General features: G+C 65.8%; 56 protein-coding genes and 6 pseudogenes. 40 read left to right on the plus strand and 22 right to left on the minus strand.

Features of this window, described 5'->3' with window-relative positions; genetic code table 11:
* Together BLT27_RS15050 and BLT27_RS15055 are read right to left on the minus strand one after the other, a co-directional pair.
* Window positions 1-266, minus strand: a pseudogene (locus BLT27_RS15050) (IS5/IS1182 family transposase); the annotation flags it as partial.
* 62 nt (window positions 267-328) lie between these two features.
* Window positions 329-1,216: a hypothetical protein gene (locus tag BLT27_RS15055; RefSeq protein ID WP_245707788.1), complete on the minus strand. Its 888-nt coding sequence runs from the start codon at window positions 1,214-1,216 to the stop codon at window positions 329-331.
* 382 nt (window positions 1,217-1,598) lie between these two features.
* Between BLT27_RS15055 and BLT27_RS20055 the strand changes: the two genes are divergently transcribed.
* Window positions 1,599-1,781, plus strand: coding sequence for a cysteine hydrolase family protein (locus BLT27_RS20055; protein ID WP_217639166.1), 183 nt, complete (start codon window positions 1,599-1,601; stop codon window positions 1,779-1,781).
* 118 nt (window positions 1,782-1,899) lie between these two features.
* Window positions 1,900-2,661: a geranylgeranylglyceryl/heptaprenylglyceryl phosphate synthase gene (locus BLT27_RS15065; protein ID WP_089735443.1), complete on the plus strand. Its 762-nt coding sequence runs from the start codon at window positions 1,900-1,902 to the stop codon at window positions 2,659-2,661.
* Here the strand turns inward: BLT27_RS15065 and BLT27_RS15070 are convergent, their stop codons facing one another.
* A complete protein-coding gene (locus BLT27_RS15070) occupies window positions 2,662-3,351 on the minus strand; it encodes a YqjF family protein (protein ID WP_245707790.1) in 690 nt (229 codons plus the stop codon).
* Between the two features lie 103 nt (window positions 3,352-3,454).
* Between BLT27_RS15070 and BLT27_RS15075 the strand changes: the two genes are divergently transcribed.
* The 3 genes from BLT27_RS15075 to BLT27_RS15085 are packed head-to-tail and all read left to right on the plus strand — an operon-like array spanning window position 3,455 to window position 6,217.
* On the plus strand, window positions 3,455-4,360 hold the full coding sequence (locus tag BLT27_RS15075; protein WP_089735348.1) for an extracellular solute-binding protein: 906 nt from the start codon (window positions 3,455-3,457) through the stop codon (window positions 4,358-4,360).
* The gene (locus BLT27_RS15080) at window positions 4,344-5,141 is read left to right on the plus strand and encodes an ABC transporter permease (protein WP_089735350.1); all 798 of its coding nucleotides are present in this window, start codon (window positions 4,344-4,346) and stop codon (window positions 5,139-5,141) included. Before BLT27_RS15075 ends, BLT27_RS15080 begins: the two co-directional genes overlap by 17 nt.
* Before the next feature lie 2 nt (window positions 5,142-5,143).
* Window positions 5,144-6,217 carry an ABC transporter ATP-binding protein gene (locus tag BLT27_RS15085; protein WP_089735353.1) on the plus strand — a complete coding sequence of 358 codons (1,074 nt, stop codon included), beginning with the start codon at window positions 5,144-5,146 and terminating at the stop codon, window positions 6,215-6,217.
* A gap of 237 nt (window positions 6,218-6,454) precedes the next feature.
* On the opposite strand, the gene BLT27_RS15090 is transcribed toward BLT27_RS15085, so the two are convergent.
* From BLT27_RS15090 to BLT27_RS15100, 3 genes are all read right to left on the minus strand, one after another.
* Window positions 6,455-6,853, minus strand: coding sequence for a helix-turn-helix domain-containing protein (locus tag BLT27_RS15090; RefSeq protein WP_089735355.1), 399 nt, complete (start codon window positions 6,851-6,853; stop codon window positions 6,455-6,457).
* 79 nt (window positions 6,854-6,932) lie between these two features.
* Window positions 6,933-7,412 carry a YeeE/YedE family protein gene (locus tag BLT27_RS15095; protein ID WP_089735356.1) on the minus strand — a complete coding sequence of 160 codons (480 nt, stop codon included), beginning with the start codon at window positions 7,410-7,412 and terminating at the stop codon, window positions 6,933-6,935.
* The gene (locus BLT27_RS15100; RefSeq protein WP_089735357.1) at window positions 7,409-7,906 is read right to left on the minus strand and encodes a YeeE/YedE family protein; all 498 of its coding nucleotides are present in this window, start codon (window positions 7,904-7,906) and stop codon (window positions 7,409-7,411) included. Before BLT27_RS15100 ends, BLT27_RS15095 begins: the two co-directional genes overlap by 4 nt.
* A gap of 318 nt (window positions 7,907-8,224) precedes the next feature.
* Between BLT27_RS15100 and BLT27_RS15105 the strand changes: the two genes are divergently transcribed.
* From BLT27_RS15105 to BLT27_RS15120, 4 genes are all read left to right on the plus strand, one after another.
* Window positions 8,225-8,467: a sulfurtransferase TusA family protein gene (locus tag BLT27_RS15105; protein ID WP_089735359.1), complete on the plus strand. Its 243-nt coding sequence runs from the start codon at window positions 8,225-8,227 to the stop codon at window positions 8,465-8,467.
* Window positions 8,468-8,469: 2 nt separating this feature from the next.
* Complete coding sequence (locus BLT27_RS15110) at window positions 8,470-9,054, plus strand: DsrE/DsrF/DrsH-like family protein (protein WP_089735361.1); 585 nt, start codon at window positions 8,470-8,472, stop codon at window positions 9,052-9,054.
* Between the two features lie 15 nt (window positions 9,055-9,069).
* Entirely contained in the window at window positions 9,070-9,786 is a 717-nt protein-coding gene (locus BLT27_RS15115; RefSeq protein ID WP_089735363.1) for a DUF2270 domain-containing protein, read from the plus strand.
* Between the two features lie 117 nt (window positions 9,787-9,903).
* Window positions 9,904-10,593 (plus strand): LiaF transmembrane domain-containing protein, encoded by a 690-nt coding sequence (locus tag BLT27_RS15120; RefSeq protein ID WP_089735364.1) that lies wholly within the window; start codon window positions 9,904-9,906, stop codon window positions 10,591-10,593.
* 40 nt (window positions 10,594-10,633) lie between these two features.
* Here BLT27_RS15120 and BLT27_RS15125 read toward each other — a convergent pair whose 3' ends face one another.
* The 4 genes from BLT27_RS15125 to trxA all read right to left on the minus strand — a co-directional run bounded on the left by BLT27_RS15125 (window position 10,634) and on the right by trxA (window position 14,120).
* A complete protein-coding gene (locus BLT27_RS15125; RefSeq protein ID WP_089735366.1) occupies window positions 10,634-11,401 on the minus strand; it encodes an SDR family NAD(P)-dependent oxidoreductase in 768 nt (255 codons plus the stop codon).
* A gap of 91 nt (window positions 11,402-11,492) precedes the next feature.
* The gene (locus BLT27_RS15130) at window positions 11,493-12,359 is read right to left on the minus strand and encodes a universal stress protein (protein WP_089735368.1); all 867 of its coding nucleotides are present in this window, start codon (window positions 12,357-12,359) and stop codon (window positions 11,493-11,495) included.
* An 80-nt stretch (window positions 12,360-12,439) separates the two neighbouring features.
* Window positions 12,440-13,441: a lysylphosphatidylglycerol synthase domain-containing protein gene (locus tag BLT27_RS15135; RefSeq protein ID WP_089735370.1), complete on the minus strand. Its 1,002-nt coding sequence runs from the start codon at window positions 13,439-13,441 to the stop codon at window positions 12,440-12,442.
* Between the two features lie 265 nt (window positions 13,442-13,706).
* Window positions 13,707-14,120 (minus strand): thioredoxin, encoded by a 414-nt coding sequence (trxA, locus tag BLT27_RS15140; RefSeq protein WP_089735372.1) that lies wholly within the window; start codon window positions 14,118-14,120, stop codon window positions 13,707-13,709.
* A 201-nt stretch (window positions 14,121-14,321) separates the two neighbouring features.
* Here trxA and BLT27_RS15145 point away from each other — a divergent pair, with 201 nt between their 5' ends.
* The gene (locus BLT27_RS15145) at window positions 14,322-15,059 is read left to right on the plus strand and encodes a type 1 glutamine amidotransferase (RefSeq protein WP_089735374.1); all 738 of its coding nucleotides are present in this window, start codon (window positions 14,322-14,324) and stop codon (window positions 15,057-15,059) included.
* 1 nt (window position 15,060) lies between these two features.
* Here the strand turns inward: BLT27_RS15145 and BLT27_RS19900 are convergent, their stop codons facing one another.
* The gene (locus tag BLT27_RS19900) at window positions 15,061-15,231 is read right to left on the minus strand and encodes a hypothetical protein (RefSeq protein WP_175526482.1); all 171 of its coding nucleotides are present in this window, start codon (window positions 15,229-15,231) and stop codon (window positions 15,061-15,063) included.
* 240 nt (window positions 15,232-15,471) lie between these two features.
* On the opposite strand from BLT27_RS19900, the gene BLT27_RS15150 reads away from it, so the two are divergent.
* The gene (locus tag BLT27_RS15150; RefSeq protein ID WP_089735376.1) at window positions 15,472-16,329 is read left to right on the plus strand and encodes a universal stress protein; all 858 of its coding nucleotides are present in this window, start codon (window positions 15,472-15,474) and stop codon (window positions 16,327-16,329) included.
* On the opposite strand, the gene BLT27_RS15155 is transcribed toward BLT27_RS15150, so the two are convergent.
* The 5 genes from BLT27_RS15155 to BLT27_RS15175 form a co-directional block, all read right to left on the minus strand.
* The gene (locus BLT27_RS15155) at window positions 16,330-17,130 is read right to left on the minus strand and encodes a high-potential iron-sulfur protein (protein ID WP_089735379.1); all 801 of its coding nucleotides are present in this window, start codon (window positions 17,128-17,130) and stop codon (window positions 16,330-16,332) included.
* 146 nt (window positions 17,131-17,276) lie between these two features.
* Window positions 17,277-18,470: an MBL fold metallo-hydrolase gene (locus BLT27_RS15160; RefSeq protein ID WP_089735381.1), complete on the minus strand. Its 1,194-nt coding sequence runs from the start codon at window positions 18,468-18,470 to the stop codon at window positions 17,277-17,279.
* Between the two features lie 174 nt (window positions 18,471-18,644).
* Window positions 18,645-19,685, minus strand: a complete 1,041-nt coding sequence (locus tag BLT27_RS15165) for a sulfite exporter TauE/SafE family protein (RefSeq protein ID WP_390255084.1) — start codon at window positions 19,683-19,685, stop codon at window positions 18,645-18,647.
* Entirely contained in the window at window positions 19,682-19,891 is a 210-nt protein-coding gene (locus BLT27_RS15170) for a DUF7512 family protein (RefSeq protein ID WP_089735383.1), read from the minus strand. Before BLT27_RS15170 ends, BLT27_RS15165 begins: the two co-directional genes overlap by 4 nt.
* A 211-nt stretch (window positions 19,892-20,102) precedes the next feature.
* Window positions 20,103-21,155 (minus strand): pyridoxal-phosphate-dependent aminotransferase family protein, encoded by a 1,053-nt coding sequence (locus BLT27_RS15175; RefSeq protein WP_089735385.1) that lies wholly within the window; start codon window positions 21,153-21,155, stop codon window positions 20,103-20,105.
* A gap of 99 nt (window positions 21,156-21,254) precedes the next feature.
* Here BLT27_RS15175 and BLT27_RS15180 point away from each other — a divergent pair, with 99 nt between their 5' ends.
* The 4 genes from BLT27_RS15180 to BLT27_RS15195 all read left to right on the plus strand — a co-directional run bounded on the left by BLT27_RS15180 (window position 21,255) and on the right by BLT27_RS15195 (window position 25,348).
* Window positions 21,255-22,232 carry an AIR synthase family protein gene (locus tag BLT27_RS15180; RefSeq protein ID WP_089735387.1) on the plus strand — a complete coding sequence of 326 codons (978 nt, stop codon included), beginning with the start codon at window positions 21,255-21,257 and terminating at the stop codon, window positions 22,230-22,232.
* Between the two features lie 73 nt (window positions 22,233-22,305).
* Window positions 22,306-23,694: a hemolysin family protein gene (locus BLT27_RS15185; protein ID WP_089735390.1), complete on the plus strand. Its 1,389-nt coding sequence runs from the start codon at window positions 22,306-22,308 to the stop codon at window positions 23,692-23,694.
* Window positions 23,695-23,757: 63 nt separating this feature from the next.
* A complete protein-coding gene (locus tag BLT27_RS15190) occupies window positions 23,758-24,630 on the plus strand; it encodes a universal stress protein (protein WP_089735392.1) in 873 nt (290 codons plus the stop codon).
* A gap of 232 nt (window positions 24,631-24,862) precedes the next feature.
* Window positions 24,863-25,348 (plus strand): Lrp/AsnC family transcriptional regulator, encoded by a 486-nt coding sequence (locus BLT27_RS15195; RefSeq protein ID WP_089735394.1) that lies wholly within the window; start codon window positions 24,863-24,865, stop codon window positions 25,346-25,348.
* Here the strand turns inward: BLT27_RS15195 and BLT27_RS20235 are convergent.
* Window positions 25,345-25,461 (minus strand): annotated as a pseudogene (locus BLT27_RS20235) (amidohydrolase family protein); the annotation flags it as partial. The gene BLT27_RS15195 and the pseudogene BLT27_RS20235 overlap by 4 nt on opposite strands.
* A 420-nt stretch (window positions 25,462-25,881) precedes the next feature.
* Here BLT27_RS20235 and BLT27_RS15205 point away from each other — a divergent pair.
* Window positions 25,882-27,369: a proton-conducting transporter transmembrane domain-containing protein gene (locus tag BLT27_RS15205; RefSeq protein WP_089735450.1), complete on the plus strand. Its 1,488-nt coding sequence runs from the start codon at window positions 25,882-25,884 to the stop codon at window positions 27,367-27,369.
* Window positions 27,359-29,764, plus strand: a complete 2,406-nt coding sequence (locus tag BLT27_RS15210) for a DUF2309 domain-containing protein (RefSeq protein ID WP_089735398.1) — start codon at window positions 27,359-27,361, stop codon at window positions 29,762-29,764. The genes BLT27_RS15205 and BLT27_RS15210 overlap by 11 nt, the downstream gene beginning before the upstream one ends.
* A 101-nt stretch (window positions 29,765-29,865) precedes the next feature.
* Here BLT27_RS15210 and BLT27_RS20240 read toward each other — a convergent pair whose 3' ends face one another.
* Window positions 29,866-30,042 carry a RidA family protein gene (locus BLT27_RS20240; protein ID WP_245707792.1) on the minus strand — a complete coding sequence of 59 codons (177 nt, stop codon included), beginning with the start codon at window positions 30,040-30,042 and terminating at the stop codon, window positions 29,866-29,868.
* Window positions 30,043-30,425: 383 nt separating this feature from the next.
* Here BLT27_RS20240 and BLT27_RS15220 point away from each other — a divergent pair, with 383 nt between their 5' ends.
* The 13 genes from BLT27_RS15220 (at window position 30,426) to BLT27_RS15280 (ending at window position 41,348) form a co-directional block, all read left to right on the plus strand.
* Window positions 30,426-30,824, plus strand: a complete 399-nt coding sequence (locus BLT27_RS15220; protein ID WP_089735400.1) for an ArsR/SmtB family transcription factor — start codon at window positions 30,426-30,428, stop codon at window positions 30,822-30,824.
* Window positions 30,817-31,983 carry an ACR3 family arsenite efflux transporter gene (gene arsB / locus BLT27_RS15225; RefSeq protein ID WP_089735402.1) on the plus strand — a complete coding sequence of 389 codons (1,167 nt, stop codon included), beginning with the start codon at window positions 30,817-30,819 and terminating at the stop codon, window positions 31,981-31,983. Before BLT27_RS15220 ends, arsB begins: the two co-directional genes overlap by 8 nt.
* Window positions 31,984-32,310: 327 nt before the next feature.
* Window positions 32,311-32,880: a precorrin-6Y C5,15-methyltransferase (decarboxylating) subunit CbiT gene (gene cbiT / locus BLT27_RS15230; protein WP_089735404.1), complete on the plus strand. Its 570-nt coding sequence runs from the start codon at window positions 32,311-32,313 to the stop codon at window positions 32,878-32,880.
* Window positions 32,877-33,731 (plus strand): cobalt-factor II C(20)-methyltransferase, encoded by an 855-nt coding sequence (locus BLT27_RS15235; protein WP_089735406.1) that lies wholly within the window; start codon window positions 32,877-32,879, stop codon window positions 33,729-33,731. Before cbiT ends, BLT27_RS15235 begins: the two co-directional genes overlap by 4 nt.
* Complete coding sequence (locus BLT27_RS15240; protein ID WP_089735408.1) at window positions 33,728-34,594, plus strand: cobalt-precorrin-4/precorrin-4 C(11)-methyltransferase; 867 nt, start codon at window positions 33,728-33,730, stop codon at window positions 34,592-34,594. The genes BLT27_RS15235 and BLT27_RS15240 overlap by 4 nt, the downstream gene beginning before the upstream one ends.
* A 3-nt stretch (window positions 34,595-34,597) precedes the next feature.
* Window positions 34,598-35,578 carry a cobalt-precorrin 5A hydrolase gene (gene cbiG / locus BLT27_RS15245; RefSeq protein WP_089735410.1) on the plus strand — a complete coding sequence of 327 codons (981 nt, stop codon included), beginning with the start codon at window positions 34,598-34,600 and terminating at the stop codon, window positions 35,576-35,578.
* 1 nt (window position 35,579) lies between these two features.
* On the plus strand, window positions 35,580-36,479 hold the full coding sequence (locus BLT27_RS15250) for a precorrin-3B C(17)-methyltransferase (RefSeq protein WP_089735412.1): 900 nt from the start codon (window positions 35,580-35,582) through the stop codon (window positions 36,477-36,479).
* Window positions 36,480-36,481: 2 nt separating this feature from the next.
* Window positions 36,482-37,558, plus strand: a complete 1,077-nt coding sequence (cobJ, locus tag BLT27_RS15255; RefSeq protein WP_089735414.1) for a precorrin-3B C(17)-methyltransferase — start codon at window positions 36,482-36,484, stop codon at window positions 37,556-37,558.
* Complete coding sequence (locus tag BLT27_RS15260) at window positions 37,548-37,811, plus strand: ferredoxin (protein WP_089735416.1); 264 nt, start codon at window positions 37,548-37,550, stop codon at window positions 37,809-37,811. Before cobJ ends, BLT27_RS15260 begins: the two co-directional genes overlap by 11 nt.
* Window positions 37,804-38,520 carry a cobalamin biosynthesis protein gene (locus BLT27_RS15265; protein ID WP_089735418.1) on the plus strand — a complete coding sequence of 239 codons (717 nt, stop codon included), beginning with the start codon at window positions 37,804-37,806 and terminating at the stop codon, window positions 38,518-38,520. Before BLT27_RS15260 ends, BLT27_RS15265 begins: the two co-directional genes overlap by 8 nt.
* Window positions 38,517-39,743, plus strand: coding sequence for a CbiX/SirB N-terminal domain-containing protein (locus BLT27_RS15270; protein WP_089735420.1), 1,227 nt, complete (start codon window positions 38,517-38,519; stop codon window positions 39,741-39,743). The genes BLT27_RS15265 and BLT27_RS15270 overlap by 4 nt, the downstream gene beginning before the upstream one ends.
* An 8-nt stretch (window positions 39,744-39,751) precedes the next feature.
* Window positions 39,752-40,123: a DUF3209 family protein gene (locus tag BLT27_RS15275; protein ID WP_089735422.1), complete on the plus strand. Its 372-nt coding sequence runs from the start codon at window positions 39,752-39,754 to the stop codon at window positions 40,121-40,123.
* Window positions 40,116-41,348: an outer membrane protein assembly factor BamB family protein gene (locus BLT27_RS15280; RefSeq protein WP_089735424.1), complete on the plus strand. Its 1,233-nt coding sequence runs from the start codon at window positions 40,116-40,118 to the stop codon at window positions 41,346-41,348. Before BLT27_RS15275 ends, BLT27_RS15280 begins: the two co-directional genes overlap by 8 nt.
* A 47-nt stretch (window positions 41,349-41,395) precedes the next feature.
* On the opposite strand, the gene BLT27_RS15285 is transcribed toward BLT27_RS15280, so the two are convergent.
* The 4 genes from BLT27_RS15285 to BLT27_RS15300 are packed head-to-tail and all read right to left on the minus strand — an operon-like array spanning window position 41,396 to window position 44,901.
* The gene (locus tag BLT27_RS15285) at window positions 41,396-41,725 is read right to left on the minus strand and encodes a (2Fe-2S) ferredoxin domain-containing protein (RefSeq protein WP_089735426.1); all 330 of its coding nucleotides are present in this window, start codon (window positions 41,723-41,725) and stop codon (window positions 41,396-41,398) included.
* On the minus strand, window positions 41,725-42,513 hold the full coding sequence (locus tag BLT27_RS15290) for a CbtA family protein (protein WP_089735427.1): 789 nt from the start codon (window positions 42,511-42,513) through the stop codon (window positions 41,725-41,727). The genes BLT27_RS15285 and BLT27_RS15290 overlap by 1 nt, the downstream gene beginning before the upstream one ends.
* Window positions 42,514-42,515: 2 nt before the next feature.
* The gene (locus BLT27_RS15295) at window positions 42,516-42,704 is read right to left on the minus strand and encodes a CbtB domain-containing protein (RefSeq protein WP_089735429.1); all 189 of its coding nucleotides are present in this window, start codon (window positions 42,702-42,704) and stop codon (window positions 42,516-42,518) included.
* A gap of 58 nt (window positions 42,705-42,762) precedes the next feature.
* A complete protein-coding gene (locus tag BLT27_RS15300) occupies window positions 42,763-44,901 on the minus strand; it encodes an ATP-binding protein (RefSeq protein WP_089735431.1) in 2,139 nt (712 codons plus the stop codon).
* 34 nt (window positions 44,902-44,935) lie between these two features.
* Between BLT27_RS15300 and cobN the strand changes: the two genes are divergently transcribed.
* The 10 genes and pseudogenes from cobN to BLT27_RS19300 all read left to right on the plus strand — a co-directional run.
* Window positions 44,936-48,817 carry a cobaltochelatase subunit CobN gene (gene cobN / locus BLT27_RS15305; RefSeq protein ID WP_089735433.1) on the plus strand — a complete coding sequence of 1,294 codons (3,882 nt, stop codon included), beginning with the start codon at window positions 44,936-44,938 and terminating at the stop codon, window positions 48,815-48,817.
* Window positions 48,807-49,202: a glutamyl-tRNA reductase gene (locus tag BLT27_RS15310; protein WP_089735435.1), complete on the plus strand. Its 396-nt coding sequence runs from the start codon at window positions 48,807-48,809 to the stop codon at window positions 49,200-49,202. The genes cobN and BLT27_RS15310 overlap by 11 nt, the downstream gene beginning before the upstream one ends.
* Window positions 49,192-49,923, plus strand: coding sequence for a precorrin-8X methylmutase (locus BLT27_RS15315; RefSeq protein ID WP_390255083.1), 732 nt, complete (start codon window positions 49,192-49,194; stop codon window positions 49,921-49,923). Before BLT27_RS15310 ends, BLT27_RS15315 begins: the two co-directional genes overlap by 11 nt.
* Window positions 49,920-50,684 (plus strand): cobalt-precorrin-7 (C(5))-methyltransferase, encoded by a 765-nt coding sequence (locus tag BLT27_RS15320; protein ID WP_089735437.1) that lies wholly within the window; start codon window positions 49,920-49,922, stop codon window positions 50,682-50,684. Before BLT27_RS15315 ends, BLT27_RS15320 begins: the two co-directional genes overlap by 4 nt.
* Before the next feature lie 203 nt (window positions 50,685-50,887).
* The gene (locus BLT27_RS15325) at window positions 50,888-51,676 is read left to right on the plus strand and encodes a CbiX/SirB N-terminal domain-containing protein (RefSeq protein WP_089735439.1); all 789 of its coding nucleotides are present in this window, start codon (window positions 50,888-50,890) and stop codon (window positions 51,674-51,676) included.
* A 382-nt stretch (window positions 51,677-52,058) separates the two neighbouring features.
* A complete protein-coding gene (locus tag BLT27_RS15330) occupies window positions 52,059-53,351 on the plus strand; it encodes a cobyrinic acid a,c-diamide synthase (RefSeq protein ID WP_089735454.1) in 1,293 nt (430 codons plus the stop codon).
* Window positions 53,352-53,523: 172 nt separating this feature from the next.
* Window positions 53,524-53,748 (plus strand): annotated as a pseudogene (locus BLT27_RS20245) (transposase); the annotation flags it as partial.
* 282 nt (window positions 53,749-54,030) lie between these two features.
* A pseudogene (locus tag BLT27_RS15340) lies at window positions 54,031-54,398 on the plus strand (UPF0175 family protein).
* Window positions 54,395-54,628 (plus strand): annotated as a pseudogene (locus tag BLT27_RS20530) (twitching motility protein PilT); the annotation flags it as partial. The pseudogenes BLT27_RS15340 and BLT27_RS20530, both read left to right, overlap by 4 nt.
* A 73-nt stretch (window positions 54,629-54,701) precedes the next feature.
* Window positions 54,702-54,808 (plus strand): annotated as a pseudogene (locus BLT27_RS19300) (IS5/IS1182 family transposase); the annotation flags it as partial.

A 54,808-nucleotide genomic window follows, 5' to 3' on the forward strand; every position in this document is an offset into this window, starting at 1 on the left:
TCAAACGACTTGCAGAGCGCGGATGGGCCGGGGAACTCGCCGCGCTCGAGAACGAGCGCGGCTCGTACCCGCTCCATCTCCTCGGCCCAGTCGAGGACTTCTTGGAGCGTTGCGTCCATGTGAAGCCGGAGAAAGTGCAGGACGGCGTGCTTCCAGCCGGCAACCCCGTTGCCGGCTGGATGGCTGATCTGCATTAGCGCAGCATCAGTAAGTTTTCGTGCTATCGAGACAGCTTGTTTAACGAAGCGGAAGAGGACCTTTTGCACAACTGTACTCTCCCGCTTCACTTCCAACGTTCTGACGGCTCGTCCCTACGCCGTCCGTGGATTCAATAGAGCCGTCCACCCCAAAACATCTGGATGTCATGCTCTCGGCAGTAATCGACCGTGTCGAAGAGCGACTGGACCGAGCCGAATCGGGATGGCTTGATGTTGAGCCAGTCCGGTTCCCATGGAAGGTTTTCGACCGTCTCGACGCCTCGAATCGGGTAATCCCACGTCACGCGGGCTTCCTCACCTTCGAACAGCGGTCGCGTCTCCTCGTTCAGTTCCGGATCTTCGATGAGCGCCTCGGGGAACCCCTCGATGATTCGCTCGTAAAGCGCTGGGTCGGCAGGCTGGTCCACTGTCGTCCCGTGGTATTGACCTTTGAGGTCGAGTGTTCGAACGGCATCAGTTGCCGAGAGCCGTTCGACAACCTCGGTAGTCCAATCCGATGTCGGGTCCAGTTTGAACTCCAACTCCGGGTTGCGGTCGAGCCAGTCGAGCACGACGTCGCCGGTCGGCGGGTCCTCCAGACGCGTACTCATGACGAATCGAACGGGGTCGTACGTACGGCCGAGACAATCGGCAAGGTTGGTGTTGGACTGTTTCAATGCGAGATCGAGCGCGGCGCTCTCGAACGCCCACTGTCGATAATTACGGAAGATAGACTGGTTCGGTTCAGTCCCGTGAAAGAGATCGATCTCAGATACCTGGGCCGAAAACTCGTCGAGGGTGTAGTCGCCCGTTACGGGAAAGTCCCCTGCGGAACCGTCGAGGGCCTCGTGTGCGTCGTTGTCGTACGTGACGTCCTCTCCACGCCCAGTTTCGCCATCGCCATGCAACGAGACGATGGTCGTCGCTCGGCTGAAACCACTGGACGTGTCCCGCTCGCGTTGTTCGAGCTCGCAATCCTCCACTTCCAGTTCCAGTTCGGAAACGTGACCGTACAGCATCGTGAACCCCCTTTGTCCCGCCGCCATTAATAAGTGAGAGAGACAATCGTAGAACCTGGTAACACTCCTGTCATCTGCTCCGCGTTTCAGGCTCGTAGAGGAGTGACCTTCTGAGTCAATAACTGTCCAGTCAGTCAACCCACTGCCCGCGTCGATCCCGTCCGGGGACTCGGAGCGCTGGCCGCTACTGTGGCACCCACGATGAGATGACGGGTTGGGAATTGGCATCGTTGTCACCTGGTGTTGTTCCTGTCCGCAGGCACTTACTCCGGTTCGCGAACGAATTTGGATCGCTTCCCATGGGAACGTTGCTGCTACTCCGAGCGATCAGTTGCTCGCGCCCCAGAACTGTGCGATCACACTCATCGACCACCAGCCCGAGATGGCACTCGGCGTCAACACCATCGGAACCGGGGAACTCCGGAACAACGTCGCTGGGTTGGCAAAGCCCAGCGACGTGTACGACATCCCAGCCGTACTCACGAGCATCGGCAGGGAGTACAATGGCCCCCTCTTCGAGGAGATCACACTGTCTATGAATACCATCCTGTCCCGGCTGAGCTAACTGGAGTAGTTTTTGTATCAATCCCCGCTGCTGTTGACTTGCTCAACCCTCGGAACTGGGAAAACCCCCAGGCCCTGGTCGGAGGATTGAATAGCGACTCCGGGAAATGGGCACCAACATGCCACTCGACTGGTCGGCGGTCTCCCACGTGACGAAGGTCGACCCGGCCGAGGACCTCCCGGCCGACCTCGGGATTCTCGGCGGAACAGACCTGGTCATCGTCGGCGGTTCCGACGGCGTCACACAGGAGAATTCGCTGGACGTGATCCGGCGTATCAAGTCCCGGTTCCCCGACCTCCCGGTGTTCCAGGAGCCGTACAGCTCCAGTCACGTCTCGACGGAAACCGTCGAGGCCGCGGACTACCTCTCCGTGCCGGCCGTGTACAACGGCGACCAGCAGAACTTCGTCTCGAAGCATCTCGAGTTCTTCACCGAGATCGGGAACAAGCCGGAGGAGATCGTCGGGTCGAGCCTGCCGGTCGTGGGCGGACTGATCGCCTCACGTGGCCGGGACGCCATCGCGGAGCTCTCGGAGAAGGTTGTCGGCGAAGGCTACGTTATCCAGAACCTCGGCTCGAAGGCGGCAGGCGTGTCGGGCGTCGAGAGGGAGTTCACCACCGAGGAGGTCGCTGGCGCGGCCCTGGCGACGGAGTCGTTCTACGGCTTCCCCATCTTCTACGTCGAGTACTCCGGCACCTACGGCGGTCCAGCCGATGTCGAGGCCGCGGCGCAGTACCTCGACGACACGGTGCTCCTCTACGGTGGGGGCATCGAGCGCAACGAGCAGACCCACGAGATCCTCGACGCCGGTGCCGACGCGGTCGTCGTCGGTGACTGTTTCCACGACGAGCCCGAACAGTTCCGGGAGACTCTCCCCTAGTCAGTCCCAGCGTTTGGACCGCGATGCGGTTACGTCGACGCCGGGGCTGTAGTATCGGACCGGCTCGGTGTCCGGCGTGTCGAAACCGTCCGCGGCGAACAGCGTGTTCGTCCGCTCGTCGACGCTCGCCGGATAGAGCGTCCACGGCTCGTGGTCGACGTTCGAGTACCGCACGGTCCCGTCGGGAGCTTCGGTGTAGAACCGGTACCGCTCGAGGAGGAACCGTGCGAGGGGGTCCTCGCGGGCTTCGAACGCTTCACCGCTGGGCCAGTACGTCGCCTCGTACTGGGCCGGCCGGGCGCCGGGGTGGAGCCGCCGGCTCAGGAACCGGACCTTGCCGTCGACCCCTTCCAGCGAGATACGGGCGTAGTAGTAGGGGAGGTGCTGGAACAGTCGTGCACCTGTCACGCCGAGGATCCCCTGCGCGTCGAGACTGAAGAAGTAGACCCCGGGTTCGTCGTCGCAGGTGACGTAGGTGCGGAGGTTCAGCTCGGGGAGCGGCATGCCCCGCCCTTCTGGGACACCAATCGGACGGACGTCGACGTTCGTGAAGGGCACGACGGAGAGCCAGGCGTCCCCGTCGAACGTGTCCACGTCGAGTGCATCTGGCAGGTGCGCGTCGACGGTATCGGGCTCGACCGGGTAGTTGTCGAAGAGGAGGTGCCGCCAGCCCATCGCCAGTGGTAGCATACCCGAACCTGGGGGCCCGGCGTGCAAAACTCCTCGGCCACGGCGTCGGCCTGGCGTCCGTCCGTGAGATACTTTTATTGGCCGACCCTCCCGAGGTGAGGCCATGACGACGGGAGCGACACCCCGGCGGCGCGCGGTTCTCGCCGGGGTGGCGGGCGCGACGGCCGGCCTGGCTGGCTGCAGCGGCGTCTTCGGCGGTGGGGCCGCGGTGTCGGTGCTCGCGGCCGGCAGTCTGAACGACGCACTGGAGAACGGCCTGCGAGAGCGGGTCGACCAGCGCGTCGCGGTCGAGGCCCACGGCTCTGCGCGGGTCGCCCGTCTCGTCGCCGACGGACAGAAGGACCCCGACATCGTCGCCGTCGCGGACCCCGCGCTGTTCGAGTCGACCCTCACGCCCGAGTGGTACGCCGAGTTCGCGACGAACTCCCTCGTCCTCGCATACGACGCCGAGAGCCCGGGCGGCCGTCGGGTCGCCGAAGCGGGCGTGGACGGCTGGTGGCGGCCGCTCCTCGACGAGGGGGTCGCCCTGGGACGGACGGACCCGGACCTGGACCCGCTCGGCTACCGGACGCTGTTCGCACTCGAACTCGCGACCGAACACTACGACACCGACACCAACCTCAGAGCGGCGGTTCCCGCTCCGGGACAGCTGTTCCCCGAGACGCAGCTCGTGAGCCAGTTCGAGACCGGCGCCATCGACGCCGCGTTCACCTACCGGAGCATGGCCGTCGACCGGGGCTACGACTTCGTCGACCTCCCGGCGGCCATCGACCTCGGCGACCCTGCACTCGCCGTCCGGTACGAGACCACGAGCTACGAGCTGCCCGGGGGAACAGTGGTGCAGGGCGCCCCGATAAGTTACGCGGCGACACTCCCTCGAGAGACGGCAGCGACGACCGCGGTGTTCGAGGCACTGACCGGTGACGGCTACCTGACCGACTTCGGGTTCACCGTCCCCGAGCCGTACCCCCGATACACGGGCCAGCCACCGGATGGCCTCGCGAGCTGAGCCGCACCGGGGGCCGGACTGGCTCGCGGTCGCCACGGTCCTCGGGGCGCTGCTGCTCTGTTACTACCTGCTGCCCGTGCTCTCGCTCGTCGCGAGCCAGTCGCCGACGGCGGTGCTGGCTCGGCTCGACGACCCGGCCGTCGTCGGAGCGATGACCACCTCGGTCGTGGCGTCGACGGTGAGTACGCTGGTGGGGGTCGCGTTCGGGCTGCCACTCGCCTACTGGCTGGCCAGGACCGACGGCAGGGTGAAGACGCTGGTGACCGCACTCGTGGTCCTGCCGCTCGTCCTGCCACCCATCGTCAGCGGCATGGTGCTGCTGACGGTCGTCGGTCCGGACACGCTGGTCGGAGAGCTCGCGTCGGCGAGCGGACTCCCGCTCACCCGGTCCATCGCGGGCGTGGTGCTCGCACAGACGTTCGTCGCATCGCCGTTCGTCGTGGTCACAGCCAAGGCCGCGTTCGAGGGGGTCGACGACCGGCTCGAAGCCGCCTCCCGGTCCCTCGGAAAGAGTCGGGCGACGACCGTCCGGCGGGTGACGCTACCCCTCGCATGGCCCGGCATCCTGGCGGGCGTCACGCTCGCGTTCGCCCGTGCAATCGGCGAGTTCGGCGCGACCATCATGCTCGCGTACTACCCCCGGACGATGCCGGTCCAGATCTGGGTGGCGTTCAGCACGGAGGGCCTGTCCGAAGCGTTCCCCGTCGCTGTCGTCCTCCTCGGAGTGTCGGTCGTCAGCCTCGTCGTCCTGAACGCCCTCGGTACGAACCCACTCGACTGACAATGCTCGAACTCGACGCACTGGAGACCCGCTACGACGACTTCACGTTCGGACCACTCGACCTGACGGTCGAGGACGAGGTGCTGGCGGTGCTCGGGCCGTCGGGCAGCGGGAAGACAACGCTCCTCTCGACCGTCGCAGGCATCGTCTCCAGTGCGGGCGGCTCGGTCCGCCTCGACGGCCGAGAGCTCACGGGCAGGCCACCCGAAGCCCGTGGCACCGGCGTCGTGTTCCAGGACGGTGCGCTGTTTCCGCACATGACGGCCCGCGAGAACCTCTCCTACGCCGCGACCGACGCGGGGCGGGTCGGGGAGCTGGCGAACCTGCTCGAGATCGACGACGTGCTGGGCCGTCGTCCGGGGGCGCTCTCCGGGGGCGAACGACAGCGGGTCGCGCTGGCCCGCACGCTCGCCGCCGACCCCGACGCACTCCTGCTCGACGAGCCGCTGTCGAGCCTGGACGCCCCAATCAGGCGACGGCTCCGCTTGGAGCTCCACGACCTGTTCGGCTCGCTCGACATCCCGGTCGTCTGCGTCACCCACGACCAGCGGACGGCGAGTGCCCTGGGCGACCGTCTCGCGGTGCTCCGGGACGGGCAGCTCGAACAGGCGGGGCCGTGTTCGGCAGTGCTGGAGCGGCCGGCCACTCCGTTCGTCGCCCGTTTCACCGGGAGCGAGAACGTCCTTACGGCCCGTGTACTCGAGCGAACGGTCGAAGCGGTGCTACTGGGGCTGGCTCCGGGGCGACCCCTCGCTGCGCTCGACGGCACGAGGGTCACGGCCGACGTGGGGGAGACGGTCACCGTCAGTGTCCACCCGGCACGGTTCGAGTTCGGGCGAGAGACGACGGCGGAACTGCACGGAGTGGCACCGCTTCAGGGGTGCGTCCAGCGGCTGGTGAACGAGGGGGACCAGTACCGTCTCGTGGTCGAGACACGGCCCGGTGGCGACAGCTCGACGGCAGGACTGGCGCTGGCTGTGACGGCGGCGCCGACGACGGTCTCCCGCCTCGGCCTGGCAGCCGGCGAGCAGGTCTCGCTGTCCGTGGACCCGGCAGACGTCAACGTCATCGGCTGAGGACGACACCGGGACGGCCCCCACAGTTCGGCACCGGGTTCGACGAACTCGCCGAGGTAGCGGCCTTCAGTATCGCCGCCCCGTTCGACAGTACAGTGCTGCCGATGCTGGTGGCTCGGGGACGGGCAAGGTCGTGGGGCCGTCGAGAAGGTCGTCACCCTCGAACCAGTCGTCCGCTCGGTGCCGTTGACCGGGCGGACACGCCGGAAGAGCGCCATCGAGAGGCAGGCGGGTAGCTCAGCTCTCGACCGTCTGTACGTCGCCGTCGGCGTACTTCTCGCTGAACTCGCCGATGAGGTTCCCCATCTTCGCGTACCAGTCGTTGAGCATCCGCTGCATCTCCTGGGCGATCTCCTCGGCGTCGCGCGGCCGGTACACGTGGTAGTAGCCGCCCTGGTCGTAGTTCACCTGCTCCTTCTGGAGGAACCCAGCCGAGAGGAGCCGCTGAACCGCCCGGTACGCGGTCGAGCGTTCACGGTCGATCTCCTCGGCGATCTCGTCGACGGTGAGGGCCTCCTCCCCGTCGTTCAGCAGCCGGAAGATCTCCTTGTCGATTCCCTTCAGGTCGTGGAAGCACTCCAGCAGGCCCTCACAGCGCATGTCCGACCGGAGCATCTCGTTCATCGAGTCAGCCATTTCCGTAACGTACGCAGTGGCCACGGAAAAGTGTTTGCAAAATCCGCACAATACTGTTTGCGCGCCGGTTACGGCACTCTCAGTCCTGCGAACTGGGTCGTTCGGCACTCTGGCTGGCACTGTCGTCGGCGCGACTGGAGCGCCAGTAGCCCTGGGCGTACGCACCGAGGAACATTCCGGCGATGGCCCAGAGGATGGGGTAGTTGCCGACACCGAAGCTGGCGTAGGCAGCCCCGGGACAGATGCCGGAGAGCCCCCAGCCGACACCGAAGATGGAGCCACCGATGACGACGTTGCGGTCGAAGGACTTCACCCGGCGCTTGTACTCGTCGCCGGTGATCGGCGCACGGTCGAGGAACGTCGTCGCCACGAAGAACGTGATGCCGGTGACGACCGCCGCGCCGCCCATCACGAACAGCAGCCCGAAGTCCTGGAACTGGAGGAAGTCAAGCACCACCTCAGGGCGTGCCATCCCGCTGATGGCGAGGCCGAGTCCGAACACCAGCCCGCCGAGGTAGATGGCGGGCAGGAACAGTGGGCTCCGCTCGGTCGTGCTCATGGCGACACCCCCAGTGCGGCGACGACCTGTGCCGTCCCGATGGCGAAGGCCATGAACGTCGCGACGTTCACGATCGAGGTGTTCGACAGGGAGCCCACGCCACAGACACCGTGTCCGGACGTACAGCCCTTCCCCAGTCGGGTACCGATACCGACGAGGAAGCCGCCGCCGAGAAGCCGCCACCACTGGACCTCGGTGGTCCAGATGCCGGGGTCGAGCACGAGTCCCCAGACTGCGGCTCCACTGACGATACCCGCGGTGAACGCGAACCGCCACCCGCGGGACTGGAGGTAGGTGAAGCGATTGAACCGGTCGATGTCTGAGACGTACGAGAGCGTGCTCTCGAGGAACGTACTCGCCCCTGCGATGACGCCGGTCGAGAGGTAGATTATCGATGCTCCGAGGCCGACGAGTAGGCCGCCGATTGCGTACGGGAGTACCCCACGCGGGAAGAGGTCGGCCACCGCCAGCAACGGGGTGAGTTCGGCCGTCACCTGCACACACCCCCACGTCGGCTACCGATGTCGATTCGCCGGTCGGTGCCGTCGGCGGTGCCGGGACCGTCGTCACGGGTGCCCGTGCGTCCGGTGTACCGTCCGTCTGTCATTGTCGGTTCCAACTATAGGGGTCGCACGGATAAGGGTTTGCATAGTAATTCTACTTCTAGGCAATACTAACGGAAGAGTACGACATCTCAGACACCACTCGGGCAGTTTTAGTGGGTATTGAACGTTGCAGTAGTGTCGCACGACCGAATTGCTACCGACACGCTTTTTACTGGGCCTCCAGTATTGAGTGGTGAAGTCAATACAATGACTGAGTACGAGACAACCGAGACGCTCGACGTGAAGGGACAGAACTGCCCGATGCCGGTCGTCAAGACGAAACAGAGCATCGACGGCCTCACCAGTGGGGAAGTGCTCGAGGTGCTCGCGACCGACTCCGGCAGCATGAGCGACATCGCCGGCTGGGCCGACTCGACACCGGGAGTCGAACTCGTCGACCAGGTCGAAGGCGACGGTCTCTACACCCACTACGTCCGCAAGACGGAGTAATCATGTCGACCGAGACACCAAACGCTGGCGGCACAGAGGGCGAGGAACCGAGCCGCGCCGAGCTGGCGGCTCGCGTCGGGGAACTCGAGGACCGACTGGCGGACTTCGAGGCCGACACGGCTGACGACAACCCGAAGATGTCCATCATCGCGACGAAGGGTACCCTCGACATGGCGTACCCGCCGCTCATCCTCGCGAGCACCGCTGCTGCGTTCGGATACGAGGTCACCGTGTTCCACACGTTCTGGGGCCTCGACATCCTGCACGAGGAGAAGTCGAAGAGCCTCCAGCTCAGTTCCGTCGGTAACCCCAGTATGCCCGTCCCGAACGTCATCGGGGCGCTACCGGGGATGGACCGGATGACCACCCGGATGATGGAGAAGCAGATCGCCGACAACGACACGGCGACCATCGAGGAGCTCATCGACACCTCGCTCGACATGGGCGTCGAGTTCCAGGCCTGTCAGATGACCATCGACCTCATGGACTACGACGAGGACGACTTCTTCGATGGCGTCACCACGGGCGTCGGCGCAGCGACGGCCATCCAGGACATGGCCGAGGCGGACATCCAGCTCCTGGTCTGACCGACCACTTCCTTCATGACACAGGACTCACCCGAGGAGCGGACGCAGCAGGCCGAGACCGACAGCCAGGCCGCCCCCGACCCGCTCGTCGGTGAGGGCCTGCTGGACGAGGAGATGGGCCCGAGTTCGTCGATGGCCCACCTGTACCGTGGCGAGATACACCGGATGAAGTTCTGGCGCGAGCGGCTGGACCGGACCACGAACTGGGCGGTCGTCGTCATCTCCGCACTGCTGACGTGGTCGTTCTCGTCGACGGGCACGCCCCACTACGTCATCCTCATCGGCATCGCGACCCTGACAGTCTTCCTTATCGTCGAAGCGCGCCGGTATCGGGGCTACGACATCTGGCGCACCCGGGTCCGCTCGCTCCAGCAGAACGTGTTCGCGAAGGGGCTCGACCCGAGCCTGGAGCTCCGTAATCCGGACTGGCGGAGGGAACTGGCGTCGGACTACCGCCAGCCGACGCTGAAGATCACGACTGAGGAGGCCATCGCACATCGGCTGCGACGCATCTATCTCCCGCTGTTCGGGCTGCTCTTCGTCGCCTGGGTGGTGCGGATCACCGCGTTCGCGACGGACTCGTGGCTCGCAACTGCGCGGGTGGGTGCGATTCCGGGAACGGTCGTGACACTCACCGTCGCCGCGTTCTACGTCGCGGCGTTGGTCGTCGCCTTCCGACCACGGACGTGGCACGCGCGCGGCGAACTCAGGTTCGAGGACCTCCGCAGATGACCGGCATCCACGGCGCACCCATACTCCGTAGAGTCTGACCGTTCTGCCCCCGGACCATTTCTCTGACCGCGGGACTGATACTACGTCTTTATAGTATCACTTCGAGTATGTTAAACCATGAGCTCCACTTCCTCGCGGAGATTCCCGTCCATCCAGGTACTGTTCGGTGGCCTCGTCGTCGTCCTCGGGGCGCTGCTCCTGCTGGACACCACCGGCGTGTTCCCCACCTCGGAGCTGTTGCTGTACACCCCGTCACTGTTCGTCGTGATCGGCATCTTCGCGCTGTACCAGAGCCGCCTCCGGAGCATCGTTGGCCCTGTCGTGCTGATCAGCATCGGCGTTGCCTGGCAGGCCGTCGCACTCGGGCTCACGACCGTCGACGACGTCGTCGTGTTCTGGCCGGTGCTCGTCATCGCGTTCGGTCTCTCGGTGGTCCTCGGGACCTACCGGGCGAAGGCTGTCCCGACCGACGACGGCTTCACCTCGATGTTCGCGGCCTTCGGCGGCGCCGAACGACGGAACACCTCGAAGGCGTTCACCGGCGCAGACCTCACCGCCGTGTTCGGCGGCGTCGAGATAGACCTCCGCGACGCCGAGGTCGTCGACCGACCTGCCCGTATCAACGCCGTGGCGCTGTTCGGTTCGGCCGAGGTCGTCGTCCCGCGCGACTGGAACGTGCAGCTGGACGTTCTCCCGGTCCTCGGTGCGGCCGAGGACTCCCGCCGCCGGTACGAGACTGTCAACGACGAGGTCGACCTCGTCGTCGGCGGGTTCACCGCCTTCGGTGGCATCGAAGTCAAGAACTGATGCGCTCCCCCCGGCTGATTGGTCCGAGGTATCGGACCGGCTAGCGCCAGCTCGTCCAGCCACCGTCCACGACCAGTGACTCGCCCGTCACGTAGCTCGCGAGGTCGCTCGCGAGGAACGTGGCCGCGCCACCGATCTCCTCGGGCTGTCCGTAGCGCCCGAGCGGGACCTGCTGGGCGAACGCCTCGGCCTCCTCCTCGCTGGTCTCCTCGTCGCCGCCGATCATCGTCTCGATGCCGCCCGGGTGGACGGCGTTCACCCGGATGTCGTGCTCCGCGAGCTTGTGCGCGAGCGAGTACGTGAGCATCGTGAGTCCACCCTTCGACGCCGAGTACGTCGGCCAGTTGCCGTTGCCGAACAGCCCCGCGACGATGGAGATGTTGATGATGCTCCCGCCGTCGCCCTCGGCCATCCGTTCGGCGGCGACCTGCGACCCGAAGAACGCACCGTAGAGGTTGATGTCCATCAGCCAGCGGTACTCCTCCTCCGAGACGTCGAAGAAATCCTCGGCGCGCCAGACGCCCGCGTTGTTCACCATGATGGAGACGCCACCGAACTCGTCGGCGGCGTCCATGGCGGCCGTGAGGTCATCGCGGTCCGTCACGTCGCAGTGGACGAAGGCCGCGTCGGCGTCGGTCTCCGTCTCGACCTTCTCGTGGGTGGGGGTTCCCTCGCCCTTCGGGTCCTCGCGGATGTCGGCGATGACCACGGCCCTCGCGCCGTGTTCGGCGAACGCGAGTGCGATTCCCCGTCCGATACCCGAGCTGCCGCCCGTGATGACCGCGATTTCGTCGTCAAGTAGTGGCACGCGTGAACACCAGCCGAAATTCGGCGCGAGAGATGATAAAACGAGACGATAGTTCCAGTTCGCTGAGACTCTGGCTGTGGGCCTGCGGCAGCTACTCCGAGCCGGCCTCCGCTGTTCGAACTGTCAGCACCGGTACGGGAGACGTTCGGACGAGCTTCTCGGTGACGCTCCCGAGCAGGTAGCGCTCCAGTCCCGTCCGGCCGTGGGTGCCCATCACCACGAGGTCGACATCGTTCTCCTCGACGTACCGGCGCAGTTTCTTGTACGGGCTCCCGTACGCGACGGCGGTTTCGACCCCACCGACGGCACCGCCGGCCCGTTCGGCGATCCCGTCGACGGCCTCCCGAGCGGACGCCTCGAGCGCGTCGGTCATCAGCTCGGAGCGGACGTCCACCCCCATCGAGAGCGCATCGACGATGGAGACGACGTGCAGTTCGGAGCCGTATCGTGTCGCCAGGTCGAGGCCAACGTCGGCGGCAGCCCCGGCGGCGGCGCTTCCGTCGGTCGGGACCAGCACCGACTCGTACGGGTAGTGCACCGACCCGTCCTCGGCGTCTCGGATCGTCAGCACGGGCACGTCGGAGCGGCGGAGTACCTTCTCCGTGACGCTCCCGAGCAGGTAGCGCTCGACGCCCGTCCGGCCGTGGGTACCCATCACCACGAGGTCGATACCCGCCTCGTCGACGTATTCGAGGATGACCTCGTAGGGAACCCCGGTGCGGACGGTGCGTTCGACCCCGAGGCCGGCGTCGACCATCTCCTCGGTGACCTCATCGACGACCGCCTCGGCACGGGTGCCATCCCGGGCCTGGTGCTCGGCGTTCTCCTGGCTGCGCGAGTCGAGGACGCTGAGAACGTGGACGGTGGCGCCGTAGTGGCTCGCGATGTCCACCGCGTTCCCTACGGCAGCCGCTGCACAATCGCTCCCGTCGGTCGGAACGAGTACCTCGTCGAACATTGTCTGTACGTTGACGGGGAACGAACAAATATCACGGGGGCACAGTGGGCCGACGCCCGCCGGTCGCCCTCCGGCCAGTCTCACGGTCGCCAGCCACGCAGAAAGCCGGTCGAGATGCCACCGACCGCCAGGGCGGAGCCGATGCTGAACGTACGGACCGCGAAGACGGCCGCGGCGGCATCCGCCTGTGAGGCGACGGTGAGCAGCCCCAGAACCGCCCCGAGTAACACGTCGTAGGCCCCGAGACTGGCCGGGACCGGGACGACGCTCGCGGCCTGCGGGAGCGGGATGACCGCGACGATGGGGAGCAACGCGACGGGGGCACCGATGCCCCCGAGGGCGAGCCAGAGCGCGCCGGCCGTGAGCACCTGCTCGACGATGCCCCCGACGGCGATGAGCGCGACGAGCCCGGGAGCGTCCCGGAACGCCGCCGCACGCATCCAGAAGCGGTCGACTGCAGCCGCCACGTCCGCCCGGTCGTGCGGGTCGGACCGGTAGAGCGAGGAGACGAGTCCGACCGGGATCGCGAGGATGGCGACGACGACGCCACGCAGCTGTCCACGGATGACGACCAGGAGGAGACCGACCACGACGAGGAGTGCCACTGCACCGCCCAGCGTGTAGATGAGGAACGGCGGCGTCGGTCCGAGGAGAACCAGCGCGACGACGAGCAGCGTCGAGACGAGCAGCTGGGCGCCCGACTTCACGTACTTCGCGACGCCCCGCACTCCGAGTGCCTCGCTGTAGCTCGTGTCGGTCTCGACGGCGAAGAACCGGGCCATGATGGGCTCCGACGTCACCGGCCCCGCAGGACTGAGTGTATCGAAGAAGTCGCCCGCGAACGCGAACTGAACGCTCTTCGGCGGTGAGATACCGCCGTTGAGCGGACGGACCGAGGCCCAGACACCGATACCGTCCGCGGCGCCCTCGGCGAGCACGAGCCCGAGGACGAGGACGGCGACGACTGGTGCCAGCGTGGTCGCCCGGTCCAGCACCGTCGTCACCCCGACGACCGAGAGGTACACGGCTACCGCAGCCAGCCCGAGCGTCGCGCCGACGATGAACCGCACGAACGGACGCACGTCACGGACTCCGAGGGGGACCTAATTAAACCCGCCGTCGTCGCGTGGGGGACCGGACACTGGATGTGTCGGCCTCCACGCCTGTATGCGCGGTCACGTGTCTCCCCGCGGCAGTGTACCCTGGCGGACGTTGCCAGCGAACCGGGCGGGACAGGTCGACTGCCAGTCTCACGCTCCGGCGGGCGACCCAACAGGTCGTCGAACGGTTTCTCGTCGGGCCGCACTGAGAAGGGCGCGAAACGGTCGCCGGCGAGCCGAGTCGGCGTTAGCTGTGCTGCTCGATGAGGCTCCGCAGCGTGCCCTCGTCCTCGAAGCCGACCATCTGCTCGACCGGCTCACCGTCGGCGAACAGCACCATCGTCGGGACGCCCTGCACGCCGAACTGTGCGGCGAGCTGCTGGTTCGCGTCGACGTCGACCTTCGCGACTGCCGCGTCCGTGCTCTCCGCGAGAGACTCGACGACGGGCTCGAGCATCTGGCAGGGGCCACACCAGTCCGCGTAGAAGTCGACGAGGACGACGTCGTACTCCGACGTGGTCGACGTCAGCTCGTCGACGCCGTTCACGTACACCGGCTCCGCCGGCGCGCCGGCCTCGCCCGCTGTGGCGTCCTCGGTCTGGTTCTTCATCTCGTCGATCTTCTGCTCGCGAATGTCCTCGATTGAACTATCTCCACTCATCACCAGTTGGTTGACGCTCCTCGAACTTAGGTGTTGTGCTCTTTTTGCACAATACAGCCAGTGGCGCTAGGAACGAGAACACGATCAGGAGAACACAGGTGGCTCACGTACCCCATATCGACGTGTTCTCTAGCACAGCCATCCCATCTAATTGTGTATCGAACACGAAATACTATATGGCCGCACCGCGTACTGTCCACCATGACCCGACACGTTGTAGTCCTCGACGCGTCGCTCGGCGAGACCCCAGCAGAGCGCAACCTCGTCCGCGAGCTCGAGGCGGCGTCGCCGGACGTGGACATCGACGTCTACAAGCTGCCGGCAGGGGAGCTCCCGCCGACCGTCGCCAGTCCGGAGTGGCGCTACGACGGGGTCGTCGTCAGCGGGTCGCAGACCGCGGTCTACGAGGACCGGGACTGGATACACGAGGCCACGGCCTGGGTGCGCCGTGTCCACGCGGCGGACGTCCCGATCCTCGGCATCTGCTGGGGCCACCAGTTCATCGCGCAGGCCCTCGGCGGCCGTGTGGTCGATATGGGCGAGTACGAGCTGGGCTACCGGGAGGCCTCGCGCGTCGGCGAGGACCCGCTCTTCGACGGGATTCCGGCCCAGTTCGTCAGTTTCGAGACCCACTCCGACCGCGTGGCGGAGCTCCCACAGGGCGCGACAGTCCTGGCGCGAAACGACAACGGCGTCCAGGCCTACAGAGTCGGCAGCAGCTACGGCCTGCAGTTCCACCCGGAGTACGACCGGCAGACCGCGGTCTGGGTCACCGAGGGGAAGGACCTCCCCGAGGAGCGCATCGAGCAGGTCCGCGACGGAATCACCGACGAGTCCGTGGCCGCAGCCGAGGCGGCGAAGGCCGTCTTCGCGAACTTCCTCGAACTGACCGCGTCACATCAACCGGGCACGAGCCCTGCATACGGCCATCCGTACTGACTCACTCGTTCCCTCCGTCGACAGCGTCCTCCCACGACTCCGCACCGAAGAACTCCTGGAGCGCCATCAGTACGCCGACGTACGTGCCGAACGCGACGAGGACCACCGGAACGACGAACCCGATGACGAGCCAGGCCAGTGAACTCCTGGCCAGCACCTGGATCATCGCCACCACGCCTCCCCGGGGACCACGAGTGAACCGTGAGCGTTCATGGCTACACTCACCCGCGACCCGACAATCAATCTTGTGGCTCTAGTACAATATAGCTCTATCAAAGCGTCTACCCGCACCGACTTGATACTTCAGTAAGCCCATTTCTAGGTGATTCACCGGGTCAAGCACCCGGTTGCCCGTACGTAGAAGACACACTTATGCACAATACTGATTAGCGAGCTCCCCGTAGCGGTACGTATGCGCGCAGTACTTGCAACCGACCTGTCCGACGCCATCGAGACCGCTATCGAGTCACGAACCTGTCTCGAGTGCCTGCAGCGGTACGGAATCGACGAGATCGACCTCGTCACCGTCACGAGCCCGAACGTGACCGCCGGGATGCCGGGAAGCGACATCGGTGGCCGCACGAAGCGAGGCCTCGAACGCCAGCGCGGGAAACTCGAAGCCGAGGGGTTCGGCGTCCGGACGCACGTGATGCGGGGCACGCCACACCGTCGGATCAACGGGCTCGCCGAGCGTATCGACGCCGACCTCCTTATCGTGGGGTCACGCGGGCAGAGTCCCCTGGAACAGCGGTTCATCGGGGGCACCGCGCGGAACGTCGCCCGAACCGCGGCGCGGCCACTGCTCGTGCAGCGTATCCTCGAACACGGCGAGGAGGACCACGAGGTCGCCGCCGAGCACCTCTTCCAGCGGATACTGTACGCGACGGACTTCTCGGAGAACGCCGAGCGGGCGTTCGAGCAGTTCGACCACCTCGAGACCGCCGCCCAGGAGGTGACCCTCCTCCACGTCGCACCGCCGGGCCGCCGGGCAAACGGTGACCCCGACGCCGTCTCGGACGCGGAGGCCCGGCTGGGCGAACTCGCCGATCAGCTCGAGGAGCGCGGTATCGAGACGCGAGTCGTCGTTCGAGAGGGAGCGGCCGTCGAGGAGATACTAGCGGCGGAGCAGCAGTTCCAGCCGACCAGCGTTCTCATGGGCTCGCGCGGTCGAAGCCGGATGCGGCGGCTCCTCCTGGGCAGCGTCTCCGAGGAGGTCACTGCACGTGCCGACTGCAACGTCCTGCTCGTGCCGCCGGCGGGGAGCCGGTGATCACAGCTCCTCGGTGACGTGCTCCCAGATGCTGCACCAGTCCTCGACCGCCACGTAGCCCTCGACCTTCGCACAGGCTCCCCACCCGTCTCCGTTCTTGTCCGGGACGAACTCCGCGCAGTTGCCACAAGACTGACCGGGCTGTCCCAGCCCGTCGGCGATGGCCTCGACCGACTCCATCAGCTGAACCGCCTCCTGGGCGTTGAGTTCGTCCGGGTCGCGCTCCTCCCCACCTTGTGAGCTGGCTGTCCGGTACTCCGCTGGCACCTGCGCAGTCGGGAGCTCTGACTCCGTCAGCCCCTCCGGGACACTGGGCTCGGGCAGTTCCTCCCAGACGCTACACCAATCCGCACCGTCGATGTACCCCTGGACCGCCGAACACGCGCCGAAGGCGTCCCCGTTCCTGTCGGGAACGAAATCGTCGCAGTTCGCACAACAGCGGCCCGGCTGGTGGGCGTCGTTCTCCAGAGCCTCGTCGTACTCGGAGAACTGCACGTCGCCCTTGGCGAACAGCTCGTCCGCGTTCCGCTGCTCGCCGCCGAGGGAGACGGCCGTACGATACGGTTCGGGGACGGGCCCGTTCTCGAACTCCTCAGCCGAAACGCCGTCCGGGAGTTCCTCCCCGTCGTCGGCCATCGTGGTCGGGGTGGCTCCGGCAGTGGTCGTCCCACCGCCATCAGTGCTTTCGCCGTCACCACCGAGGCAGCCACTCAGTGCTGCGATTCCCCCCGTCGCGACCAGGTAGTGTCGCCGGCTCCAGTAGTGGTAGGCGGCGCCAGCACCGGATTTCGGTTCCTCCATACGTGCACGTCAGTTACTATCATATAAAATTATGAACTTTGTACTCGTCCTAACTCCAGCTTATAGCTGTTCGAAAACGTCGTGTTGGCCCACGGCGAAACGGAAGGAGAACACGGCAGCCCACGGTCAGGCCGCTATGGAACCGCTCAGTCGCCGGTCAGGGCGTCCTGACTGGCAGCACAGTTGTTCGGGCCGAGTTCGAGCTCGAACGCCTCCTCGTCGTCGGCGCTCTGCTGGCCGAGGTTCGTCGCGATGATGTCCTCGTAGTTCGCGGGACGCGGGGGCATGTCGTCGAGCACGACGTCGACGAAGTCCTCCTCGTCCATCGTGAGTGCGTCCATCTCCTCGCGGAGCTGGCCGATGGGAGCGGTGTAGGTCCCGTCCTCGGCGGGCTCGGCTGCGTCGCTGAAGTGCGCACCCCCGACGAGGACCTCGTCGTCGAGCGTCAGGACCTTCGTCTGAAGCGACTCGTAGAGCTGGCGCGCCGCGTCTGGCGCACCCTCGTCACCCTCCTCGAGGTCGGGACGGGCGACGCTCTCGACGAACAGCCCGTCTCCCGTCGCGAGCAGGCTGCCCCCGAGAAGGTAGGAGGTCATGCCGCTGGTGTGGCCCGGCGTGTACACCGTCTCGACGGTCGCGTCGCCGACGGCGAACTCGTCGCCACTCTCGGCGGAGACGAGCTCGTCGATGTAGGTGACGTTGCGCTGGCGCGCGGCCTCAGGGATGACGCCGGTGACGCCCTCCTCGTCCAGCTCGCGGACGCCGGAGATGTGGTCGGCGTGGATGTGCGTGTCGAACGCGTAGGTCAGTTCGGCGTCGAGCGCGGCCGCGTCATCGAGGTAGCGGTCGGTGAACGCGCGGAGGGGGTCGACCACTGCCGCCTCGCCGCCGGAGACGAGGAGGTAGCCCAGACAGCCACTCGACGGGCGCTGGTACTGGTAGAGCGTCCCGGGCCCATCGTAGCGCGCCACCTCGACGCGCTCGTAGATGCGTGCCCAACCGTTCATGCCTTCGTCCAGGTGGACGACGTCGCGGCCGTTCTCCGCGAGCTTGCCCGCGACGTACGCGCTGGCCCCGCCCTTCGCACAGAGCACCACGAGCGGTTCCCCCTCGGGAACCTGTTCGAGGATGCTGTCCTCGACCTCGTCCTCGAGGAAGTGGAAGTACGGGACGTTGGCGATCTCGACGTTTGCACCCTCGATGTGCCACTCGTCGAAGTCACCGTTCATCCGAGCGTCGAGGATGGTCACGTCCTCGCCGTCGTCGATCCGCTGCTTCAGTTCGTCCGGTTCGATCTCGTCGACCTCGACATCGGGTGTCGGGAAGTCGTCTGCATCCATGTTACACTCACCGTTTGGGGATGGGTCACCTTATATCTTGTGAGATTTGTGCAATACAACGAATATTGGATAGCGGAATTCAGAGACAAAACACCCTACAGGGCGCTTATATGGGTCTGGAAGGGTGAGTATAGGAGAATAGAAGTGCAAATTAGAAGCAATACAGTCCTGCCGTCAGTCGCTGAACGACGCCGCAGGCGCGGACTCGGACTCGTCACGGCGCAGCTCCTGGATGGCGCTGTAGGTGACTGCGCCACTGACGAGCAGTGCGGCTCCGAGGATGATGACGAGGCTGACGGTGTCGAGGATGGGCATCTCGAGGACCCCACCGATCTCGCGGACGGCGACCGCGATGGCACCGAGCAGCAGCATCACACCGAAGTACACCTTGATGTCGTCCTCTTCGACCAGGCTCGTCGCGGCCGCACCGAGGCGCGCCCCCAGTGCGCTACCCGCGAGCAGCGGGACGACGATGCTGAGGTCCACCGCGCCGGACTGCGCGTAGAGGAAGCTGCCCAGACCGCCGGAGAAGACGATCTCGAACAGGTCCGTCCCGACCGCGACAGGAACCGGCACGCCGATGAGGTAGAACAGCGCGGGCATCCGGATGAACCCGCCGCCCACGCCGAGGAACCCCGAGAGCAGCCCGGTCGCGAACGCGACCAGGAGGATGAGCCAGAGCGAGACCCTGACCCCACCACGGAGCTTCATCATCGGTGGGAACCGATACGACTGGATCTTCTTGGCGATGTCGGGGATGTCGTCGGCGTCGATTTCGCCCTCGGCGTCGTGGTCGATGCCGCCACCGTCACCGCCTTTGAGCGCTTCACGCGTGACGAACACACCGATGCCGCCAAGCAGGAGGACGTACGCGACGCTGACGATCGTGCCGGCGAGCCCGATGTGTTGCAGGTACTCGAGCCCGAGCTTGCCGACCTCGATGCCGGCCGTGGTCCCGGCGATCATCAGGATGCCGAGCTTGTAGTCGACCTGGCCGAGGTCACGGTGTTTGAGCGTCGCGATGACGGAGGTACCGAACACGAAGGCCAGTCCGGAACCGACCGCGACGTTCGGCTCGTACCCCATCACGAGTAGCGCGGGCGTGACGAGGAAAGAGCCGCCCATCCCGAAGAACCCGAACAGGATGCCGATGAGCAGGCCGAAGCCGGTGAAGAGTAGCAACAGGTCCACACCGACCCCCATCAGCTCCATCATTTGTCGGCACCTCCGGTCGCCGTCGAGCAACGCCGAAGTAGTACGTCTGCGACCTTGCACTCACCTTCGAGGACACGACGGACTGAGGCCCCGACCACGGACTCCAGCGCCCCGTAGCCGACGTACAGGAGGAGCGCCTCGAAGAGCACGATTCCGACCAGTGCCGCCGCGAGAGCGTTCCCGCTCAGCGCCTCAATACCTAACATCGATACTCACCCATCCGAACGGTCTTGCGTGGATATTGGAATTCTGCACGGTAGACCGTAATCGAGGAGGGTAGATAACAGTTTTGGGATTATCGTACAATACTATATCGCCATAACAGACGCGTACGGATGCATAAGTTACGTGTAGCTACACCTGTCGGCGAACCTGATTTTCAGCTCGCACAGGAACAGCGCCTGGCGCGGCCCCGGCCTACGCGGTCAGAACCGTCGCCAGAGCGTCCAGCACACGGTCGACCTTCTCGACCTCTGCATTGTATCCCATGTGACCGACCCGGAGGATGTCGCCCGCCAGCTCACCGAGGCCGGTCGAGAGCACGACGTCGTGCTCGGACGCGAGCTCCCCCTGCGCTGCTTCGGCTCGTCCGGGCAGGTGGAACGCGGTGACGGTCGGTGCGCTGCGCTCCGCCGGCGGATACAGCTCGAGCCCCAGCTCCGCCCCCCGCTCGCGACAGTGCGTTGCTGCCCGCTCGTGTCGCTCGTACACCGACTCCAACCCCTCCTCGAGCAACAGCGAGAGCGACTCGTCGAGCGCGGCGACGTTTGCGGCCAGATGGGTGTACGGGAACCGCTCGGCCGTGTCGCGCCACGGGAGCAGGTTCGTGTAGAGCGAGTCGGGGTCCCGCTCCGTGGCTACCTCCCACGCCCTGTCGCTGACCGCGGCGGTCGTCAGCCCCGGCGGGGAGCTGAACGCCTTCTGGGACGCCCCGAGGTTGATGTCGATGTACTCGTCAGGGACCGGCGTCCCGCCGAGGGAGGAGACCGCATCCACGATGGTCAGTACACCGTAGTCGTCGAGCAGTTCCAACACTGGCTCGATGTCGTTCAGCGTTCCCGTCGGGGTCTCGCAGTGGACCATCGTGGCGAGCTCGTAGTCGCCCCGTTCAAGCTCGGCCTCGACCCCGCCCACGTCCAGTGGCTCAGTGTACTCGGCCCCGACCACCGTCGGCTCGCCGCCGTAGCTCTCGACGAAGTCCGCGAAGCCGTCGCCGTACAGCCCGTTCGAGACGCACAGCACCTCGTCGCCCGGACCGACCGTGGACGCGATAGCGGCCTCCAGGCCGAGGATTCCCTCGCCACCCATCACGACGACGTCGTCGTCGGTCCCGTAGACACGCTGGAGCTTCCCGCAGACGTCGTCGTAGAGCTCGAAGAAGGACTGCTCGACGTCAGGGTTCGGCATCGGCTCGCTCATGCGCTCGCGGACCCGCGGCGGCACGGCCGTCGGGCCGGGTGTCATCTGCATGGGTCGACGTTGCGGGCCACGAGGCTTAGCCGTGGGGGATGCTCGGACGGACCGCCCGCGACGAGAAAGCACAAGGAGACACCACACCCACAGGTGGCCATGAGCAAACTCTCGCCCGCGGACCTCGAGCAGTACATCTTCTCGCGCACGGGCGCAGCAAACGACGACTTGCTCGTCGGCGCCGGCTACGGCGAGGACGCCGCCGCCATCGCGGCCGACGGCTCGACACTCGTCGTCAGCACCGACCCGATCTCGCTCGCCGCCGAACGAATCGGTACCCTCGGCGTCGCCATCGCGAGCAACGACGTGGCTGCCTGTGGTGGCATCCCCGAGTGGCTGGTGAGCACCATCTTCCTGCCCGACGAGGACGAGGGACATCTCGACACCGTGACCGGGCAACTCGACGCGGAGGCTCGTCGACTCGGTATCACGATCGTCAGCGGCCACACCGAGACACTCGCCGCACTCGACAGGCCGCTCCTCTCGCTCACCTGTATGGGTCCGACCGACCGCTACGTGCCGACCTCGGGCGCGAACCCAGGGGACGTCGTGCTACTCACGAAGTGGGCCGGTATCGAGGGGAGCGCGGTCCTGGCGACGGATTTCCGCGACACCCTACTCGACGCTGGCGTCGAGTCGGCCACTGTCGACCGCGCGGCGGCGTTCTTCGACGACGTGAGCGTGCTCCCCGAGTCAGCCGTGCTCGCTCCGGTCGCGACCGCGATGCACGACCCCACCGAGGGGGGCGTGCTCAACGGACTCGTCGAGCTCGCCTGTGCCTCCGATGTCTCCATCGAACTCGACAGTGAAGCCGTCCCCATCAGGGACGAGACCCGTCGACTCTGTGCCGCGATGGGCGTCGACCCGCTTCGAATCCTCGGCTCTGGTGCGATGCTCGCCACCGTTCCGGCAGGGAAGTCGGAGCGCGTGGTCTCGTCGCTCGAATCCGAGGGGCTCGATGCGACGGTCATCGCGTCCGTCTCGGCCGCCGACGACCCAGCAGCCATCGGAGTCCACACCGATGGCCGACAGTACCGGGACAGCGTGCGCGACGACATGTACGACCTCTGGGAGTGAGCGCCGTCCGCCAGTGCGTTCCCGAGTCCGTCACGCAGGGTTTAATTCCCAGTTCCGGTAACTTCCACGAACGATGGGTTCTCCAGTGCTCACAGCTGTGTCCGGGATCGAGCTCCCACTATACACCGTGCCCGTCCTCGGTATCGAACTGGCACAGACACAAATCACCCTCGTCGGTGTCGTCCTGATAGGGCTGCTGCTCGTCGGCTCGGGCTTCTTCTCCTCCTCGGAGATCGCACTGTTCTCCCTGCCGACCCACCAGATCGACGCGATGGTCGAAGAGGGCAAGCGCGGAGCGAACGCGGTCAAGTCCCTCAAGGAGGACCCCCACCGGCTGCTCGTGACCATCCTCGTCGGGAACAACATGGTCAACATCACGATGTCCTCCGTCTCGACCACGCTGGTCGGCTTCTACTTCGACCCGGGGACGGCGGTCATCGTCTCGTCGCTCGGTATCACCTCGATGGTGCTGATATTCGGCGAGAGCGCACCCAAGTCCTACGCGGTCGAGAACACGGAACTCCACGCCCGGCGCGTCGCACGGGGGCTGAAAGTCGTAGAGAAGGTGCTCTGGCCGCTCATCTTCCTGTTCTACCATCTGACGGGCGTCGTGAACAGACTCACCGGCGGCAGCTCCTCGATAGAGTCGACGTACGTCTCCCGCGACGAGATCCGGAACATGATCAAGACGGGCGAGCGCGAGGGGGTCCTCAACGAGGAGGAACGCCAGATGCTCCAGCGCACGTTGCGGTTCACCGACGCGAGTGCGAAGGAGGTGATGACCCCACGCCTCGACATGGCCGCCGTCTCGGTCCACGCGTCGGTCGACGAGGCCATCGAGAGCTGTATCAAGTCGGGGCACGCCCGCCTCCCGGCCTACGACGGTTCGCTGGACAACGTGACCGGTGTCTTCGACATCCGGGAGCTCGAGGACTCCGACTACGATAGCTTCTCCGAGCTCGAGGTCGCCGACGTCGTCAGGCCGACGCTCCACGTGCCCGAGTCCAAGAGCGTCGACGAACTGCTCACGGAGATGCGCGAGAACCGGCTGCACATGGTTATCGTCATGGACGAGTTCGGCGCGACCCAGGGGCTCATCACGATGGAGGACGTCCTCGAGGAGATCGTCGGCGAGATACTGGTCGGCGACGAGGAGCACCCGATGGAGTTCGTCCACGACAACGAGGTGCTGGTTCGCGGCGAGGTCAATATCGACGAGGTGAACGAGGCCCTCGGTATAGAGCTCCCCGAGGGCGAGGAGTTCGAGACCATCGCCGGCTTCATCTTCAACCGCGCCGGCCGCCTCGTCGAACAGGGAGAGGAGTTCGAGTACGAAAACGTGACCCTGCGGGCCGAACAGGTCGAGGACACCCGGATTCAGAAGGCACGGGTGACCGTCGAACCCGCTGTCGAGGACCGGGCAGACGGCGAACCGTCGGTCGACGAGGGCGACCAAGACTGACGGCCTTTCGGTAGAGGTCCAAACGATTAGGGACCGGGCCGACGTACCGTCTCCCAACGAGAGATGTACGACAACATCCTGTTCCCCTTCGACGGCAGCGACGGAGCCGCTGCAGCACTCCACCACACGAGCGAGCTCGCTCACTGGGCCGACGCGACAATCCAGGTGCTCTACGTTGCCGACACGACCCGCGACAGCATCACCGTCGTCGACGGCGAAACCGTCGACGCGCTCGTACAACAGGGCGAGGAGGTAGTCGAGGAGGCTGCAAAGACGCTCGACACCCTCGGCGCTGCGTACGACACCGACATCGTACAGGGCAACCCCGCCCCGACGATCGTCGACTACGCCGAGCGGTACGACCAGGACCTGGTCGTCATGCCAACCCACGGCCGCGAAGGGGTCTCGAGATACCTGGCTGGGAGTGTCTCCGAGAAGGTGGTCCGACTCTCCCCGGTTCCAGTTCTTACAGTTCGCATGCAGCCCGACGAGACGTTCGCGTTCCCCTACGAGAACATCCTCGTCCCGACGGACGGGAGCGCCGCGGCGACCGCTGCTGCGGACCAGCTGGTCGAGTTCGCGGCACAGCTGGATGCGACGCTCCACGTCCTCTCGGTCGTGGACGACGCTGCACTCGGGCTCGATGTCCGGTCAGTGACGTCCGGGAAGGACAGCGAAGCCGCCGCGACCGACGCCGTCGAGACTGTGGTCTCGACAGCCGAGGAGCGTGGGGTCAAGAACACCGTCACCCACATCGAACACGGAACGCCGGTCGAGGGGATACTCGACTGTATCGAGTCGAACGAGATACACGCAGTCGGGATGGGGACGACGGGGCGACGGGGCACGGACCGTATCCTGCTTGGGAGTGTCGCCGAGAACACCGTCCGCTCCGCACCGGTTCCCGTGATGACACTCGCGGAGCCGAGTGAGTGACACAGAGGAGACCCTGCTACTGGGACGTTACCGGCCGCGTTTCACCGCCACTCCGCCAGGCGGCGAAGGTGGGGCCCTCGACGCGTACGCCAGCCACCCTGGACGGACTTCCTCACGACCGCCCGGCATCTTCCTGTACGTGAGACCCCGCTGGGAGGCAGGGCGGCGAAAGCAGGGTTGGAAACCCGAGCGACGTACAAAGGTAAAGTAGCTTTGCCGCAGACACACGGATATGACCGACGATGAGATCGACGATGTCGACAGAGCCATCCTCTATGCACTCCAGGAAGACGCTCGGAACATGGCGTCCGGAGACATCGCGGAGCGGACCGGGACCTCCGACAGCACTGTCCGCAAGCGCATCCAGCGTCTCGAATCGAACGGCGTAATCAAAGGATACAGCGCCAGCGTCGACTATCAGCGGTCAGGCTATCCGCTCCGAATGCTGCTCTACTGTACCGCTACGATCCCCGAACGTGGCGACCTCGTTCCGGATATCTTAGACATCGATGGCGTCGTATCGGTCCAGGAGCTGGTCACTGGTGAACAGAACCTCCTGGTCACTGCAGTCGGCGAGACGGACGGCGATATCACACCCGTCGCACAGGAGCTCCTCGACATGGGGCTCACCGTCGCCGACGAGGTTCTCGTACGGAGCCACGAGACGACGCCCTTCGGCAAGTTCGACTCCGAGACCCAGCGAGGAGACGGCACCTAGACGAGGACACGTTCGACGTCCAGCTCGGTCGCGCGTCGAACGACTGCCAGTACTGGGTCGACAGAGCCCGTCAGATTGTCCGAGTCACCGTCCAGGACGAGGCGTGCTTCGCGCGGGGACTGACTACCACCGGGACCGACTCGTCGAGCACAACGGCCGCCGGCAGGTCCGATGTCTCCAGCAGGCACTCCCCACGTCGGTGTCGGTCGCTGCCTAGGTTCGCGACCAGGACGGCAGTGACTACCCGTTCCCGGGCAGGCGGAATCTGGTCGCTTTCGACGGCGCGACCGATACGGGCCCGTCTCCCGGCGATACGTCGGGTCGTTTCGCGAGCATCCTCCCTGACCCGCGCTACCGGGCCTCTCCGCACGTCGCTGTAGAATCATAACGTTCTTTAATTCTATTTTTGCGAACATATTGGGAACATAGATAGATTTAACAAACGTTCTGTTCAAGATGTCCTCGAACTCGACCAGAAGCGGACCAGCCGGGTCGTCTCGGGTGCCGCGATGCGTGGTCGGATGGAATGGACGATGTCAGGACACAGCTCGAACCAAACGGTCGGAGCGCTCCCGGACACGGCGGTGGATTCGCCGTTCGTGCCCGTTGCACTAACGAGGGTCGTGTGGTCGCTGTTCGTGGTGAGTCTGGCCGTCCTCGTCGCCAGAATTCGGTTCGGTGAAGTGTGGGAGCTCCCAGGGTTGGTCGTCATCGACGGTCTGACCGTTCTCATGTGGGTGGTGGTCGCCTTCTTCAGTGGTATCGTTCACAGCTACTCGCGCCGCTACATGGCCGGTCGCACCCACAAAACGAGGTTCTTCCTCGCCACGTTCGGGTTCACCGCGGTCGTGATGGCCCTCGTCGCGGCCGACCACGTCGCACTGTTCGGGTTCCTGTGGGTGGCGATGGGTCTGTTGATGGCCGAGCTCATCGGTACCAACGAGGGCTGGGAACAGGCACAGGCCGCCGCGGCGGTCGCTCGCAGGTACTTCATCGCCAGTAGCGCGCTGCTCGGGGTTGCGCTGGCGGCGTTGTGGTGGGCGACCGGCACCACGACGGTCTCCGGAATCGGCACGGCCGCCGACGCGCTCGGTGGTCCGATGTGGCTGCTCGCCGCCGGCGCGCTCGTGCTCGCGGCGATGATCCAGTCGGCCCTCATCCCGTTCCACAGCTGGCTGCTCTCCTCGATGACCGCACCGACGCCCGCGTCCGCGCTGATGCACGCCGGATTCGTCAACGCGGGTGGCATCCTGCTGACCCGCTTCGCCCCGGTCATCACGGTCGACTCCAGGTTCATGCTCGCAGTGGTCGCCGTCGGCGCGGCGAGTGCGGGCGGCGGGAAGCTCCTGAAGTCGGTCCAGACGGACATCAAGGGCAAGCTCGGCTGCTCCACGGTCGGCCAGATGGGCTTTATGATAATGCAGGCCGGCCTCGGGTTCTTCGGGGCCGCGATCACCCACCTCATCCTGCACGGGTTCTACAAGGCCTATCAGTTCCTCAGCTCCGGCGAACGCGTCGAACACGCGAGCCCGAGCGAGACCACCGAGCACACGCTCGGGGGTGCGACGAGTGCCGTCGGCTTCGTCGTGGCGGTGCTGACCGGACTCGGCGGCGGCGCGGTGTTCACGGTGCTGACGGGGAAGGGGGCGAACGTCGACAGCGGTCTCCTGCTGACCTTCTTCGTCGTCTTCACCACGCTGCACGCGGCCCGCAGCACGGTCCAGCACACCTCGCTCCCGACGCTCGCCCGCTACGGGGCCGTCCCGCTGGTGTTCTTCCCGGCAATCGTCGTCTACGCCGTTGTCTACGAGGGCGTCTCGGGCCTGCTGGCTGTCAGTGCGGCAACGACCGAACTGACCCTGCTTCACGGCATCGTCGCCGTCGCCTTCGTCGGTATCTACGTCGCGATCGAGACCGGCATCCACGAGCACAGCCAACGTCTCTACGTGGCGCTGCTGAATGCCACCCAACCGTCATCTGACACCCTACTGACAGCCAGGGAGGACTACGATGAGTACTGAATCCGCCATCCGCGACAGCATCGACGAAGCAGCGACCACCGTCGGCTCGCGCTGGCCCGTTCACTCGTTCGTGACGGCGAACCCGCTCTCGGGCTTCGAGCACCGGCCGTTCGGCGAGGCTGTCGAGGAGGCAGCCACCCTCCTGGGCGGCCGTGGCCTCCCGAGTGCCCGGACGCTCGCAACGGCGCTGGAACGCGGCCAGATCGACCGGGAGATACTCGCAGACGAACTCGCCGAAGCAGGCTACGATGACAGTCCGGAGGCGATACTCGACCGTATGCGCGACGGGGGCGACGCGGAGAACGGTGACGCGGACACCGCCACGGACCGCGTCGACAGGGTGCTGACGAAGTGGCTGTCGGCCTTCCTCGACGAGGGGAGTGCCCACTGGTCGATGCCGAACCGCGAGGCGGGCTTCTACGCTGCCTTCCGTGGAATGGCGGAATACGACGGCGACATCCCCAGCGAGGGGGTCGTCGCCGACCTGCCCGAATCGCCGTTCGAGGCTATCGAGTCGGTCCTGTCCTCGTACCCGGACGCCCAGTGGGTGCCCATCCTCGAGGAGCAACTGGCGGCGCTCCCGGGCTGGACCGGGTTCATCAAGCGGCGCGCCGAGGACGGGGGCGTGTGGCAGTCGACGTATCCGATTTCGCTGGAAGGGTACCTCGCGGTCCGTCTGGCACTGCTGGATGCCATCGACGCCGACATCGAGCCGGACCCCGACATCACAGCCGATAACCCGGCGGATGACCCCGCACAGGTGTTCCTGCGTGCGTGGGAGGCGACCTACCGCGACGACCTCGTCGGGACCGTCGCGGCTCGGAGCCGGTCGATGGACGACAGCGAGAAGACTGGCCGCCCGGACATCCAGTTGGTCTTCTGTATCGACACCCGCTCCGAGATCATCCGCCGCCACATCGAGGCCACGGGCGACTACGAGACCCACGGGTACGCTGGGTTCTTCGGCATCCCGATGGAGTATCGGGGATACGATGCCGACGTGTCGGTCGATGCCTGTCCGCCGATCCTCGACCCACAGCATCACGTCGTCGACTATCCGACCGATGACGACACACACGCACGTCACGACCGCTGGTCGGGAATCCGTGCGGCCGCCGATGAGGTCATAGAGATACTGGAGGCCAACGCCGCCACCGCTTACGGGTACGTCGAGACCGCCGGGAGCGGCTACGGGCTCTCACTCGCGGCCAGGACGCTCGTCCCCGGGCGCGTCCACGACGTGGTCGACGCCGCGGCCGAACTGGTGCCGGACGAGCGCGAGTTCTGTGAGCCGCTGGTGCACCACCAGCACACCTACGCCGGCGACCTGCCGGTGGGGCTGACCCACGAGGAGAAGGTCGAGTACGCTGGGACTGCCTTCGAGTTGATGGGGTTCGAGGAGTTCGGTCGCCTCGTCGTCTTCACGGGCCACGCCAGCGAGACGGCGAACAACCCCTACGACGCGAGCCTGGACTGCGGTGCCTGCGCGGGCAACCCCGGCGGGCCGAGTGCGCGCGTCCTGGCGAATATCTGTAACGACGAGGCCGTCAAGGCCGACCTCCGCGAGAGAGGGTTCGAGATCCCCGATGACACGATCTTCGTGGCCGGACAGCACAACACGACGACCGACGAGGTGGAACTGTTCGCGGGCGACGTGCCCGAGAGCCACGCGGACGACCTGGACAGGTTGCGGGCGGACCTCACGGTTGCTCGCGAGGACGCGACCGCCGAGCGCGCCGAGGCGCTGGGCGCCGACGGCTCGAGCGGCGTTTCCGAGACGGAACGCCGTGCCGCCGACTGGGCCGAGACGCGTCCCGAGTGGGGGCTGGCCGGCAACGCCGGCTTCGTCATCGGTCCCCGCGAGTTGACGAGCGGCTGTGACCTCGACGGGCGCGCGTTCCTCCACTCGTACGACTGGTCGACTGACCCCCACGGAGACGCGCTGGAGGCCATCCTCACTGGTCCCATGGTCGTCACCCAGTGGATCAACGCCCAGTACTACTTCTCGACGGTCGACAACGCCGTCTACGGCAGCGGGTCGAAGGCGACACAGAACCCGGTCGGCAACGTCGGCGTCTATCAGGGCAACGGCGGCGACCTGCTGACGGGGCTCCCGCTCCAGTCGCTGATGACCGCGGACGACGAACCGTACCACCAACCGCTCCGTCTCTCGACGGTGGTCCACGCGCCGGTCGAGCGGGTCACCGAGGTCCTGGCCGACCACGAGAACCTGACCCAACTGCTGGACAACGACTGGCTCTCGCTGACGGTCGTCGACCCGACTCGGGAACACCGCGTCTTCCACTACGAGGAGTCCTTGGAGTGGGTGCCAGAGCCCGAACGGACCGAAGCGGCTCCGGAGATTCCGAGCGCGCAGGCTGTCGCAGACGACTAGCCGAACCCGAATCTGCCCCGGGTGGACTCGGTGGGGTGCTCTGGCTCTCCTCCAGGCCTGCGACTCCGCCCTGTCCGAGAAGGGAAGTGTAACGACCTCTCCTATTCCATGGCGACGACCGAATCAACGGTGACTGCAGCACCGCCGAGCAGTTCGCAGACGCCGACGGTTGTCCGGGCTGGGTACGCCTCATCGAAGTAGTGCTCGTAGGTGTCGTTCACCCGCTGGTATGCATCCATCTCGGCGAGATACAGGGTGAGCTGTAGAACGTCGCTCATCTCTTTCCCGTGCTGTTCAAGCTGGGCTTCGAGGTTCCCCCAAACACAATTCGAGCTGACGCACGGGGGATGCATCGTTCGCGATCCGGTCCCCATCCTCCGGCAGTTGGCCTTCGATGAAGAGGAGGTCCGACTCTCCCGTTTTCTTCCCATAGCCGCCGATGAATCCCGTTCCGTCACGCTGCTTGCGGCTGCTCGCACTGGCACGACTTGGCTGTGCCTGGGTCACCGAGTTCGCCCTCATAAAACGATTGATGGAGTTTTCAACTAAATTCCTCGTCCGCCCCTGCTCAGTGGAACTAACGCAGTGCAAAGAGGTTTTTTGGTCGGTGCAGCCGCGCGCATCACAACTATTAATTGAAGATATACTCAATTCAGTTCCGATGGCAGAAGCAACAGAACGACTTCGCCGCTATCTCGATGACGAACTCGGGGAGTGCCGCAGCGAGGATGTCGTGGCCCGACTCGACGAACTCGGCACGCTCGAAGCCGCAATCGGGACGGCGCAGGTGGACGCTGAACTCGACGTGCTGTCGGCGCTCTCGAACGAGACGCGGTATACGCTCGTCCGTGTTCTCGTCGCCGCGCGGGAGGAGCTCTGCGTCTGTGAGCTGAACGCGGTCGTCGACGTGAGCGAGAGCGGGCTCAGCCACGGGCTCTCGAAGCTCGTCGAGGCGGGACTCGTCGACGGCCGAAAGGACGGTCGGTGGAAGAAGTACCGTGCGACGAACCGGGCCGTCGCGCTCGTCACCGTCCTCGAGGGGAGCGTGAGCGATGAGTGACGTCGACAGCCACGAGCACGACCCGAACTGCGACTGTGAGAGCTGTGGCGACCCGCGGTCGATGGACTTCCTCGACAAGTACCTCACCGTCTGGATTCTCGGTGCGATGGCCATCGGCGTCGGCCTCGGCTTCGTCGTCCCAGCTGTAACCCAACCCATCCAGGAGTTCCATCTCGTCGAGATCGGCCTCGTCCTGATGATGTACCCGCCGCTGGCGAAGGCGAACTACTCGCAGCTCCGGGCCGTCTTCAGCAACTGGCGCGTTCTCGGGTTGAGCCTCGTCCAGAACTGGCTGATCGGGCCGACGCTCATGTTCGGACTTGCCGTGATCTTCTTCAGTGGACTCGTGCCCGGCCTGCCAGCCCGCCCCGAGTTCTTCCTCGGGCTCGTGTTCATCGGGATGGCCCGCTGTGTCGCGATGGTGCTCGTCTGGAACGAACTCGCAGAGGGCTCGACTGAGTACGTGACCGGTCTGGTCGCATTCAACAGCCTCTTCCAGATCGTCACCTACGGGGTGTACGTCTGGTTCTTCGGGCTGTTCCTCCCGCCACTTCTCGGGATGGAGACGCTCGTCGCGGGCATCGAGACGTTCAACGTGACGCCGATGCAGGTGTTCGAAGCCATCGTCGTCTTCCTCGGAATCCCCTTCCTCGGCGGGTTCCTTACCCGGTACGTCGGCACGCGAGCCAAGAGCGAGGAGTGGTACGACGAGGAGGTGGTTCCGAAGATCGACCCACTCACGCTCGTCGCCTTGCTGTTCACGGTCATCGTGATGTTCGCCACGCAGGGCGAGAATATCGTCGCCTCGCCCGGTGACGTGCTCCTCATCGCCGTCCCGCTGACCATCTACTTCGTCGTGATGTTCCTCGTGAGCTTCGGGATGGGCAAAGGCATCGGGGCGGACTATTCGACCACGACGGCCATCGGCTTCACTGCCGCCTCCAACAACTTCGAACTCGCGATCGCGGTGGCCGTTGCGGTGTTCGGGGTCGGCTCCGGCGTCGCATTCACGACCGTCGTCGGCCCGCTCATCGAGGTTCCCGTCCTGCTCGCACTGGTCAACGTCGCCCTGTACTTCCAGCGCAAGTTCGACTGGAGTGGTGCCACGACCGGAGAACTCGGGACATCTCACTCGGGCTCACCAGCCGAAGACGACTGACGAGGGGCGAGGGCAGCCGGTCGGTTCTTGCGGCGACTGACCCCGCCGACGAGAACCATCCGACCACCGTAGCGGTGATAGTCGAGGGGGCCTGCGAGCTGAGCCGGAATCCGCTACCGAGTGGCGTTTCGTTTGCACTGGAGAACGCCGACTTCCCCGGTTTCGGCCGGTTCTTCGGCAACGTCGCCTCTCCTGGCCGCGAACTGAAGGAAGTGTGACTCGGAGAGCGTGCGATTGGGATGGCCCAGACTTCGACGAGGGTGTACAATCTAGATTTTCCTAAAACAACCATAATTGTTTTACGGGTCAGTGCAGTTGTATTCGGCGATGGCAAACGTATCGCTCCCACACGATGCGAAGGCCGGTCCGACGAAGCCGGAGGTCAGGGCCGTCCTTCTCAGCAAACTCGACCTCGGGCCGACCGACCACTTCGCGGAGGTCGGCTCGTGTACCGGTGCCGTGACCATCGAGGCGGCACGGCGCGCGGGCCGGGTCACTGCACTCGAACGAAACGCAGAACGGGTCGAAACCACCAGGAAGAATCTCGCTGCCAACGACCTGACCGGGGACGTCGAACTCCGGAGAGCCGAAGCTCCCGAAGGGTTACCCGACGACGCAGACGCCCTGTTCCTCGGCGGTAGCCGGAACTACGAGGCGGTCCTCGACCACGCAGTCGAGACCGCGGTCGACCGCATCGTCATGAACGTTTCCCGGCTCGAAGTCGCCGGGGCCGCCACCGAGGCGTTCCGCGAGCGGGGCCTCCTCGAAGCAGTCGTGCAGTTCCAGGTGAGTCACGGGTACGAACTCGCCGGCGCGACGAGTTTCGATTCCGACAACCCGGTGTACATGCTGGTCGGCGGGACCGATGCCGTCGCGGCAGACGGGGGGCGGCGATGACCCTCTACGGCATCGGCCTCGGGCCCGGCAGCGCCGACCTCGTGACCGTCCGCGGACGGCGCGTCCTCGAAGCGGCGGACGTCGTCTACTCGCCGGGACGCCTCTCCCGGTCGGTCGCGGTCGAACACGTCCCCGAGGACCGAATCGGTGACGTCGACTTCCCGATGACTCGCGACGAGGACGAACTCCGGCAGGCGTGGCGCGAGGCCGCCGAAGAGATTGCACCCCGCGCTCGCGACGGAACTGCAGCGTTCGTCACGCTCGGCGACCCGAACGTCTATTCGACGTTCGGCCACCTGCGGCGTACGCTCTCCGCGTTCCACGCCGATGTCGAGGTCGAGGTCGTTCCCGGAGTGAGCGCCGTGACGGCCTTCACTACCGCTCTCGGCGTCGAGATTTCCGCCGGGGCGAGTCTCACCCTTCACGAGGCCCCTCGTGGTGCGGCACCGACCGGACCGGACCGGATGCTCCTGTTCAAGGTCACCGATGTCCCGACGACCCACGAACGGCTCGTCGACGCAGGCTACGACGTGCTGTACGGCCGCCGACTCTGCATGGAGCAGGGCGAGACAGTCGTGACGCGCGACCCCAGCACGCTGGACGACCGTGACTACTACACGCTGGCGTACGCGGAGAAACACGACCTCGATTCGGAGCCAGCGACTGCGGCCTTCCAGGAGAGCGAGTCGGAGCGCGGCTCCGGCACCCGACCGAGGGCGGAGACCGATGGCGGGACACAGCCTGCTTCAGAACCCCGGTCCGGGGATGAGTGTCAGCGTGGGTCCGTGTCGATGGAGCGAGCCGAAGGTGAGGCCTGCGGCGACGAAGTACCGGAGGGTCCGCCACGATGACCGACCCGCAGGACGCCATCGACGCGGAGTCCACCAGCCGAGCGGCAGAGCGGGACCCCCGGATTCGGGAGCGAACTGCGGGCGAGAGACAGGAGGGAATCCCGTTCATCGGCGCCGGTCCCGGCGACCCAGGGCTCCTCACGGTCACCGGTAAGGAGCTGGTCGAGGCGGCAGACCTCGTCGTCCACGCGGGTTCGCTGGTCAACAGCGAACTCCTCGAGGAATACTGTGCGGACGCCGAGCAGGTCTCGAGCATCGGCAAGGACCTGGAGGAGTTGGTGCCGCTGATGCGGGACGCCTACGAGGCGGGGCGGACTGTCGTTCGTCTCCACAGCGGCGACCCGGCGATCTACGGCGCAGCATTAGAGCAGATGGACGCACTGGAACACGAGGGCGTTCCGACCTACATCGTCCCCGGCGTGACCGCGGCGTTCGCAGCAAGCGCGACGCTCCGGACCCAGCTCACGCTGAACGGCGTGGCCAACCACGTCGCGTTCACTCGCCCTCGCGGGAAGACCCTCGACCCCGAGGACGATCACGTCGGTGAGTTCGTCGAGATGGGCGACGTGACGACCTGCATCTACCTCGGCACCCACGCGGTCGCCGAAACGATGGACCGCCTCCTCGACGACGGTCACGACCCGGAGACGCCGGTGACGGTGGTCTATCACGCCTCGTGGCCGGACGAGGCGGTCATCGAGGGGACCATCGGGACGATCGGCGAGCGTCTGGAGGCAGCCGGCTACCGTGCGTCCGCGCTCGTCATCATCGGCGACGCGGCGCGAAAAGCGGGCTACGAGCGCTCCTACCTGTACGGTGACTGGGCGAACCGCGATTCCACCGAGAGCGAAGCAGACGACTGACTCATGACTACAGACACGAACGAACCGGCGGCAGAGGAATCGGGCGGCCACTGTTCGACACCGGACTCGGACGGCGAGGTGGCCGAGGAAATCGCGATCATCAGCTTCGAACGAAAACTCGACACCGCTCGCGAAATCGAGGCGGAGATCGGCGACGGCTACGAGCGCGTGGACATCGTCGAATACCACGGTGACGTGTTCGCGGAACACTGGGGCGAGTACGACTGCTTCGTCGGGCTGATGGCCTCGGGTATCGCGATGCGCAAGACCGCACCGCTCCTCGATGACAAGTGGGACGACCCCGCTATCGTCGTCGTCGACGAGGAACTCACGTGGGCGATCCCGATCACGGGCGGCCACCACGGTGCGAATCAGGTCGCCAACGACCTCTCACGGCTGGGCGCGGTCCCGGCGATGACGACCGCGAGCGAGGCTGCGGGCAAGCAGGGCGTCGAGAGCAAGGCGAAGGCGCTGGACACCCACGTCGTCAACGGCGATTCGACGGTCGCGACGAACCTCGCCGTATTGAACGACGAACTCGGTCCGGTGGCCCGTCTCGACGGCCCCAGAGCGGTCCTCGTCGGCGACGACGTGACCGTTCTCAAGCGCAACACCGATGACGGCGTCGTCCTCGGGACCGGCACCGTCTCGGGAGTGACCAAAGCGCAGGTACTCGACGCCTGGGAGGCTGTCCTCGACGACCTGGGGCTGGCGTTCTCCGACGTGGAGTTCGTCGCGACCGGCACCCGAAAGGCGGGCGAAGACGGGCTGTACGAGGCAGCCCAGGCGGTCGGTGCGGGCGTCGTGCTCTTCGAGAAGGCGACGCTGACCGAGTTCGAGGGCCCCTCGCCCTCGCGGTCGAAGGAACTCATCGGCTGGCCAGGTATCGCTGAAGCGTCGGCTATCGCCGGCGGCCGCGAGCACGAGCTCGCGCGGAAGAAAGAGCGGTTCGACGACGCCGTGACCGTCGCGGTGGGGCGGTAACATGGATGGCGGAGATGCCACCGCCGACGCGATGGGGACCCTCTTCGTCGTCGGCATCGGACCTGGACTGCCCCACGCGATGACCCAGCGGGCCAAGGACGTCATCACCACCGCCGATTGCGTCATCGCGTCGAACCTCTACCAGGAGTTCCTCCGTCGCGACGGGACGCTCCCCCCGGAAAACGCCGAGGTGGAAGCCGCACCTGACGGGGGGACGGCGGCGGGAGACGAGTCCGGGACGGTCTTCGAACGGCCGGGAGGGGCCCGACAGACACTCGTCCGCTCGACGATGGGGAAACAGATAGAACTGGCCCGTGAGGCGTTTCGGCGCGTCAGGGCGGGCGAGGATGTCGCCCACGTTTCCGGCGGCGACCCGAACGTCTACGGCAAGAGCGACCTCCTGTACACGATGGCCGAGTCGGACGGGGCGTACGACGTTCCTATCGAGGTGGTCCCCGGTGTGACAGCGGCGCTCGGGGGCGCGGCGAACCTCGGCGCACCGCTGTCGAACGACTTCTGTACGGTCTCGCTGTCGGACAAGTGGCGCGGGTGGGACGAGATCGAAGAGAAACTGCGAGCCGCGGCGATCAGTGGGTTCGTCATCGTCCTCTACAACTGCTGGCGTGACTATCAGCGCGCCATCGACGTGGTCCGCGAGGAGCGAGCCGACGATGTCCCGGTCGGTATCTTCAACGACGCGGGCCGCGGCGACGCCGGTCGAAATCTGGACGACGAGACACACACCATCACCACCCTCGGCGAGGCGAACGAGCACGACGACGAGGTCGGCGGGATGGGAACGTCCATTCTGGTCGGCACACACGAGACGACGGTCTGGGAGAACGACTACGGCAAACACCTCGTCACCCCGCGCGGCGGGCGTGACATCGACGACTTCTGACAATGAGCACCGACGACACCACCACTGAGACGAGCACAGACACCGATACCGGCTGTGGCGCGAGCGAGGCTTCAGACGCTGCTGAAGATGCGACCGCCACCGAACCGGCTTCGAGATGCGGCGCTTCGAGCAACGAGTCCGAGTCCGACGGAGGCGTCACGAACGAAACCGGAGCGGCGTCAGACGCCGATGAGAGCACGTCGGCGTGTGGAGGGGCCACGTCGTCGTCCACTTCCGGCTGTGGTAGCTCGAAGGGGTCGACGACCGAGGAGACGGTCGGGTCGACCGTCGACGACTTCGAGGCAGACCCCGGCCGACTCGTCGCAGTTGGCCTGGGTCCCGGACAGCCGGAGGGGATGACCCAGCGTGCCCGCGGGGCGCTGCTCGACGCGGAGCATATCGTCGGGTACACTACCTACGTCGAACTCCTGCCGGAGGCGGTCAGGGAGTCGGCGGCGGAGCTGTACGACACGCCGATGTGTGGCGAGGTTTCCCGCACGGAGGAAGCGATCGACCGCACGCTCGCAGGGAACGACGTCGCCATCATCGGAAGCGGCGATCCGAACGTCTACGCGCTGGCCGGTCTGGCACTGGAGATACTCGAGTCGAAGGGCGCGACCGCGAGCATGGTCGACTTCGAGGTCGTCCCGGGCGTCCCCGCGGCCCAGTCCTGTGGCGCGCGGTTGGGCGCGCCGCTCGTGAACGACACGGTCAGTATCTCCCTGTCGGACCACCTGACGTCGATGCCGACCATCGAGTCCCGGCTCCACGCGGCAGCCAAGGAGGGCTTCACCATCGCCATCTACAACCCCTGGAGCCGCAAGCGCCGGGAGAACTTCCAGAAGTGCTGTGAGATACTGCTTGAGCACCGCGAACCGGAGACGCCCGTCGGAGTCGTCCACGGGGCGGGCCGGGACGACGAGGCGGTCGAGATCGTCGAACTCGGCGAGCTCGAGGAGCTCGGCGAGACGGACCTCATCGACATGACGACGACGATACTCGTCGGCAACGAGGAGACGTACGTCTGGGACGACCGGATGGTGACGCCGCGGGGCTACGAGTCCAAGTATGACTACTGAGTATCAGGTGCGGCTCGACCGTAGCGCCTGTGACGGCGTCTTCGCCTGTCTCGTTCGAGACGACCGCTTCGTCGAGGATTCGGACGGGTTGGCGACCATCGACGCGGGCGACGACGGTCGTCATCGAGACCCCAACGCGAACGGCGAAGAGCTCGTGACGTTCACCGACGAGCGGCTGCCGGCGGCCGAACAGGCGGCCCGTGCCTGCCCGGTCGACGCGATAGAGGTACTGGTGGAGGGTGACGATGAGTGATGCGAACGGACGGTCCGCGACACCTGAGCCGGTCGAGGATCTGCTTGCCGCGACACCGGCCACGGCGTACTTCTGGGGACGCGTAGCCGGTGACGGCGAGCTGACCCAGGACTGCGTGACCGTTCGGACGGCAGACGAGACGTCGGCCGACGCGCTCGCGGCGGTCGCCGGCACCGGTCGGACGGACCACGACCATCGAATCGCCGCCAGGGAGTCGGCACACGACGCCTCGATAGCCCGGTTCGAAGACGAGTACGAGCTACAGGTGTTCGGGATGCTGGCCGACCGCGCGAGTGCGGCGCTCGGCCTTCCCATCGACGGACAGCCCGGCGGATACCGCTTCGAGACGTTCTCGGAGTACCGACCACAGCTCGTCCGTGGCCTACTCGAGGCCTGTGGCACCGTCTGTTTCCGCGAGTCCGCGGGGTCGGTCGGCGTCTCGTTCGTCCACGACGACGAAGCGCTGCTTCGGACGGTTCAGTCGCTCGTCGACGCCGCCGAGCCCCACGTTCCGACCGAGGACCTCTCCGAGACATCCTCGGGCGGGTACTGGTTCGGGCTGGGCGACGATGCGGACACGGCGGCGTTCGCCCGGTGGGTGTACGCCGGCAGCGACGGGTCGGGACTGTACTCGGCGGAGCGGCGCCAGAAGCTCCAGCGGAGCGTCGAACGTGCGACGGGTAGCGAGGTGGGCGAACTCTCCCGATGACCACGAACGCGAACGCGACCTCCATCGGGCTCGACGACGAAGCGGTGCTGCTGGTCGGTCACGGCTCTCGTCGCGAGAAGTCGAACGAACAGGTTCGCAGGCTCGCCGCCGACCTGGAAGGACGACTCGGGGTCCCGGTGGACGCCGGGTTCCTCGAACTCGCGAAGCCGTCGATTCCCGACGCCATCGCGGGCCTCGCCGCGAGTGTCTCGCGCATCACCGTCGTCCAGCTATCGCTCTTTGCGGCCAGTCACGTCAAGAACGACGTGCCACTGGCAGTCCAGAACGCCCGCGCTGAACACCAGGAGGTCACCATCCACAACGGCGCACATCTCGGGGTCCATCCGGCACTCGTAGACCTCCTCGACGAACGGGCCGCGGCTGTGGAAGCGGAGCTCGGTATCGAACGTGACGAAGCGGACGTCGCGGTCGTCCTCTGTGCCCGTGGCTCCAGCGACCCGGACGCGAACAGTGACGCGCACAAACTCGCCCGGTTACTGTACGAGGGCCGCGCCTTCGACCGTGTCGAAGCGTCGTTCATCGGGGTCACCGAGCCCCGGCTCGAGGAGACGCTACACACAGTGGCGAAGAACCGTCCGGACGCCGTGGTTGTCCTCCCGTACATGCTCGGCGACGGCGTACTCACCGGCCGTATCCGCGACGGCGCCGCCGAGTTCGACGACCGGTATCCGTACGTCGACGCGGGTGCGGGGGACCCGCTCGGGACCGACAGCCGGCTCCTGGACGTACTCGGTGACCGCTGGCAGGAAGCTCGGACCGACAGCGTCGACATGTCCTGTGACACCTGCAAGTACAAGGTGGAACTCGACGGGTACGAGGAGGACGTCGGCGGCGCGAGAGCGATGCTCCGGGCGCTGACCCACCAGGAATCCCACTCGGATCGTGACGACGTTTCCCCCCAGCCCCACGCGCACGACGCGCCGGAGAAACACGTGGCGGTCTGTACGAATCAGACCTGTGCCGCCGACGGTTCGCCGGCCGTTCTGGAACGGTTGCGACAGGCGGCCCGTGACTCGGACGCCTGTGACGCCCGAATCACGCGGTCGTCGTGTCTCGGGCGCTGTGGCGACGGCCCCATGGTCGCCGTCTATCCCGACGGTGTCTGGTACGGGGATGTCGACCGAGCCGACGCGGAGCGAATCGTCTCGTCCCACCTCGACCGGGACCGTATCGTCTCGAATCTCGTCGACCAAACACTGTAACCACGAACATGAGCTGCTACGAAATCGAAGCCCTACGACTCGGACTGATGAACGTGCTCGGGACCGAAGACCGGAGCGCGCGTGAACACGCAGAGACAGAACTGGAGGGGCAACTGGACGGACCGATCGAGGCACTGGCAGACGCCGAGAGCCTTTCGGAGATCGAGCGCCACCTCGACGCGGCCCTCGTCGACCTCGAGGAGGAGATCGCCGCCACCGACGCAGACGACCCGGAGTACGACTACATGCGTGGCCGACTGGTGGCTGTCCGCGATGCGGAGCGCGCCGTCCATCGACTGACCGACCAAGGCGAGAGCGTCCTCGGCGGGTTGGGTGACGCACACGACGTCCTCCACGAGACCTTCCCCGTCGATGAGTGACGCCCTGCAACAGCGAGCTACCGGACTCGGCGACGTGCCGCCCGCTCGGTCTCGGCACGCGGGTAAACGGTCGGCAGTCGCGTTGTTCGAGGAGCTAGTGGTCACTGGAACGGCCACCGGGGACGTGGTCGCTCACGACCGTGCGACCCTCGACGAACGGTGGCGCGGGGAAGCGGAAACTGAGAAGACGGCCGTCGTCGCAGCGGAGCCGTTCGGCGACGGAGTCGCGGTCGGCGAGCGCAGCTCGGCGGGGAGGATCCGGGTCTACGACCAGCAGACCGGCGACCCCCGGTGGCAGTACGCCACAGCGACCGACCTCGGGGCTCCACAGAGACCGTCCCGGTTCTTCCTCCCCTTCGTCGCAGATATCGAGGCAGACGAGGATCGACTGTACGTCGCGGCCCGTCGCTACGAGCGCGACGGTGAGTGTCGTTCGTTCACTAGTGTCGTCTACGCGTTCGACGAGGCGGGCGACATCGTCTGGACCCACGATACCGACGCCTCTCCCATCGGTCTCGATGTCGGAGACCGTCGCCTGGCCGTCGCGTACAACCGTTGTCCCGGCAGCCACCAGCACGGGGTGGTCGTCCTCGATGCTGAAACGGGTGCCGTGCGATACCAGTGGGACCCTGGTACCGACAGCCAGCGACGGGTCGGTGACGTCTCGCTCGTCGAGGACGGTGTCGTCGTCGCCAGCCACGGCGACCACTGCGGCTACCGCCTCCGCGACGGGGGTGCCGAGCAGTGGTGTGTCGACCTTGCGACACCAACGGTGGTCGGCGACGAAACGGTGTACGCCTATCCGAACCACGTGCACGCGACGGCGACCGGTGCGGTCTTCGTCACGGGGAACACGTATCCGATGGATGGCCGCGAGACTACGTCGTTGCATCCCCGGGAGCACACTGCCCTCGGATATGCGCCGGACGGCGAGTGTGTCTGGACGGCTTCGGTCGGCGGCTTCGCGAGTGAACTCGGTGTCGACGGGGACCGCGTGGCTGTTCCGGGGGCCCAGCACTTCCGGACGCGGGATGCCGAGGCCCACGGGCTGCGAGTATTCGGGACCGAATCTGGCCCCGAGGCGACCCTGGAGACCGACGGCATCGTCACGGCGGTCGCTCTGGACGCTGAGTCGGCCGTCGCCGTGACGGAGCCGGTGGTGTATCACGACGAGGGGGAGAAACGGGGAACGTATCGGTTATTGACGGCTGAGAGCCGCCAGTAGGTTCGGGAGACCGAGGTCACCGGCTCGCGGGCACGGTCCCTTCGGCGCTACTCTCCTAATCGCGACGCGTCGGCACCGAATTCGTCTTCGAGCAGTGCCGGCACGTCCTCCGGGAGCACGTCCGAGTACCACCGATTGCGGGGATGGATGGCAATCGCGGTGCCCTCGGCGCTACAGAGTCCGAGACAGCTCGTCTCTGCGACGTGGACCCGTGACCAGAAGAGGTCTCGCTCACGCAGCCACGACTTCACCGCCGCGTACACCTCGTCACCCGACGCCTCTGCACAGCAGGCGTACTCCGAGTCTCTGTCGTTCGTACAGACCAATACGTGGTCGGAGAACCCGTTCTCGAGGACGTCCTCTGTGCGCGATTTCATCAGTCTGCAGTGGGGGCTCTGTCGGCAGGGGCGGTTGCGCCCTCAGGTGATCTCGTGTCCACCGAACGGCGGCGAAGTCGGGCGTGTGTGCCTGCGAGAAGCAGCCAGAGCACCGCCTGACCGAACACTATCATGCCCGTCAGCCCGGACGCCAGTTCCGATGGGAGGGAGCTCTCCACCGCGTTCGCCGGCGAGAGGACGGCCGGAATCGCGAGCAGACAGAACGGGAGCATCGCGACGATGGCGGCGGTCGTCCGTCCGTGGGTGTCCCGGAGCCGACCATGGACGAACCCGGCGAGCGAACAGACGAGCGCACCGACCACCATCATCCCCCCGTAGAGTCCCATGCGCAGGTCCGTCGGGAGCGATTGTTCGACCCCCGGCGGCTGTGGCGGGAGCACGAGCCACGGTGCCCCGGAGACGGTGACGAAACCGGCGACGGCCAGGAGATAGCTCTTCGTCCCGCCGGTTCCCGGGATTGCGGGTTCGAGGAAGTAGTAGGCGATGCCGAACACGGCTCCGCCCAGGAGAACACCCCAGAGAACCCCGGAGACGATACTCACGCCGTTCGTGACCGTCATCGAGACGGCGCTATCGTGCTGTTCTCCACCGCTTCCCTCGTGGTGTTCCTCGGCTGCGTGTTGGTCACCGACAGCGTGGCCATCCCCGTGGCCGAGTTCATCGGCGAACGCGACGAGCGGATTTGCGACGAGTGCCACGAGGAGACCGAACACCAGCCCGGCGACCACCCCTGCTTTCACCCCCCGCTTCAGGTAGGCAGCGAGCATAGTCAGTGGCAGGTAATTCCCGCCGCGTGCCGGAAGTTGTGCATCGAGTCGTGCACCATCGGCTCCTGAACGAACAGGAGGGCGAACCCGAGTGCCGCGACGAGAGCGAGTCCGACGGCCAGTTGCGTCGGCGTTAGTTCCACGCGTGCCTGTTCGACTCTATCGTGAACGGTGTTGTTGGCAGTCGCCATTCTAAACTACAGTTGAACAAGAACAAACCAGTTTGTAAAACTTCCGGACGAACGGAACCTACCGTTCCTGCGCGGCAGCGACGGCGGCCTCGATCCGTTCGGCTGACAGTGCGGAGAGTGGGACAGACTCGCCGTCCGTCTCGTCGACGACCAGCCCCGTCACACCGGACCGGTCACCGTCACTCGCGTCGACGACGACCACGTGGGGGTCGAGTTCGCTCAACCTCCTCGCGGCCTCACGGGTCTCGCGGACGGGACTCTCGACAGCAACGTTCGCCCGCCCATCAGTGACCAACACAACGACGCTTGCACTTGGGTCGGCCCGGTCGAGTACGTCGCCAGCCGTGCGGAGACCTGACGGAAGTGGCGTCCGGTCGCCGGTCGGCAGGTCCTTGAGATGCCGAGCGGCGAGGGTGACGCTGTCTGTCGGCGGGAGGAGCACGTCAGCTTCCTCGCCGGCGAATGCGACGAACGCGACTTCGTCGCGCTTTTGGTAGGCGTCCTTCAGAAGTTCGAGGACTGTGCCCTTCGCCGCACGCATCGCCGGTGACATCGACGCACTCGCGTCCACGACGAACACCACCAGCGCGGCGGACTCGCTCTGGCGGACAGATTGACGGAGGTCGCGCGACTCGACGGACGAAGCGCCGCGGGCGGAGGCCGCCCGAACCGACGCCGCGACGTCGATTCGACGGGTCGAATCCGCCTGCTGACTCCGTACCCGTGCTCCCTCGGTGTCCACGTGTGGCTGCGTCCGCGACCGAGACCCGCTACCTGCTCTCCCGTTCTCGACGGCTTCGGGCGCGGTCAGTTCGGGAGCGCGGCCGGCCCCGATGTCGGCACACGACTCGCCAGGGACGATCGGTGTCCCCTCCGTCGTGTCGCCGGTCTCGTCCGCCCTCCTCTCGTCGGTCGCCGTCGGTTCGACGTCGCCGGCCCCGCCCTCGTCGCTCCGTTCCGGGAACGACGTGCCGGACTCGGTCCCGTCGCGGTTGCCGTTCTCTTCGGGCGCTCCGGGGTCGGGCGAGTCCGGCGCGTCCGTCCCCTCGGCGTCACCTGTGTCGTCCGCTCCCTCAGAACGCTCCTCGTCCGCGTCGGAGGGCTCCTCGTCGTGGTGGTCCGTTCTGTCCTCCTCCTCGCTGTCGGTATCCTCACCATCGAAGTGGTCCTCGATGAGCTCACCCGGGTCGGGCGTCTCTTCGAACGGCCGCGACCGGAGGCGGTGAGGGAGCGCGAGTGCTGCCGCCCGCTGCACGTCGGCTTCGATGACCTTCGTGCGCCCGTCGAGAGCGGCGAACGTCCTGGCTGCGCGGGCTGTCGCGATGTCTCCGCGGTGCCCGTCGACACCGGAGTCACGACACAGCTCCGCGATATCCCGGGCGAACTGGGTCGAAAGCTCGACATCGGAGAGCCGTCCGCGGGCCTGCAAGAGCTGGTCCCGATACTCCCCGTTCTCGACACGCTCGTTGGTCGAACGGCTCGCAGCGTCTCCATCTCCTCGTCCGAGCGCCCGGTCGATGATACCGACTCGTTTGTCAACGTCTTCGCAGGCGGTGACCGTCGCCTGAAGTGCGAAACGGTCGCGGAGCTGCGGTCTGAGGTCTCCCTCCTCCGGATTCATCGTTCCCACGAGCGTGAACCGAGCTGGGTGGGTGACGCTCATACCGTCACGTTCGATCCTGTTGACCCCGTTCGCCGCCGCATCGAGCAACACGTCGACGAGATGGTCGTCGAGGAGATTCACCTCGTCGACGTAGAGGATGCCCCGGTTCGCGCGCGCGAGCAGTCCGGGGTCGAACTCGTATTCGCCGCCGAGTGCGTCCGCCACGGAGAGTGTTCCGACGACCCGCTCGCGTGTCGCCCCCAGCGGGAGCGTCACGAGCGGAACCGACCGTTCGGTCGTCGGCGGGTCGGTCCGCCCACGGCAGTCCTCGCACTGATATGCCGGCGCGGACGGCGGGCAGCCGTACGGGCAGTCCTCGATGACATCCTGTGTGGGAAGGAGGTCAGTTAGCGCCCGCACCGCCGTGGACTTCGCCGTTCCCTTCTCGCCCTGTACGAGGAGGCCATCCAGGTCGTCGTTCGCCGCGATTGCCAGGAGAGCGCTCTTGAGCTCCGCCTGACCGACGATCTCTGAGAAGGACAGGGACGCCCCCCGACCGTGCGAAGCTTTTTTGCCTCCGCCGTAATCAACCATACTTGAATTAGTGAAATGGAGGTTTAACAACGTTATGCCAAAAATCGGCCTATACACCGCGACCGAGAACGAACTGGGTGCTGTCCAGCAGGCGGCGGCGCGAACCGACATCGACCTCGTCGTTCGCTCGGAGAGCGACTTCGACGACCAGACCGACGTCGACGCGTTCCTCGACGAGCTCGAAGATGCGGCGGCGGCAATCTTCTGGCTGCACGGCGCCGAGGAGAGCATGCCAGGGTACGACCACGCGGTCAGTCGTCTGGCGGCGGCCGGCGTCCCGCTGGTCGTCAAATCGACCGGTGACGCCTACGCACTCGAGGACACGTCCGTCACTGCGACGGACCGCGACCGAGTCTACGAATATCTGGAGAGAGGTGGGACGAGCAACGTCGCGAACTGCGTCCGATTCCTCGTCGACGAGTACGGGACCGTAGAGCGCGAGTACGACGAACCGGTGACGCTTCCGACGGAGGGTGTCTACCATCCGGACCGTCCGGGGGCATCGTACGAGGAACTGGTCGGGACCCTGGACCCGGACACCCCGACCGTCGCCATCTGGTTCTACGAATCCCATTGGACCCACGAGAACACGCGGTACGTCGACGGCCAGATACGCGCCGTCGAGGCCCGCGGTGTGGATGCACTCCCGGTCTTCTGTAATCCCGCCACCGACAGCGACGAACAGTGGGACGCAGAGCGCGTGACGGACGCGTGGCTCCTGGACGATGGGGAGCCAATCGTCGACGCCGTGCTCTCGTCGTTCATGTTCTCGCTGTCGATGGACGAACGAGGCCGGGCGGCCGACGACGAGGGTGACGGTGCGGCGGACGTCTTCCTCGACCGGCTGGGCGTGCCCGTCATCCAGACCGTGACGACGATGCGGTCTCGCTCGCGGTACGAGAAGAGCGACACGGGCGTCATGGGGTTCGAACTCGCGCTGTCGGTCGCTCTCCCGGAGTTCGACGGCAACGTCATCACGCATCCGATCAGCGGCAAGGAACGGACCGACGACGAGGCGGGTATCGGCAGCGCACCGAAACAGCACTTCCCCATCGACGACCGGGTGGACCACGCCGCTCGGCTCGCGGTCAACTGGGCGACGCTCCGGCATACCTCGAACGAGGACAAGCACGTCGCCGTCGTCCTGCACAACTACCCACCGAGCAACGATGGCATCGGCACTGCCTTCGGGCTCGATAGCCCCGAGAGTACCGTCAACCTGCTCCGGGAACTTCGCGATAGGGGCTACGACCTCGGCGGACGGACACCGACGGACGGTCAGGCCCTGATAGATCAGTTGACCGCACAGCTGACCCTCGACGACCGGTGGGTCGCCCCGGCGGACGTGCGCGACCTGAGCGTCGACGTCGTCCCAACCGACCAGTACCGCGAGTGGTTCGCGGCCACGGACGAACGCTTCCAGTCGAACGTCGTGGACGAGTGGGGCGAAGTGCCCGACCGTCCGTTCGCGATCCCCGGTGTCGAGTTCGGGAACGTCCTCGTCACCGTCCAACCACCGCGTGGGTTCGGGATGGACCCGACCAAGGTGTACCACGACTCCGACCTCCAGCCCCCGCACGACTACGTGGCGTTCTACGGCTGGCTCCGGAACACGTTCGAGGCCGACGCCGTCGTCCACCTCGGCACGCACGGGAGTCTGGAGTGGCTCCCCGGCAAGACGGTCGGGCTGAACGGCGAGAGCGCCCCGGACCAGCTCGTCGACGACATCCCGAACGTCTACCCGTACATCATCAACAATCCGGGCGAGGGGACCCAGGCGAAACGGCGCTCGTACGCGGCCATCGTCGACTACCTGACGCCAGTGATGCGCAACGCCGGGACCTACGACGAGCTGGCCGAACTCGAGGAGCTCGCGGACCAGTATCGCGAAGCCGGGATGGAGGACGCACGCGCCGACGACGGCGACCACCTCGAACGGCTCCTCCGGGAGAGGGTCGACGAGCTCGACCTCGCGGTCGAACTCGGTATCGCAGGCGATATCGACGAGCGTGTCGACGTCCGCGGTCCAGCAGAGGCCGGGACGACGCTCGCGGAGGGGAGCGTCGACGGTGACGCGGTCGACGTCGACGAGCTCGTCGAACGCATCCACGGGTACCTCACCGACGTGAAGACGACGCAGATTCGGATGGGGCTGCACACGATGAGCGAGCCACCGGAGGCGGACCGTCTCGTCGAGTACCTCGTCGCGCTCACGCGCCTGGAGAACCCTGGCGGGCCAAGTCTCCGGGAGAGCGTGGCCGGCGTGCTCGGCGTCGACTACCAGCGGATGCTCGACGAACCGGGGGTGTACGACGACGAACTGGGCATGACACTCTCGGAGGCTGCCGACGAAGTGTACGAGACGAGTATCGACCTCGTGGAGACGCTGGCCGACCACGACTTCGACATCCCGGCTTCGGAGGGAGAAGCGGGGCCGGATGACGAGGTCAACATGAACCTCCTCGTGGTGGACATCGACCCGCTCGGGGACGCACGTGCGAGTTCCGGCGCACACGACGACCTCCGGGACGCGCTGGCGTTCATCTGTCGAGAGGTCGCTCCCCGTGTCCGGGGTGCGGCGGACGAGATTCCGAGAACGGCAGACGCCCTGGCCGGTGAGTACGTCCCGCCCGGCGGAAGCGGTGCGCCGACGCGGGGCGGGGTCGACCTGCTGCCGACAGCACGGAACTTCTACACGCTGGACCCGCGGAAGGTCCCCGCGAAGAGTGCGTGGCGCGTCGGGAAGGAGGTCGCGGACGGAATCGCAGCGCGCCACCACGAGGCCGAAGGCGCGTATCCCGAGGAGATCGGCGTCGTCGCATGGGGGACCCCGACCGTTCGAACCCGGGGCGAGACCATCGCCCAGGTCCTTGCACTGCTGGGCGTCGAACCCGAATGGACCGACGCCGGCCGTATCGACGGCGTCACTCCAGTTCCCCTGGACGAGCTGGGCCGCCCCAGAATCGACGTCACCACTCGGGTTTCGGGGCTGTTCCGCGACGCCTTCCCGCAGGCCGCAGGTGTCGTTCACGACGCCGTCGACGCGGTCGTCGACCTCGACGAACCACACGAGATGAACTACGTCAAAAAACACGTCGAGGAGGAAGCCGAGCGGCTCGACGACCAGGGTGTCGAAGAGCCCGAACAGGCCGCCAAACATCGGGTATTCACGACCCGACCCGGTGGGTACGGTGCGGGTACGAACAAAGCAGTCGACGAGGGGAACTGGGACGACCGGTCCGACCTCGCCGACGTGTACGTCCAGTGGGGCGGATACGCCCTCGGGAAGCGGGGCCGCGTCACGGAGGCGCACGAGGCCTTCGAGCGACGCCTCGGAAGCGTCGACGCCACGGTCAAGATAGAGGACACCGCCGAACAGGACGAGTTCGACAGCTCCGACTGGTACGCGTTCCACGGCGGGTTCATCACCGCGGTTTCGGAGATAGCCGGCGCGGAGCCGGCCTCCTACGTCGGCGACTCCAGCGACCCCGACAACGTCTCGGTCTACACCAACGAGGAGAAGGTCCGCAAGGCCATGCGCGCCCGCGTCCTCAATCCCGACTGGCTCGACAGCATGGCGGAACACGACTACAAGGGCGCCGGCGACCTGTCCAGTACCGTAGACGTCGTTCTCGGCTGGGACGCGACCACGGGCGTCGTCAGTGACACGCTCTGGACCGACGTCGCAGAGAAGTACGCGTTCGACGAGGACCGACAGGAGTGGATGCGCGACGTGAACCCGTGGGCTCTGGAGAGCATCAGTGACACGCTACTCGAGGCGATCGACCGTGGACTCTGGGACGCCGACGAAGAGACCGCCGACCGGCTCCGTGACATCAATCTGCGGGTCGACGGTGACATCGAAGCGCGTGCCGGAAGCTCGAACGCATCGGGGGTGTCCAGCGATGACGACTGAGGCCGTCGAGGAAATCGCTCGGAGCGTCGGTACCGGCGCTGGCCCGCTGCTCGAACAGTCCGAGTGCCGGCACGCCGAGGCCGTCGCCACGGCGATATACGAAGACGCGGAGCGCAGCAAGCGAGCGGAAGTCGAGGAAGCGCTGGGCAAACTCGACCCAGGCGGTGAGCGCAACGATGCTCAGCGCGATGTCATCGAGGGGATGGCCGACGCCATCGTCGAGCGGCTCCTGGCAGCACCGCTATCGTCTATCCGGAGAGGAGGCGACGAGCCCGCTCTCGACACCGTCGTTCGGCTGTTCGATATCGAAGTCGTGGAGGCGGACGACGACGGAATGGACGGGCGTAGGTCGCATCGAGAGGAGGTGACGGGCGTTGACAGCTGACGACATTCGCCCAGACGACGACAGCGAGGTCGGGAACGCCGGTGACTTCGAGCAGTACGCCGACCTCGGTGCGACGACGGAGAACGCGATGGAGATCGCCGAGACGAGCATGGACCGCGTTCGCGAACTCGTCCCCGACGAGACGTTGGCCGACCGCATCCGGCAGAAGAGTGTCCACGCCACCGGCGATCCCGAGTTCCAGCACCTCGTGCGGTTCACCGGTGCCACCGAGGACGAACCGGTCGTCGCTGGCACGCGGGCGGTCCTCGACGAGCGACCGATCGTGACCGACATCACGATGGTCGAGGCCGGTATCACCGGTCGGGGCCACGACTGCCCTGTTCAGAAGGCCATCGGGAACGGTGCCGACCTCGCGGCGCGGACCGGCATGACGCGGACGGCTGCGTCGGTGCTCGAACTCGACAGACAGGGGGTTTACGACGGTGCCATCGCCGTTATCGGGAACGCCCCCACTGCGGCACTCGCCCTCGCAGACTGTATCGAAGGCGGCACGCGTCCGGCCGTCGTGGTTGCCACCCCGGTCGGCTTCGTCAAAGCCGCGGAGAGCCGGAAGCGCCTGCGGAGAGTCACGGACTCCCACGACGTCCCCGCGATCACGAACGTCGGCCGTCGCGGCGGCAGCGGGTTGGCAGCCGGCCTGACGAACGAACTCGTCCACGTGGCGAGCGACGTCCGTAGTGGAGAGGTCGAGCTCCCGTGAGCGACACCTACGACCTCGACTCCGGCCCGGACCCAGCGGCACTGGCGGCGTCGGCCCCTGAATCCGAGTCCGCAACTGTGGAGAATCCAGTGTATGCAGTCGGTATCGGTCCGGGGAACCTGGAGTATCTGACCCCTCGCGCCGAGCGCGCGATACGCGCTGCCGATGTCGTCGTGGGCTTCGAAACCGTCGTCGAGTTCGTCCGCGGGAAGACGAGCGCCGACGCCCTTACGTGCGGGTATCGCGACGAGGCAGAGACGCTCGCGACGTTCGCTGACCGCGTCGCCGACGGGGAGACCGGAACGGCCGTCTTGATGGGTGATCCAAACCACTCGGGCTACCAGTTCGTCGGCAAGGTGCAGGCCGCTGTCGAACGGCCCGTCCGGGTCATCCCCGGCATCTCGTCACTGCAGGTGGCCGCCAGCAGAGCACGAACACCGATGGAGGAGACGGTCTTCGTGACACTCCACAGGAGTGGGGACATCACACCCGGACTCCGTCGCCTTCGCGACGAGGTCGGCGACCGACACCTGCTCGTGCTCCCCCGGCCCTACGACTGGATGCCGGAAGATGTCGCCGCCGAGCTACTCGATGCCGGTGCATCCCCCTCGCTCGAGGCCCTCGTCCTGGAACGGCTGACCCACGAGGACGAAGGAGTGACGACGACGACGCTGGGGAGGCTCGAGGCACTCACGGAAGAGTCGGATGGTGATACCTCACCGTTCTCCGACCTTTCGGTGCTTGCTGTCCGGTCCAACTAGCTCAGAGAGATCCGGTCCCCTCCGAGTCTTCGTTCGTATCGCGGTCACCACCATCGACGAGCTTCCCGTCCATCATGTGTCACTCGCGCTACGCTCTCGCTGGACGAGCTCCGTGTCACCAAAACTTATTTCCCAGTCCGCATCGACCGGTTAGACAACCCAAATTGGGCTAGCACAAATATAATTGTGCAAGTGGACGACCCATGACAACCGAATCAATCCTGCTCATCGGCCGTGATACGAGAAACGCCCCCGAAGTGCTCGAAGCACACGCCAGCCGTCTCAGCCAGCGGTCCATAGTCGACGATGTCGAGATAGCGACCTACGAGAGCGAGCCGGTCCGCGAACTCAAAGAGGAGTTCGAGCGGCTCGCCGCGGATACAGTGTATGCGGTCCCCATGTGTACCGCACACAGCCACGAGACCATCGATGGTCTCCCCGCCGCGCTCTCCTATCTTCCCGGGGACGTCCACTACTGCGAACCACTCGGTCAGAGCCCGGCAGTCACGGAGGTGATAGCGGAGAGAGGAGCGAGCCTCCTCCCCGCATCCGACGACGCCGCGCTCATTCTCGTCGGGTTCGGGAGCAGCGCGAAACCGTACCACAGGCAAACGACCGACTACCACGCAGCTCGACTGCGGGAGCAATCGGGCTACGGGGAGGTCCTGACCTGCTATCTCCTCCAGAATCCCACAGTCGATTGTGTCCGGTACAACATTAGCAAGAGCCGGTCGGTGGCTGTCCCGCTCTTCCTGACACGAACCGAGGCGACCGAGAGCAGGATTCCCGACGCGCTCGAACTCGCACGGGGTGGCATCCAGTACGCCGACCCGCTCGGCGCACATCCACGGATAACGGACGCCGTTCAGGCAGAGGTAGAAAAGCAGCGCGCACTCGCCGGCAACGGCGGTGCGTCGACAGCCTCGTTCGAGGCCCAATTGACCCGGACGCGACGCCCGGTCGCAACCGACGGAGAAGGAGTCCAGCGGTGACGAGTCGGATAGTGCGACGAGGTCCGGTCTCCATGGGGGCGACACCGATACGGCCCGTTTCGATGAGAGCAGCACAGCAGGGGCCGGCCCCGACGCGATGGTTCAGACGACCAGGACGGCCGTCGAAATCGTCGAGTACGGTCATCCAGACCGGGGTCCGTTCGCTCCGGGTAGCCCGACCGCCCGTCCGACGCCCGCGGTCATCACCCGCGCCGTTCGCGAACTCCTCGGGGTCGACCTGCTCGCCGTCGACGCCGGGGTCCCCAGCCCTGCTGTCACGAACGGCGACGAGGGCGGACCCGGTGTTCGAGCCCCTGATTCTATCGCGTCGGCGTCGGACGCGCTCGACGCCGCTCGTCCGCGACGAGGTCACTGCAGACGCATGAAGGGTATCGTCATCGGTGGCACCCGTTCCGGCATCGGGAAGACAGTGACCACACTCGCCATCATTCGAGCGCTCCAGGAGCGCGGGTACACGGTCCAACCCGCAAAGGCGGGCCCTGATTTCATCGACCCCAGTCATCACGAGCGCGTGGCGGGCCGGCCGTCGCGAACGCTCGACCGTTGGCTCCAGGGCGAAGACGGCCTTCGACGGAACTACCATCGAGGCGACGGCGACATCTGTGTCGTCGAGGGCGTGATGGGGTTGTACGACGGCGACGCCTCCAGTACCGCCATGGTCGCCGAGTCACTCGGTCTTCCCGTCGTTCTCGTCGTCGATGCGAAAGCCGGGATGGAGAGCGTCGCCGCGACAGCGCTCGGCTTTCAGCGATACGACGAACAGACCGACGTCGACGTCGCGGGAGTCGTTGCACAACGCGCTCACGGGGGCCGCCACGAACGAGGAATCCGCGATGCACTGCCGGACGAGTTGACGTACTTGGGTCGAATCCCCCCTCGCGAGGGGTTCGAGATCCCCGACCGTCACCTCGGACTGCACATGGGTGACGAATCTCCACTCGCCCCCGAGGTCCTCGACGATGCCGCCGAACACATCCGGACTGAACGACTGCTCGACGTCGCGCGAACACCGCCGAATCCAGACCGGGAACCGGTCCGGCCGGCGGTGGACAAGCGAGTTGCGGTCGCCCGTGACGATGCGTTCCGCTTCTACTATCCCGCGACTATCGAACGCCTCCGCGAGCGGGCGGACGTGGTCACGTTCGCGCCGACCGCGGGAGACGAACTTCCCGACTGTGACGGGGTCTATCTCCCCGGAGGGTATCCCGAACTACACGCTTCCACACTGGAGGACAGTCCTGCGATACGACAACTCCGCAACGCAGCGGCTGACGGGCGTCCAATCGTCGGTGAGTGCGGCGGGCTGATGGCGCTCGCCGAGACGCTGACCACCACCGACGGCGACACCCACCGAATGGCGGGAGTCCTCCCTGCGGACGTGCAGATGCACGACCGGTATCAGGCGCTCGATCACGTCGAACTGCGCGCCCGGGAAGGGACACTTACCGCCGGCTGCGGACAGTCCCTGCGGGGCCACGAGTTCCACTATTCCAGTGCTGATGTCGACAGTGACGGTCGATTCGCGTTCGATGTCATACGGGGTGCCGGTATCGAAGACGAGCGGGACGGTCTCTACGAGTACACGACGCTCGGAACGTACTGCCACGTCCACCCTGCCAGTGGGGCCTTCGACGCGTTTCTCGAGGCGATGTGAAATGAGAACCACCCCTTCCAGCCGGGGCATCGAACGCGGAAGGGAGGAACACTGGTTACACGAACGGGGCGCGGCGCAGGAACGACGAGTTGTGTGCCCAAGCGGACGCCGTTTCCGGGCTGTGTCGACGAGTTATTCCACGTGAGCGGCCCACCTCATTGCGCGTAGCGACAGGTGGGGAATCGAGAGTGGTCGCAGGTGGATAACGCAGCTCATGCAGGCGACGTCGAAGGAAGTCCAGCTTCGGTTCTTCCAGGTTGCGTTTGCGTGTCCTCTGAGTTCGATTTGGCGAGCGGTCGTTCTGCTGGTACAGGTCGAATTGACCGGCGAGAGCGGGCACGCGCCGGTCCTGACGGCCGATAACACGCTGGCGCTCTTGAAGGAGGGGACCGGGTAGTGAAGCGCTCGGTCTGGGTAGCACGGCGTCGAAGTGACAGCGCCGCTGGAAGTTGCCGAACGTTGGCGATATCAGTAGGTGTACACCACGAATTCCCGTTTGGAGAGCAATCTGAATCAGTCCTGTCCACTGAAACGTCGGATACTACGCATCACAGCCCCGCTAAACCTGTTGTAGCCTCAACTCCCCGACTCAATCAGAAGTTGAGCCCGGCCTTCTCAATGCATACGGTATTCTGGCGCAGTTCATAGATAGTATGAAAGCGTAGTCTCGGATAGAACGATGACACGAATTACCGGCTCCTATCCAGATGACCTTGACCTCATCATCGAGGGGACTGTCGAGGCTGGTGTGTTTGGGGCAAGAGCGATGCGTTGCGAGAATTCGTGCGTGAATACTTCGAAGACCACGAGAACGAACGTATTGCAGCTGCCGTCGCCCTCTACGAACGCGAGCGTATCACGCTCGGTGATGCCGCGAGACTTGCTGATGTCGATCGGTGGACGATGCGTGACATCCTCCGTGAGCACGGTGTTGAGCTCCGCCTCGGAGTTGTTGACGAAGACGACGCAGCGTACGAGGTGGAGGCAGCAAGCGAACTCGAATTCGATGATGAGGACTCGGGCAACGAGAGATCGTCTGCGAAATGACCGGTGGTGATAGTCCAGCGAATCCGAGCGTCTTGAACACGACTGTCCTCTCGAATTTTGCGTACATCGATCAGCTGTGGGTAGTTGCTGGCCTCTCTGGAATCTGTACGGTACCAGTCGTGCGCGAGGAGCCCGAACACGGCATCGATAATCATCCATATCTCCAGGAAGCACTCGATACGCTTGATGACGAAATCCCAGTCGCGACGATTTCGGATACTGTCGCAAACGGCTCTATTGAATCCACGGACGGCGTAGGGACGAGCCGTCAGAACGTTGGAAGTGAAGCGGGAGAGTACAGTTGTGCAAAAGGTCCTCTTCCGCTTCGTTAAACAAGCTGTCTCGATAGCACGAAAACTTACTGATGCTGCGCTAATGCAGATCAGCCATCCAGCCGGCAACGGGGTTGC

Origin of the sequence: Haloarchaeobius iranensis (genome assembly GCF_900103505.1) — an archaeon.
In the GTDB taxonomy this organism is placed as follows: domain Archaea; phylum Halobacteriota; class Halobacteria; order Halobacteriales; family Natrialbaceae; genus Haloarchaeobius; species Haloarchaeobius iranensis.

Bases quoted from the DNA above. Each gene is read 5' to 3' on its own strand.
- BLT27_RS15055 (WP_245707788.1), bottom strand. From the start codon at position 1,216: ATGCTGTACGGTCACGTTTCCGAACTGGAACTGGAAGTGGAGGATTGC.
- BLT27_RS20055 (WP_217639166.1), top strand. From the start codon at position 1,599: ATGGCACTCGGCGTCAACACCATCGGAACCGGGGAACTCCGGAACAAC.
- BLT27_RS15065 (WP_089735443.1), top strand. From the start codon at position 1,900: ATGCCACTCGACTGGTCGGCGGTCTCCCACGTGACGAAGGTCGACCCG.
- BLT27_RS15070 (WP_245707790.1), bottom strand. From the start codon at position 3,351: ATGCTACCACTGGCGATGGGCTGGCGGCACCTCCTCTTCGACAACTAC.
- BLT27_RS15075 (WP_089735348.1), top strand. From the start codon at position 3,455: ATGACGACGGGAGCGACACCCCGGCGGCGCGCGGTTCTCGCCGGGGTG.
- BLT27_RS15080 (WP_089735350.1), top strand. From the start codon at position 4,344: ATGGCCTCGCGAGCTGAGCCGCACCGGGGGCCGGACTGGCTCGCGGTC.
- BLT27_RS15085 (WP_089735353.1), top strand. From the start codon at position 5,144: ATGCTCGAACTCGACGCACTGGAGACCCGCTACGACGACTTCACGTTC.
- BLT27_RS15090 (WP_089735355.1), bottom strand. From the start codon at position 6,853: ATGGCTGACTCGATGAACGAGATGCTCCGGTCGGACATGCGCTGTGAG.
- BLT27_RS15095 (WP_089735356.1), bottom strand. From the start codon at position 7,412: ATGAGCACGACCGAGCGGAGCCCACTGTTCCTGCCCGCCATCTACCTC.
- BLT27_RS15105 (WP_089735359.1), top strand. From the start codon at position 8,225: ATGACTGAGTACGAGACAACCGAGACGCTCGACGTGAAGGGACAGAAC.
- BLT27_RS15110 (WP_089735361.1), top strand. From the start codon at position 8,470: ATGTCGACCGAGACACCAAACGCTGGCGGCACAGAGGGCGAGGAACCG.
- BLT27_RS15115 (WP_089735363.1), top strand. From the start codon at position 9,070: ATGACACAGGACTCACCCGAGGAGCGGACGCAGCAGGCCGAGACCGAC.
- BLT27_RS15120 (WP_089735364.1), top strand. From the start codon at position 9,904: ATGAGCTCCACTTCCTCGCGGAGATTCCCGTCCATCCAGGTACTGTTC.
- BLT27_RS15130 (WP_089735368.1), bottom strand. From the start codon at position 12,359: ATGTTCGACGAGGTACTCGTTCCGACCGACGGGAGCGATTGTGCAGCG.
- trxA (WP_089735372.1), bottom strand. From the start codon at position 14,120: ATGAGTGGAGATAGTTCAATCGAGGACATTCGCGAGCAGAAGATCGAC.
- BLT27_RS15145 (WP_089735374.1), top strand. From the start codon at position 14,322: ATGACCCGACACGTTGTAGTCCTCGACGCGTCGCTCGGCGAGACCCCA.
- BLT27_RS15150 (WP_089735376.1), top strand. From the start codon at position 15,472: ATGCGCGCAGTACTTGCAACCGACCTGTCCGACGCCATCGAGACCGCT.
- BLT27_RS15155 (WP_089735379.1), bottom strand. From the start codon at position 17,130: ATGGAGGAACCGAAATCCGGTGCTGGCGCCGCCTACCACTACTGGAGC.
- BLT27_RS15160 (WP_089735381.1), bottom strand. From the start codon at position 18,470: ATGGATGCAGACGACTTCCCGACACCCGATGTCGAGGTCGACGAGATC.
- BLT27_RS15165 (WP_390255084.1), bottom strand. From the start codon at position 19,685: ATGATGGAGCTGATGGGGGTCGGTGTGGACCTGTTGCTACTCTTCACC.
- BLT27_RS15170 (WP_089735383.1), bottom strand. From the start codon at position 19,891: ATGTTAGGTATTGAGGCGCTGAGCGGGAACGCTCTCGCGGCGGCACTG.
- BLT27_RS15175 (WP_089735385.1), bottom strand. From the start codon at position 21,155: ATGCAGATGACACCCGGCCCGACGGCCGTGCCGCCGCGGGTCCGCGAG.
- BLT27_RS15180 (WP_089735387.1), top strand. From the start codon at position 21,255: ATGAGCAAACTCTCGCCCGCGGACCTCGAGCAGTACATCTTCTCGCGC.
- BLT27_RS15185 (WP_089735390.1), top strand. From the start codon at position 22,306: ATGGGTTCTCCAGTGCTCACAGCTGTGTCCGGGATCGAGCTCCCACTA.
- BLT27_RS15190 (WP_089735392.1), top strand. From the start codon at position 23,758: ATGTACGACAACATCCTGTTCCCCTTCGACGGCAGCGACGGAGCCGCT.
- BLT27_RS15195 (WP_089735394.1), top strand. From the start codon at position 24,863: ATGACCGACGATGAGATCGACGATGTCGACAGAGCCATCCTCTATGCA.
- BLT27_RS15205 (WP_089735450.1), top strand. From the start codon at position 25,882: ATGTCAGGACACAGCTCGAACCAAACGGTCGGAGCGCTCCCGGACACG.
- BLT27_RS15210 (WP_089735398.1), top strand. From the start codon at position 27,359: ATGAGTACTGAATCCGCCATCCGCGACAGCATCGACGAAGCAGCGACC.
- BLT27_RS20240 (WP_245707792.1), bottom strand. From the start codon at position 30,042: ATGAGCGACGTTCTACAGCTCACCCTGTATCTCGCCGAGATGGATGCA.
- BLT27_RS15220 (WP_089735400.1), top strand. From the start codon at position 30,426: ATGGCAGAAGCAACAGAACGACTTCGCCGCTATCTCGATGACGAACTC.
- arsB (WP_089735402.1), top strand. From the start codon at position 30,817: ATGAGTGACGTCGACAGCCACGAGCACGACCCGAACTGCGACTGTGAG.
- cbiT (WP_089735404.1), top strand. From the start codon at position 32,311: ATGGCAAACGTATCGCTCCCACACGATGCGAAGGCCGGTCCGACGAAG.
- BLT27_RS15235 (WP_089735406.1), top strand. From the start codon at position 32,877: ATGACCCTCTACGGCATCGGCCTCGGGCCCGGCAGCGCCGACCTCGTG.
- BLT27_RS15240 (WP_089735408.1), top strand. From the start codon at position 33,728: ATGACCGACCCGCAGGACGCCATCGACGCGGAGTCCACCAGCCGAGCG.
- cbiG (WP_089735410.1), top strand. From the start codon at position 34,598: ATGACTACAGACACGAACGAACCGGCGGCAGAGGAATCGGGCGGCCAC.
- BLT27_RS15250 (WP_089735412.1), top strand. From the start codon at position 35,580: ATGGATGGCGGAGATGCCACCGCCGACGCGATGGGGACCCTCTTCGTC.
- cobJ (WP_089735414.1), top strand. From the start codon at position 36,482: ATGAGCACCGACGACACCACCACTGAGACGAGCACAGACACCGATACC.
- BLT27_RS15260 (WP_089735416.1), top strand. From the start codon at position 37,548: ATGACTACTGAGTATCAGGTGCGGCTCGACCGTAGCGCCTGTGACGGC.
- BLT27_RS15265 (WP_089735418.1), top strand. From the start codon at position 37,804: ATGAGTGATGCGAACGGACGGTCCGCGACACCTGAGCCGGTCGAGGAT.
- BLT27_RS15270 (WP_089735420.1), top strand. From the start codon at position 38,517: ATGACCACGAACGCGAACGCGACCTCCATCGGGCTCGACGACGAAGCG.
- BLT27_RS15275 (WP_089735422.1), top strand. From the start codon at position 39,752: ATGAGCTGCTACGAAATCGAAGCCCTACGACTCGGACTGATGAACGTG.
- BLT27_RS15280 (WP_089735424.1), top strand. From the start codon at position 40,116: ATGAGTGACGCCCTGCAACAGCGAGCTACCGGACTCGGCGACGTGCCG.
- BLT27_RS15285 (WP_089735426.1), bottom strand. From the start codon at position 41,725: ATGAAATCGCGCACAGAGGACGTCCTCGAGAACGGGTTCTCCGACCAC.
- BLT27_RS15290 (WP_089735427.1), bottom strand. From the start codon at position 42,513: ATGCTCGCTGCCTACCTGAAGCGGGGGGTGAAAGCAGGGGTGGTCGCC.
- BLT27_RS15295 (WP_089735429.1), bottom strand. From the start codon at position 42,704: ATGGCGACTGCCAACAACACCGTTCACGATAGAGTCGAACAGGCACGC.
- BLT27_RS15300 (WP_089735431.1), bottom strand. From the start codon at position 44,901: ATGGTTGATTACGGCGGAGGCAAAAAAGCTTCGCACGGTCGGGGGGCG.
- cobN (WP_089735433.1), top strand. From the start codon at position 44,936: ATGCCAAAAATCGGCCTATACACCGCGACCGAGAACGAACTGGGTGCT.
- BLT27_RS15310 (WP_089735435.1), top strand. From the start codon at position 48,807: ATGACGACTGAGGCCGTCGAGGAAATCGCTCGGAGCGTCGGTACCGGC.
- BLT27_RS15325 (WP_089735439.1), top strand. From the start codon at position 50,888: ATGACAACCGAATCAATCCTGCTCATCGGCCGTGATACGAGAAACGCC.
- BLT27_RS15330 (WP_089735454.1), top strand. From the start codon at position 52,059: ATGAAGGGTATCGTCATCGGTGGCACCCGTTCCGGCATCGGGAAGACA.